Source organism: Pseudomonas paraeruginosa (genome assembly GCF_003025345.2).
In the GTDB taxonomy this organism is placed as follows: domain Bacteria; phylum Pseudomonadota; class Gammaproteobacteria; order Pseudomonadales; family Pseudomonadaceae; genus Pseudomonas; species Pseudomonas paraeruginosa.
Genome location: NZ_CP020560.1, coordinates 1,908,763 through 1,965,826, shown reverse-complemented (window position 1 = coordinate 1,965,826; position 57,064 = coordinate 1,908,763). Strand labels below are relative to the sequence as shown.

The following is a 57,064-nucleotide window of genomic DNA, read 5'->3' as shown; positions in this document are numbered from 1 at the left end:
CCCGGCCGCATGACCGGTGTGGTCCAGCGACAGGTCGTCGAGGCTGAAGCTGTCCAGTTCGTCCTGCGCCAGCTTGGCGCCGGCCAGGCCGGCAACCGCGGCCACCGCCACCATCGCCGGGTAGCGCGACTTGAGCTGCTCGACCTGCGGCTGGGCGCCACCGATCTCGCGCAGTTCGTTTTCCTGGCGGGCGAAGCCTTCGCGATCGCCCATCTCGGCATAGACTTCCATCAGCTTGAGGCGCAGGTCGCTGCGCTGCGGCTCGTCATAAATGGCGTTCTGCAGCAGTTCGGCGGCCTGGTTGAAGCGTCCGTAGGCGATGTAGATATCGGCCTCGCCCAGTGCATCGGAAGTCTGCGCGGTGGTCTTCTCGGTCGACGCCGCAACGGCCGCGACCTGCGGCTCAGGCTCGTCGAGGGTCAGGTCGTCGAAGCCGTCCTTTCCCAGGTCCAGCGCATCCTCCTGTTCCTCGCCGGCTTCCGCCGCCAGGGCCGCAGCCTCGTCCTTCTCCTTCTGCGCATTGCGCCGGGACAGAATCATCAGCAGGACCAGCAAGGCCAGCAGCGCGCTACCGCCGATCACCGCCAGCCACAGCGGATTGGCCAGCAACTCGTCGAGGAAACTCGCTTCCGCCGGTTCTTCCGTCCGTACCGGGGCCGGTGCGGCTGGTGCCGGCGGGGTCTCGGCCGCTGGCGCGGGCGGCGGCGCTACCGGAGGCTGCGCCGGAGCGGCTGGCGCCTCGCCGGCGGGAGCCGGGGTCGGCGCTGCGGCGGCGGGAGCTTGCGCAGCGGCGCCGGCATCCACCTGGGCCGCACCCGGCTGGGCTACGCCCTGGCCTTCGGCAGCCAATTGCCCCTGCAGCTTGGCCAACTGCGCGTCTTTCAGCTGGATCAGCTTCTGCAGCTTGTCCAGCTGGCTCTGCAGGTCCTGCATGCGGCTCTGCAGTTCTTCGTTCTCGCGACGGGTGCTGTCCAGGCTTTCCTTGGTCACCGCCAGGGTGTCGGCGATCGCCTTGCTGTCACCCTTGGCGCCCTTGTCGGCCCCCTTGCTGGCCTTGCCTTCGCCGGAAACCAGGCGCAGGTTGTCCGGGGCGTCGACCTTGGCCGGCGCCGAACCGGCGGCGCTGCGCTGGGTCGCGTCCAATTGCCGGGCGCCGGCGCTGGCCGCGGCCGGATTGCGGCTGCCGCGCCAGCTCTGGTTCTGCGCCTGCACCTGGGACAGCGCCTCGCGCGGGGAGCGCTCCAGCATCTGTTGTTCGGTGGGGATGCGCAGGACCTGGCCGCTCTTCAGCCGGTTGATGTTGCCATCGACGAAGGCGCCCGGATTCAGTTCCTGGAAGGCGAGCATCGCCTGCGGCACGGAAACCCGGTCGGTACGGTTGCGCTGGGCGATCTCCCACAGCGTGTCGTTGGACACGGTGCGATAGGTCTCGCTGCCGGCCGGCGCGGTGGTCCGCACCGGGGCCGGGGACGGCGCCTGCGGGGCACGTGGAGCGCTGCTCGCCCGCGGCGCGCTGACCGGTGCCTGCGGGGCGCTCGCCGCGGCCTGCGGCGAGTACAGCGGCGGATCCAGCAGGACGGTGTATTCGCGCAGCAGGCGGCCGTTCGGCCAGAGGACCTGGACGAGGAAGTTCAGGTAGGGTTCCTGCACCGGCTTCGACGAGGTCACGCGGATGACGCTCTTGCCGTTGGGCTTCACCACCGGGGTGAACTTCAGGTCGGTAAGGTAGTACAGGCGATCGACGCCCGCCTTGCTGAATTCCTCCGGCGACGCCAGGCTCGGGATCACCTCGCCCGAACTCAGGTCGCGGACTTCGAGCAGCTCGATCTCGGCATCCAGCGGCTGGTTCAACGCCGACTTCAGGGTTATTTCACCGAGTCCCAACCCGTGCGCCATGCCGGAAGTCAGGACCGAGGCCGCCGCGATTGCCCGAACCAGTGTACGAAGCCGAACCATAGTGTAATCCCTTGGTTTTAATATCTTTTCTCGATTCACGAGAGGGAGTGCGTCGGTGCTTGCTGTCCGCTCGTCCAGCCATGTGTGGACGGACGCTCCCCGGCAGCAGCGGATCGAACCAGTATTAACAAGCTCGAATGATTCTACAAATCTGTGGGTAAGTATCTTTTACAGATAGTGTTTTATCAACAACTCACCCAGGAGCACGGCGCTCAGCGCCGCACCTTTTCGCACATTATCAGACACAATCCACAAATTGACCTGACAGGGATCACCCTGCCCCGCCCTCACCCGGCCGACATAGATCTCGTCCTGACCGAGGGCGTCGCCGACCACCGTCGGATAATCGCCGTCGCCCACCCACTCGATGCCTTTCGTCGCCTCGAGGATCGCGGTCAGCGCCGCCAGGTCCACCGGCTCCGCGCATTGCAGGGTGACGCTGAGGCTGTCGCCGAAGAACACCGGCGCCTGGATGCATGTGACGTTCAGCGGCCCGACGCGCTCGCCGAGCAGGGCCCGCACCTCGGCGAAGATGCGCCGCTCGATCTCGCTATGCCCCTGGGCATCCACCGCGCCGACCTGGGCCAGCAGGTTGAACGCCACCTGGCGGTCGAACAGGCGCGGCTCCAGTGGCCGCGCATTGAGCAGCTCGGCGGTCTGCCGGGCCAGTTCCCGGACCCCTTCGCGCCCCCGGCTGGACACCGAGAGGCAGGCCGTCAGGTTCAACTGCCGGCAGTCCAGGGCGCCAAGCAGCGGGTTGAGCACTTCGCACAACTCGGCGGCCGGCGCGCAGGGACTCGACAGCATGAACGGGGCCTGCAGCCCGGCCAGCCGCTGCTCGTTGACCGAAGCCATGACCAGCGGCGCGCGCGCGGCCTCCAGGGCGCCGCTCAGATCGATCACCGAACAGCCCGCCGCGTGGGCGCGCTCGGCGTGCGCGCGGGACACCTCGGCGCCCGCGGCGAAGAAGGCCAGGCCGACGCTGGAGAAGTCGAAGGCGGCGATGTCGCCGACCCGCAGGCTGCTTTCGGCGAAGCCCATGCGCTGCCCGGCCGACTCGGCGCTGGCCAGCAGATGGAGACGATGCAGGGGGAAATCACGCTCGTCGAGGAGCCCGACCAGAGCCTCGCCGACCGAACCGGTGGCGCCTACGACTGCGACATTGAGGGGCTGGGACATGGGAAAAGCCTCGGCGGTCTGCGAAATAGGCGTGGCACTTTACTTGCCCACCCTCGCCCAGGCAATCGAGGCGCCGCCCATTGCGGGCGACGCCGGATCGGTCAGCGCTCCAGCAGGATGCGCAGCATGCGCCGCAGCGGCTCGGCGGCGCCCCACAGCAGTTGGTCGCCAACGGTGAAGGCGCCCAGGTACTGGGAGCCCATGTTCAGCTTGCGCAGGCGCCCGACCGGAACGCCGAGGGTCCCGGTGACGGCCGCCGGGGTCAGTTCACGCATGCTCACCTCGCGGTGGTTCGGCACCAGCTTGACCCAGGGGTTGTGCTGGCTGATCAGGCCTTCGATGTCGGTCAGCGGCACGTCCTTGTTCAGCTTGATGGTCAGCGCCTGGCTGTGGCAGCGCATGGCGCCGACGCGCACGCAGATGCCGTCGACCGGGATCGGGTTCTTGAAGCGGGCGAGGATCTTGTTGGTCTCCGCCTGGGCCTTCCACTCCTCGCGGCTCTGCCCGTTGGGCAGTTCCTTGTCGATCCAGGGGATCAGGCTGCCGCCCAGCGGCGCGCCGAAATGCTCGGTGGGGAAGGCTTCGCTGCGCAGGGTCTCCGCCACCTTGCGGTCGATGTCGAGGATCGCGCTGGCCGGGTTGGCCAGCTCATCGGCCACCGAGGCGTGGGCGGCGCCCATCTGCTTGAGCAGCTCGCGCATGTTCTGTGCGCCGGCGCCGGACGCGGCCTGGTAGGTCATCGCGCTCATCCACTCGACCAGGCCCGCCTCGAACAGGCCGCCCAGGGCCATGAGCATCAGGCTGACCGTGCAGTTGCCGCCGATGTAGTTGCGGGTGCCGGCGTCCAGGGCCTGGTCGATGACCTTGCGGTTGACCGGGTCGAGGACGATCACCGCGTCGTCCTCCATGCGCAGGCTGGAGGCGGCATCGATCCAGTAGCCCTGCCAACCGGCCTCGCGCAGCCTGGGGAAGACTTCGCTGGTGTAGTCGCCGCCCTGGCAGGTCAGGATCACGTCGAGGGTCTTCAGTTCGTCGATGCTGTAGGCGTCCTTCAGCGGAGCGATGTCCTTGCCCACTTCCGGGCCCTGGCCGCCGACGTTCGACGTGGTGAAGAACACCGGCTCGATCAGGTCGAAGTCCCGCTCTTCCAGCATCCGCTGCATGAGCACGGAACCCACCATCCCGCGCCAACCGATCAGACCTACACGCTTCATCGCAACTACACCTATATGAGAGAAGTGAGCTGGCCGGCAGCCATCGTGGCGCCGACCAAGCCCGTCAGATTACAGATTCTTGAGTGCCGCGACTACGGCATCGCCCATTTCCCGGGTGCCGACCTTGCGGCAGCCTTCGGACCAGATGTCGCCGGTGCGCAACCCCTGGTCGAGGACCTTGCTCACCGCCTGCTCGATGGCGTCGGCGGCGGCAGCCTGGCCGAAGCTGTAGCGCAGCATCATCGAGACCGAGAGGATGGTCGCCAACGGGTTGGCGATGCCCTGGCCGGCGATGTCCGGGGCCGAACCATGGCAGGGCTCGTACATGCCCTTGTTGTTCGCGTCGAGCGAGGCAGACGGCAGCATGCCGATGGAACCGGTCAGCATGGAAGCCTCGTCCGACAGGATGTCGCCGAACATGTTGTCGGTGACCATCACGTCGAACTGCTTGGGCGCGCGCACCAGCTGCATGGCGGCATTGTCCACGTACATGTGGGAAAGCTCGACGTCCGGATAATCCTTCGCCACCTCCTCCACCACTTCCCGCCACAGCTGGCTGGAGGCGAGCACGTTGGCCTTGTCCACCGAGCAGAGCTTCCTGCCGCGCACGCGGGCCATGTCGAAACCGACCCGGGCGATGCGGCGGATCTCGCTCTCGCTGTAGGGCAGGGTGTCGTAGGCCTGCCTTTCACCGTTGTCCAGCACGCGCTGCTCGCGGGGCTGACCGAAGTAGATGCCGCCGGTCAGCTCGCGAACGATGAGGATGTCCAGCCCGGCGACCACGTCCGGCTTCAGGCTGGAGGCGTCGGCCAGTTGTGGATAGAGGATGGCCGGACGCAGGTTGGCGAACAGGCCCAGTTGCGAGCGGATCTTCAGCAGGCCGCGCTCGGGACGGATGTCGCGCTCGATCCGGTCCCACTTCGGCCCGCCCACGGCCCCCAGCAGCACCGCGTCGGCCTGGCGCGCACGCTCCAGGGTCGCGTCGGCCAGCGGCACGCCGTGCTTGTCGATGGCCGCGCCGCCGATCACGTCCTCGGTCAGTTCGAAGCCGAGCTGGAACCTGTCGTTGGCCACCTCCAGCACCTTGACCGCTTCCGCCATGATTTCCGGGCCGATACCGTCGCCGGGGAGAACCAGGATCTGCTTGCTCATAACACCCTCTTGTCCTTCATGCATTGAAGGGCGGACATGCGCCGCCGTGATCGAACCGTCACTCCCGACGCAGCCACAGCACCAACACGTCGGTGCTGAACGAGCCGTCGTCGGCAATCTCGAAATACTCCCTGACTTCCTCGCCGACCGCCAGTTGCAGGCTGCGGATGGCCTCGCGGAATACCTCCGGCGTGCGCATCCGCTCGACCCACGAGCGGAACTCCAGGCGCAGGCGCTGGCGCCGGCTGCCGGTGACCACCAGACCCGCCTCGCCGCTCAGTCGCGCCCACTCGGCCGGCGAATAGTTGCGCACGTGACTGGTGTCGCGGAGCATCTCGACTGTCTGCAGGAAAGTATCCGGCAAGGCCTGGCCGGGCGCCGCCACGTCGACGAAGATCGCCACCCCGCCGGGCTTGAGCACCCGCCGCACCTCGCGCAGGGCCAGGCCGACGTCGCGCCAGTGATGAGTGGAATAGCGGCTGAAGACGAAATCGAAGTCGCCGTCGGCGAACGGCAGGCTTTCCGCCCTGCCCCGCTCGGTACGGATATTCGCCATGCCCCTTTGCGCGGCGCTCTGCGCGACCACGGCGAGCATCTCGGCGGAGAGGTCGTAGGCCACCACCTCCCCGACCAGGGCGGCGACCTGGAAGCTCACGTGGCCGGCGCCGCAACCCAGGTCCAGGACCCGCGCCTCCGGCCGCCCGGCCAGGGCGTCGCGCAGCACGGCGAATTCCTCGCCCCCGGCATGCACGGCGCTGCTCAGGTAGGCCGAGGCCTGGGCACCGAATTGGCGCTGCACAACATCATCATGGTCGCTCATGGCTCTGCTCCGGGAGAAAAACCGGGCGCTACCCGCGAGGGGCAGCGCCCGGCAAGGGGACTCGCGCGTCGCTCAGCGGAACAGCCAGGGCTGCTGCTGGCGGTAGCCGCTCTCGAAAGCGCGGATCGCGTCCGCGTCCTGCAGGGTCAGGCCGATGTCGTCGAGACCGTTGAGCAGGCAATGCTTGCGGAACGGATCGACCTCGAAACCCAGCACCTTGCCGTCAGGACGGGTAACGGTCTGCGCCGCCAGGTCGATGGACAACTGGTAGCCTTCGTTCGCCTCGACCTGGCGGAACAGTTCGTCCACTTCGGCCTCGGCCAGGATGATCGGCAGCAGGCCGTTCTTGAAACTGTTGTTGAAGAAAATGTCGGCATAGCTCGGTGCGATCACCGTGCGGAAACCATACTCGTCCAGCGCCCAGGGCGCGTGCTCGCGGGACGAGCCGCAACCGAAGTTCTCCCGCGCCAGCAGCACGCTGGCGCCCTGGTAGCGCGGCTGGTTGAGGACGAAGTCCGGGTTCAGCGGGCGTTTCGAGTTGTCTTGGCCGGGCTGGCCGACATCCAGGTAGCGCCATTCGTCGAACAGATTGGGGCCGAAGCCGGTGCGCTTGATCGACTTGAGGAATTGCTTGGGAATGATCTGGTCGGTATCGACGTTGGCGCGATCCAGCGGAGCGACGAGACCGGTCGTCTGGGTATAGGGTTTCATCTCGGTTCTCCTCAGGCGAGCAATTCGCGGACATCGATGAAGCGGCCGTTGACGGCCGCGGCGGCGGCCATCGCCGGGCTGACCAGGTGAGTGCGGCCACCGGCGCCCTGGCGGCCCTCGAAGTTGCGGTTGGAGGTCGACGCGCAGTGTTCGCCGCTCTCCAGCCGGTCCGGGTTCATCGCCAGGCACATGGAGCAGCCCGGTTCGCGCCACTCGAAGCCGGCCTCGATGAAGATCCGGTCCAGGCCTTCTTTCTCGGCCTGCTCCTTGACCAGGCCGGAGCCCGGCACCACCAGCGCCTGCTTGATGGTCGCGGCGACCTTGCGGCCCCTGGCCACTTCGGCGGCGGCGCGCAGGTCCTCGATCCGCGAGTTGGTGCAGGAACCGATGAACACCCGGTCGAGCTGGATGTCGGTGATCGCCTGGTTCGGCTGCAACCCCATGTACTTCAGGGCGCGCTCGATCGAGCCACGCTTGATCGGGTCGCTCTCGCGGGCCGGGTCGGGCACGTTCTGGTCGACCGCCAGGACCATCTCCGGCGAGGTGCCCCAGCTGACCTGCGGCTTGATCTGCGCGGCGTCCAGCTCGACCACGGTATCGAAACGGGCGTCGGCGTCCGACACCAGACCCTGCCAGCAGGCCACGGCCTGTTCCCACTGCTCGGCGCTCGGCGCGAACGGGCGGCCCTTCACGTAGTCGATGGTCTTCTGGTCGACAGCGACCAGGCCGACGCGGGCGCCCGCCTCGATCGACATGTTGCAGATGGTCATCCGCCCTTCGATGGACAGGTCGCGGATGGCGCTGCCGGCGAACTCGATGGCGTGGCCGTTGCCGCCGGCAGTGCCGATCCTGCCGATCACCGCGAGGACGATATCCTTCGCCGTGACCCCGGCCGGCAGCTTGCCTTCGACCTTGACCAGCATGTTCTTCATCTTCTTCGCCACCAGGCACTGGGTCGCCAGCACGTGCTCGACCTCGGAGGTGCCGATGCCATGGGCCAGCGCGCCGAAGGCGCCATGGGTGGAGGTGTGCGAGTCGCCGCAGACCACGGTCATCCCCGGCAGGGTCGCGCCCTGCTCCGGGCCGACCACGTGGACGATGCCCTGGCGCACGTCGTTCATCTTGAATTCGGTGATGCCGAAGTCGTCGCAGTTCTCGTCGAGGGTCTGCACCTGCAGGCGCGAGACCTCGTCGGCGATGGCGGCGAGGCCGCCCTTGCGCTCGGTGCGGGTGGTCGGCACGTTGTGGTCCGGGGTGGCGATGTTGGCGTCGATCCGCCACGGCTTGCGCCCGGCCAGGCGGAGACCCTCGAAGGCCTGCGGCGAGGTCACTTCGTGCAGGATATGGCGGTCGATGTAGATCAGCGCCGAGCCGTCGTCGCGCTGCTTGACCAGGTGCATGTCCCAGAGTTTGTCGTAGAGGGTCTTGCCGGCCATCGGGATGTCCTCATCAGCTCAATTCTATGCCCACAGGGCTTGTGAGGATGATCCTATGGCCTGGCAAGGAATAACTCAAATTCATATTTTTCATCCAAAGCATTCCTAAAAGGAATGTCTTGCGGCTAAGCTGCGGACAGCCGAAACCAGCGGAGCCCCGCGATGGACCTGAACAGCCTCGACACCTTCATAGCCATTGCCGAAACCGGCAGCTTCTCCGAAGCCGGCGAGCGCCTGCACCTGACCCAACCGGCGGTGAGCAAGCGCATCGCCGCCCTGGAACAGCAGCTCAACGCCCGCCTGTTCGACCGGGTCGGCCGCGAGGTCAATCTCACCGAGGCTGGCCGCGCCCTGCTGCCGCGCGCCTACCAGTTGCTCAACGTGCTCGACGACACCCGCCGCGCGTTGAACAACCTCACCGGCGAGGTCAGCGGCCGCCTGGTCCTGGCCACCAGCCATCACATCGGCCTGCACCGCCTGCCGCCGCTGCTGCGCGCCTTCACCCGGGCGCATCCGCAGGTGGCGCTGGACATCCAGTTTCTCGATTCGGAAGTGGCCTACGAGGAAATCCTGCACGGCCGTGCGGAACTGGCGGTGATCACCTTGGCACCGGAAACCGCCCAACCGGTGCACGCGGTACCGGTGTGGGACGACCCGCTGGACTTCGTCGCCGCCCCGGAGCATCCGCTGGCCCGCCAGGGCACGGTGTTCCTCGCCGACGTCGCCAAGCACCCGGCGGTGTTCCCCGGCGGCAACACCTTCACCCACCATATCGTGCGGCGCATGTTCGAGGCCGAGGGGCTGACGCCGAACATCGCCATGAGCACCAACTACCTGGAGACCATCAAGATGATGGTCTCCATCGGCCTGGCCTGGAGCGTGCTGCCGCGGACCATGCTCGACGACCAGGTGGTGCGCCTGCCGTTGCAGGATATCCAGCTCAGCCGCCAGCTCGGCTACATCCTGCACACCGAGCGGACCCTGTCGAATGCCGCGCGGGCCTTCATGCGCCTGCTCGACGAACAGGCGCTGGCCGCCCCGCCGCTACGCCCCTGAGCCCGCCCTCTTCAGGCCGGCCGCGGCGGCGCGGCCAGCCGGCCCAGGCGCAGTCCGCCGAGCAGCACCGCGGCGATCAGCAGGAAGCCGAGATAGCCGAAGAACGGATAGACCTTGCCCACCAGGCTGACGAAACCCAGCAGGCTGCAAACGAAGGCCAGCAGCGCGGCGGCGACGGAGCCGTAGCGGAAACGCCGGGTGCCCGCCGGCAACAGCCGCGCGGTGAACGAATAGAGGGTTCCGACGGCGGTGTTCAGCAACATCCCGAGGATGATCAACGCCATCAGCAGGCCCAGTAGTGGCGAAGCCTCGCCGGCCAGCGCAAGCATCGGCATCGGCTCCGTCGCCAGGCTGTCCAGGCGCGCCAGCAGGCCAAGGCCCATCACCAGCATCAACAGGCCGAGCGTGGCACCGCCAAGAACCCCGCCCCAGGTCGCGACCCGCTCGCCACGGGCGGCGCCGCCCATGATGGCGAGAATCGGTACCCCTGCGACGATATTGTAGGAAACGTAAAGGATAGCCCCCAGCCACCACTGGCTGGCGCCAGCGCGCTGCTGCGCGGCGACGCGGTCGAGTTCGGCGAAGCTCAGCTCGCGGGAAGACAGGCCATACAGCGAGACCAGCACGGCCATCAGCAGCAACAACGGCGTCACCGCGCCGATCAGGGTAATCACCCGTTGCACGTCCAGGCACACCACCAGCGCCACCAGCCCGCTCACCAGCATCCCGCCGTACAGCGCCGGGATGCCGAACTGCTGCTCCAGCAGGGCGGCGCCGCCGGCCAGCATCACCACGGTCACGGCAAACATGAAGAACGTCACCATCAGGTCCACCGCCCTCCCCAGCCGGCGCCCGCAGATGGCTTCCACCACATCCTTGTGCGAACTCGCCCGCAGGCGCGCGCCCATGTTGGCCAGAAGCATTCCCAGCACGGTGAACAGCGCCGCCGCCAGCATCGCGCCGGCCAGGCCCCAGGTACCGAAGTTGACGAAGAACATCAACAGTTCCTGGCCGGACGCGAATCCGGCGCCCACGATCACGCCGACGAACGCCCCTGCGATCCTCAGTACATCTTTCATCCCGTCGCCCTCTCGTTGTTATTGTCCGGCGCAGATCTTCAGTGCCTCATGGCATCGCGCGCACTCAGCCCTCGCCAACCCAGGCCTGTACCTCCACCTCCACGTCCACGCCCAGGGCGAGCCCGGCGGTCACCGTCGAACGCACCGGCAGCGCCCCCTGCACGTAGCGCTGGTAGACCTCGTTGAAGCCGGCGAAGTGAGCCATGTCCGACAGCCACACGGTGACCTTCACCACCTGGTCGAAGCGCGCCCCGCAGCTTTCCAGGGTCTCGCCGATGCGCGCCATCACCGCTTCGGTCTGCGCCTGGATATCGCCGCGCACCACCTCGCCACCCGCGCTCATCGGTACCTGCCCGGAGAGGAAGAGGAAACCGCCGGCGCGCACCGCGCGGGAAAACGGGAACGGCAGGCTGCTGGGGTAACGCTGGATCTCGTTGCTCATGGGATATCTCCTGTGGATGGACTCGCAAAAGCCTCAGCGTAGACGCGCCGGACCGAGCCGCTCGGGCTCCACGCCTTCGGCGCGCAACCCGGCCGGCAGCGTCTCCTCGAGCAGCAACGCCCGGGCCAGGCGCGCCACACCGTCGGCCGACTGAATGCCATAGCCGCCCTGGGCGGCCAGCCAGAAAAAGGCGGGCTGCGACGGGTCGCGACCGATCACCAGGTCGCCATCGGCGACGAAGGAGCGCAATCCGGCCCAGGCGTGCCCGGGGCGGCGGATGCGCAGACGGCTGACTTGCTCGATGTGATGCACGCCCAGGGCGATATCCAGCTCCTCCGGCTGGACATCCTGCGCTGGCACCGGATCGGCGTTGGCCGGCGAACCCAGCAACTGCCCGGCGTCCGGCTTGAAATAGAAGCTTTCGTCGATGCCGATCACGGCTGGCCAGGCGGCGATGTCGGCACCTTCCGGAGGCTCGAAGGTGAAGGCGGTCCGCCGGCGCGGCTGCAGTCCCACCGGCGGTATGCCGCAGAGCTCGGCAACCTGGTCGGCCCAGGCCCCGGCGGCGTTCACCAGGCAGGCACCCTGCAGCTCCCGGCCGTCGCCCAGGCGCAGGCGCCAGCCCTCGCCGCAAGCCTCGGCTGCCAGCAGCTCGGCCGAACACAGCAGCTCCCCGCCGCGCTGGCGCATGCCGCGCAGGTAGCCCTGGTGCAACGCGTGCACATCGAGGTCGCGGGCGTCAGGCTCATAGAGGGCGCCGGCGATCCGCCGCGGATCGAGACACGGCGCGCGGCGCAGGGTCTCCGCGGCGTCGATCCGCTGCACGCCGGGGATTCCGGCGCGCGCCTCCAGTTCCGCCGCCTGTTCGTGAGTCGCCACATAGAGGCAACCACGCTCGGCCAGCAGCGGATGCTCGCTGAACCCGGCCGGCGGCCGTTCATAGAAAGCCCGGCTGGCACGGGTCAAAGCCTGGATCTGGGGAGTGCCGTAGGCCTCCATGAACATCGCCGCGGAACGCCCGGTCGAGTGGTAGCCGGGCTGGCTTTCACGCTCCAGCAGCAGCACCCGGCCCGCGTCCGCCAGGTAATAGCCGAGCGAAGCGCCGGCGATCCCCGCCCCGACGATCACATAGTCGTAACGCTGCACTTCGTTCACGGGCATCCCTCGAAAATTCTCACATAAGAGAAATCTAAGATATGAGAATTTCTCCGTCAACCAGCCGTCGCGTAAACTGGTCGCCCCGACCACGAGGCATTCCATGAGCGACGCAGGGAACCCATCCAGTACCGGCCAGCAACAACAGTTGCAACGCAAGGAGATCGGCGCCCGCCTGCGGGCGATCCGCAAGCGCCACGAGCTGACCCTCAAGCAACTGTCAGAGCGTTCCGGCGTGGCCCTCTCTACCCTGTCGAAGATGGAACTGGCCCAGGTCTCGGTGAGCTACGAGAAACTGGCAGCCGCGGCCCGCGCGCTGGAAGTCGACATCGCCCAGATCTTCCGCGCCGCGCCGCCGCCGGCGGACGCCCCCGGGCAGGTGACCGTGGTGCACGGCGGTGTCGACGACGCGACCGGCTACAACACCGGCAGCTACGAATACCATCCGCTGGCCGGCGATTTCCCGCGACGCAGCATGACCCCGCTCTATGCGCGGATCATCGCCCGCGAACGGCGCGAGTTCGACGACTACATCCGTCACCCTGGCCAGGAATTCGCCCTGGTGCTGTCCGGCCGGGTACGCATCCAGTTCGAGAATGGCGAGTCGGTCAGCGTCGGGCCACGGGAAACCGCCTATTTCGATAGCAGCATCGGCCATATCTACCTGGCCGAAGGCGAAGACGCAGAGGCCGAGGTCATGGTGGTCATGTCCGAACGCTGAGGGAAACTCCGACCGCACAGGAAGGGGCGGCATGAAAAAAGGCGCCCGAAGGCGCCTTTTTTCGATCACCGCTGACGGTTACTGGTTGTCCAGTGCCGGGCGCTGGCCATTGATGGCGATACGCTTCGGCTTGGCTTCTTCCGGAACCAGCCGCACCAGGTCGATGTTCAGCAGGCCGTTGGCCAGCGAAGCCGCCTTGACCTCGATATGGTCGGCGAGGCGGAACGACAGCTTGAAGGCGCGCTGGGCGATGCCCTGGTGCAGGTAGGTCACGTTGTCCGTGGACTTCTCGCGCTTGCCGCCACTGACGGTCAGCACGCCGCGCTCGACCTGCAGGTCCAGGTCTTCTTCCTGGAAGCCGGCGGCGGCGATGACGATACGGTACTGGTCGTCACCGTGCTTCTCGACGTTATAGGGCGGGTAGGAACTGCCGGCCTCATTGCGCAGGGCCGACTCGAACAGATCATTGAAGCGATCGAAGCCTACGGAATGGCGGAACAGCGGGGCGAGGGAAAAAGCGTTGCTCATTGCGAATCTCCTGAATTATCAGCAAGTACTCTGGTGCGGAACCCGTCTTCGGCATCCCGCACGAACTAGATAGGGGTAGCGGGAAATATTTCAAGAGTCTTGAGAACGACCGTTCGTCGTGCTCAGATCGACCCTCATCCTTTCGAGAACAGACGCCATGGAACGCGCGATCCCGACTTTCCCCTGCCGCGACCTCGACAGCACCAGCGCCTTCTACCAGTCTCTCGGCTTCCACCTTGGCGCTCGCTATCCGGCCTACGCCATCCTCCAACGCGGCGCACTGGAGCTGCACCTGTCGCTGGTCGAAGCGCTCGAACCGACGACCAATTGCAGCGCTGCCTACCTGCGCCTGGAGGATGCCCAGGCACTGCATCGCCAGGCCGAGGCCCTCGGCCTGGGCGGCCAGGGAATTCCACGCCTCACGGCCCTGGAAGACCAACCCTGGGGTATGCGCGAATTCGCCCTGGTCGATCCCGACGGCAACCTGCTGCGGATCGGCCAGGAACTCGATGCGACGCCAGAGCAACACCAGGTTCGCCTGGCCAGCGCAGAGGACGTCCCGGCGGTGGCCGCGCTCTGGCAAGCCAATGTCCGCGAAGCCGGGGAAACCCTGGATGCCGGTGACCAGCAGGCGATCCACGCGCTGCTCCTGGCCGCCTCGCGCAACCGCTTGCTCTGGCTGGCGGAAGCCCAGCAGCATCCCCGCGGTTTCGTCCTCGCCCACCTCTGGCAGATCGAGGACGGCCAGGCCCGGGTCGGCGAGATCGCCGAGCTCTACGTGTTGCCGCACGCGCGCCGGCAGGGCCTGGCCCGCGGACTGGTGGCCAGCGCCGAGCAGGCCCTGCGCTCGCGCGGCGCCGGCCTGATCCGCGCGCAATCGGCTCTCGACGCGCCGCTGTCCAATCTGTTCTGGCAGGGCCTGGGCTGGGACGCCGACTACCTGACCTTCACTCGCTACTGACCTGGAGAGCGTCGCCATGCGCAACGTCATGCTGATCACCGGTGCCAGCCGCGGTATCGGTGCCGCTACCGCCCTGCTCGCCGCCGAACGCGGCTATGCGGTCGTTCTCAACTACCTGCGCAACCGCGAGGCCGCCGAAGCGCTGCGCCAGCGCATCGAGCACCAGGGCGGCGAAGCCCTGGCGGTGGCGGCCGACGTCGCCGAGGAGCACCAGGTGCTGCGACTGTTCGAGGCTATCGACCAGCGTTTCGGCCGCTTCGACGTATTGGTGAACAACGCCGGCATGCTGGAGCCGCAGATGCGCCTGGAACACATGGACGCGGCACGCCTGCGACGGGTCTTCGCGACCAACGTGACCGGCAGCTTCCTCTGCGCCCGCGAGGCGGTGAAGCGCCTGTCGACCCGCCATGGCGGGCGCGGCGGCAGCATCGTCAACGTATCCTCCATGGCCTCGCGACTGGGATCGCCCAACGAATACATCGACTATGCCGCCGCCAAGGGCGCCATCGACAGCATGACCATCGGTCTGGCCAGGGAAGTCGCGGCGGAGGGTATCCGGGTCAACGCGGTGCGGCCCGGACTGATCGATACCGAGATCCACGCCAGCGGCGGCGAGCCGGGACGAGTGGAACGCCTGAAGAGCGGCATTCCGCTGGGGCGCGGCGGCGAAGCCGAGGAAGTCGCGCGGGCGATCCTCTGGCTGGCCTCGGACGAAGCCAGCTACAGCACCGGGACCTTCATCGACGTCAGCGGCGGGCGCTAGGTCCCGAACGAACCCTAGGCCGCCTGGCTGAACGACACCTGCAGCAGCCGATCGATGGTCTCGCAATCGCTTTCCCGGCGGATCTGCGCGAACAGCTCGGCGGCCTCGGGATAGGTACGGGTGAGCATGCCCAGCCACTGTTTGAGGCGCCCCGGCGCATAGCGCGGCGCCAGCTTGCGCCGGGCCTGCAACCAGAAATCGCGGAGCAGCGGCAGCAACTCGCTCCAGGGCATCTCGCGGATCTCGCCGCCGTCGCGCCAGGCGGCGATCTGCCGAGCCAGGCCAGGACGCGAGACCAGTCCGCGACCGAGCATGATGTCCTCGACCCCGCTGATCTCGCGACAACGCAGGTAGTCGTCGAGGGTCCAGACCTCGCCATTGGCGAAGACCGGCACGCGCACCGCCTCGGCCACCCGCGCCACCCATTCCCAGTGCGCCGGCGGCTTGTAGCCGTCGACCTTGGTCCTGGCATGCACCACGACATGGGCCGAGCCGCCGTCGGCCAGGGCCCGCGCGCAATCCAGGGCGCCGTCGGGACTGTCGTAGCCCAGGCGCATCTTCGAGGTCACCGGAGTCTCGCCCGGCACCGCGCGACGCACGGCGGCGACGATGTCGTGCATCAGCTCCGGCTCCTTGAGCAACACCGCGCCACCGCGCGAGCGGTTCACGGTCTTGGCCGGACAACCGAAGTTCAGGTCGATCACCGGGGCGCCCAGCTCACAGGCGAACGCGGCGTTATCCGCCAGGCACGCCGGATCTGAGCCGAGCAGTTGGACACGCATCGGCGTCCCGGCGCGAGTCCGGCTGCCGTCGCGCAACTCCGGCGCCAGCTTGTGGAAAGCCGTGGCCGGCAGCAGGCGATCGGTGATGCGGATGAATTCGGTGACGCACCAATCGATGCCGCCGACGCGGGTCAGCACGTCGCGGAGGATTTCATCCACCAGACCTTCCATCGGCGCCAGGGCGATTTGCACGAACCACTACCTCGAAAATGACAGGCGGCGGATTCTAGAGAATCCGCCGCCCGGAACAAAGTGCGAATGCCTGCCGACCGACGTGCAGCGGGTCAGGCGCCGGCGAGCAGAGCCTGGCCGTAGCCGTCGATGAATTCCGCCGGCATCCGCTTCGGCTTGCCGCTGGACAGTTCGATGCAGACGAAGGTGGTCTGCGCCCGCAGCAGCGTGGCGCCATCCGCCGGGCGTACCAACTGGAAGCGCCGGTTCATCCGCAGGCGCTGGTCGGACTCGACGATCCAGGTCGCCAGTTGCAACTCGTCGCCCTCGTAGGCCGCCGCCAGGTAATCGATCTCGTGCCGGACCACCGCCATCGCCCGGTTCAGCCGGCGGTATTCGGCCAGATCCAGGCCCAGGCGCTGGGAATGGCGCCAGGCGCAGCGCTCCAGCCAACTGACGTAGACGGCGTTGTTCGCATGGCCGAGTCCGTCGATGTCCTCGGCGAGGACGCGGAGGTCGATCACGAACGGCTCGGCATAATCCCAGTTCATCAATGCGGCTCCAGGCTGCCGGCCAGGTCGCGCGCTTCCCTGGCCAGTTGGGTGATCTGGTCCCAGGCGCGCGCCCGGATCAGACTGGGGGCGCCAGCCAGGTGCCGCCGACGCAGGCGACGTTGGGCAGGCGCAGGAAATTCAGCAGGTTGTCCAGGTTCACCCCGCCGGTCGGGCAGAAGCGAATACCGGTGAACGGCCCCTTCAGGCTTTTCAGCATTTTCACACTGGCAGTGCCATCGGCCGGAAACAGCTTCAGCGAGCGATAACCGTACTCCAGCGCCAGCAACACTTCCGAAGGTGTCATCACCCCGGGCAGGTATGGCAGGCCGGCATCCTCGGCGGCGGCGGCAAGGCGCGGCGTGCATCCGGGACTGACGGCGAACTGTGCGCCCGCGTCGCGCGCCTCGAGGAACTGCTCGGTGTGGATCAGGGTACCCGCCCCCAGCAGGACTTCGGGCACCTCGCGATGGATGGCGGCGATCGCGTCCAGCGCCTGCGGCGTGCGCAGCGTCACTTCCAGCACCGTGACGCCACCCGCATACAACGCGCGCGCCAGGTCGGGCGCCAGCGCCACGTCCTCGATCACCAGCACCGGCAATACCGGGCTGGCCTGTAGCAGGACCCGATCCAGCGGCAATGTCATGGGCATTCCTCGATTCGAAACGGTTCGCCGCGCCGGAACGCTCCGCGCGGGCCACAGCGCTTTTTACCGAAGAACCGAGGTCAGGACAACGACAAGCCCTCTGCCACGCGCCTCAGGAAGCGCTCGTCGCCTTTTCCACACGCAGGCAAGCGCGCATCGCCGGGCGCTCCTCGAGCAGCGCCAGCAGCGACTCGCTCAACCTGCGCTCGCCGAGCAGCCGGTGGTGCCCGCCGCCCGGCAAGCGCAGCAAGCGACTGCCCGGCCAGGCGGCATGGATGCGCTCGGCATTTTCCACCGCGACGCGCGCGTCGTCGTCGGCATGCACCACCAGTCCGGGCATTTCCAGACGGTAGCGCGCCACGTCCAGGCTCGCCGCGGGAATGCCTGCCTGGCGCTCGACCAGGCGGATGAAATGCGAGCGGGCCAGGGCCGGCAAACCGACGAAACGAGCGAACAGGCGCAACTGTTCGAGAATCCGCGACGGCGCCGAGACCGTCACCAGCGCCTCGCTGCGCAGCCCCATCTGGGCCGCCAGCAACGCCGCCGCGCCACCCAGGGAGTGACCGACCACCGCACGCAGCGGCGGCAACTCGCCAGCGGCCTCCAGCAAGGCATGGGCGAACAGCACCACATGCGCCTCGCGGCCCGGCGAACGGCCATGGGCCGGCGCATCGAGGGCGAACACGCAATAACCCGCGCCAACCAGTTGCTCGATCAGATGGGCGAACTGCGTCGGCCGGCCGCCCCAACCATGCAGCAGCAATACCGCCGGCCCCTCCCCCCAGCGCAACGCCGACAGCCCGAAGCGCAGGGTGACGCGCTCCGAGCTGGCCAGCAGCGGTAGCTCCCAATCCTTCGGCGGCCACTCGCCGGGCATCATGAATGCCCGCCGCATACGCTCGGCCGTCCAACGCGGCGCGATGCGTCCGATCGTCCCGTTGAAGCCGCGAATCCAGGCCAGGCTGCTCATCTCGCACCTCCTCAGTTCACCGCCTGCTTGGCGGCACGCAGAACCCGGTCGGACAGCTCGCCCGGCCCCAACGCCCGGGCCAGTGCCAAACCGCCGATCATCAACACCAGATCGGCCAGGGCGACGTCGGCTTCCTCGGGACTTTCCGCCAGGCTGGCAACCATGATCTCGACATGCCTGCTCAAGACCTCGCGAAACCCTTCCGGCAGGCGCGCCACCTCGGCCAGGGTCGCCGGTAGCGGACAACCGGCGTCGACCTGAGCGTCCCGATGCTTGCGCGACAGGTAGAAGGCGGCCGCCAAGGCCCGGCGCTCCTTCCCCGACAATCCGGGGTCGAGCTCGCCGAGCAGTTCGCGACGCTTGCCGAGCAATTGCTCGAACGCCTCGAGCATCAGCGCATCCTTGCTCTGGAAGTGGGCATAGAAGCCGCCGACGGTGAGCCCCGCCGCGCCCATCACTTCCCCAACGCTAGGCTCGACGGCGCCCCGCTCGAGCAAGGCCTGGGTGGCGGCACCAAGGATGCGGGCACGGGTCTGGGTTTTCTTGTCGCTCATGACGGCCTCCGAAAATATTATGAATAAAATATTATACTCATAATAAAAATCGGCAAACACATGGCCGCACCGCCTGTCAGAAATTCGGAAAGGGAAAAAACAAAAGGGCCATTCCAATTCGGAATGGCCCTATAGAGCCCCGCAGAGCGGGAAAAAGTGGCGTCCCCTAGGGGACTCGAACCCCTGTTACCGCCGTGAAAGGGCGGTGTCCTAGGCCACTAGACGAAGGGGACAATGAAACCTTCGAAAAGTAAGGCCAGCGATGCTGGCCTTGGAATGTGGTGGAGCTAGACGGGATCGAACCGTCGACCTCTTGCATGCCATGCAAGCGCTCTCCCAGCTGAGCTATAGCCCCGAATTCGCCATCAGGCGGGCGATCCTCGGATCGCTTCGACGACCTTCCGATCGTCGACACGCTCATCCATTGCTGGGACGGATGAACATGAAGTGGCGTCCCCTAGGGGACTCGAACCCCTGTTACCGCCGTGAAAGGGCGGTGTCCTAGGCCACTAGACGAAGGGGACGTAACCTTCGTAGGAATCCGCAAAACCGACCGCGTATTCCCGGCAATTTGGTGGAGCTAGACGGGATCGAACCGTCGACCTCTTGCATGCCATGCAAGCGCTCTCCCAGCTGAGCTATAGCCCCAAAGTACCGCTGGATCGCTTCACTTCGTTGAGTTCGTCGTGAAGACGGGGCGCATACTAAGGGTGAGGCTCGAGGCTGTCAACATTATTTTTCATCGAAACCTAAAAATTTTTATCGGAAGAACAATCACTTACCTCCCCTCCCGAAAAAACGAGGCCCGCAACCGGGCGGGCCTCGTGATAGGAATCGGCAAGCCGGTCAGCCGGGAATGGCGTCGCGGATCTTCTCCCACTCCTTGGTTTCCTTCTTCGACGCCCCGCCCAGCAGCTCCAGGGCCTGGCGCAGGCGATAGCGCGACAGGTCGGCGCCGAGGATCTCCATGGCGTCCAGCACCGAGACCGAGCTGGCGTGGCCGGTGATGGCCGGGAACATCAGCGGCATCACGTCGCGCAGCTTGAGCTGCAAGTGCTCGGCGACCGCCTGGATGCAGCCGGTGATGCGCTCCTTCTCCCACTGGCGCAGGGACTCGAGCTTCCACAGCACCAGTTGCAGGACCTGGCGGACCTGGGTCGGATCGAGCTTCTTGTGTTCGAACAGCGAAGCGTCCAGCGGCACCCCGCCGCTGAAGAAGAAGCCGGCCAGCGGCGCGATCTGGCTGAAGTTCTCCACCCGTCCCTGCACGTGCGGAGCGATCTTCATCAGGTACTCGGGATTCAACGCCCACTTCTGCACCTCACGGGCGAACTCTTCCACGGACTGCTCGCGGATCCACTGCCCGTTCAGCCAGGAGAGCTTCTCCAGGTCGAAGATCGGTCCGCCCAGGGAGACGCGCGACAGGTCGAAATGCTCGATCATCTCGGCGAGGGTGAATTTCTCGCGCTCGTCCGGCATCGACCAGCCCATCCGCCCGAGGTAGTTGAGCAGCGCCTGCGGCAGGTAGCCCATGCGCTCGTAGAAGGTGATAGAGGTCGGGTTCTTGCGCTTGGACAGCTTGCTCTTGTCCGGGTTGCGCAGCAGCGGCATGTAGCACAGCTGCGGCTGTTCCCAGCCGAAATACTCATAGAGCTTGATCAGCTTGGGCGCCGACGGCAGCCACTCTTCGCCGCGCAGGACGTGGGTGATGCCCATCAGGTGGTCGTCGACCACGTTGGCGAGGAAGTAGGTCGGCAGGCCGTCGGCCTTCATCAGCACCTGCATGTCCATGCGGTCCCAGGGGATCTCGACGTTGCCGCGAAGCATGTCCGGCACCACGCAGACACCCTCGGTCGGCACCTTCATGCGAGTGACATGGGACTCGCCGGCGGCGACGCGGCGCTGCACCTCGTCCTTCGGCAGGTGCATGCAGTGGCCGTCGTAGCGCGGGGTCTCCTTGCGCGCCATCTGCTCGGCGCGAACCGCATCGAGGCGCTCGGGGGTGCAGAAGCAGGTGAAGGCGTGGCCCTTCTCGACCAGCTCGTCCGAGTACTTCTTGTAGATGTGCCCGCGCTCGCTCTGCCGGTAAGGGCCGTGCGGCCCGCCGACGTCCGGGCCCTCGTCCCACTCGATGCCGAGCCAGCGCAGGGCGTCGAAGATCTGCTGCTCGGATTCCCGCGTCGAACGCAGCTGGTCGGTATCCTCGATGCGCAGGATGAACTGGCCGCCGTGCTGACGGGCGAAGCACAGGTTGAACAGCGCGATGTATGCGGTACCGACGTGCGGGTCGCCCGTCGGCGACGGGGCGATGCGAGTACGAACAGTGGTCATGGAGATTCTCTTGCCAAGCGGAAGTGAAAACGAAAACTCAGGGGCGCGATGTTATCAGGCGGGCCGCCTCGGGCTCCAGTAAACGGCCGCTGTCGGCCGGCAGGCGGCTGATCAGGAAATCGAGGAAGGCCTTGACCTTCATTGCCTGGAAGCGCCGCGACGGATAGACCGCGTACAGCTCACCCACCGGCAGTGGCACGTCCGGCAGCAGGCGCACCAGGCGCCCGTTGCGCACGCTCTCCTCGCAGATGAGTGCCGGCAGCGCGGCAATGCCCGCGCCGGCGACCACCGCCTCGCGGGCGAAGGTGATGTTGTTGCAGGACAGTACCCGCTGGCAGGGCAGGCTGTCGCCGGACAGCGGCCAGTAGCGCTGCGAGTCGGTGGACAACAGCACCGCGCGATGTCCGGCGAGTTCGGCCACCGAGCCGGGCGTACCGTGCTCGGCCAGGTAGCCGGGGCTGGCGCAGAGCCAGCGCCCGGTGGCCAGCAGGCGACGGGCGACCAGAGTCGAGTCCTCGGGCTGGCCGACCATGATCACGATGTCGACGCCTTCCTGCAGCGGATCGACGCTGCGCGAGGCCAGCTCGACTTCGGCGGTGATCAGCGGGTACTGGCGCATGAAATCTCCCAGCAGCCCGGCGAGGAACATCTGCCCGAATTCGATCGGCGAAGTGATCCGCAGCAATCCGGAGGGCGCCTGCTGCAATTGCATCACTGCCTGCTCGGCCTCGGCGAAATCGTGCATGATCTGCCGGCAGCGCTCGTAGTAGGCCTGCCCCACTTCGGTCAGGCGCAACTTGCGGGTGGTGCGATTGAGCAGCCGCACGCCCAGGCGCTCCTCCAGCAGGGCGATGCGCCGGCTCACCGTGGACTTCTGCATGCCCAGGCTCTGCGCGGCCTGGGTGAAGCTGTGGTACTCCACCACGCGGGTGAAGATCAGCGCATCATCAAGCCCCATTATTGTTCCCTATAAGCAACAAAGAGTCCGAAGTGTAGCGCCTATAACGTCCGGCGGAACACTGCTAGATTGGCCGAATTTTGCCGACGGAACACTCCACCCATGCCCGCCCAACTCAAACGTCGCCTGACCGTCTTCCTGGTGGCCGTCGGCCTGATCGCCCTGGCCTTCTTCCTGCACTGGTGGTTCGTCGGCCGCCACGTGGAAAGCACCGACAACGCCTACGTCCAGGGCGAGATCACGCGGGTGGCCAGCCAGTTGGGCGCACGGGTCGAGGAAGTCCTGGTGCGCGACAACCAGCACGTGGACAAGGGCCAGCTACTGGTACGCCTGGAAGACGCCGACTTCAAGCTCGCCGTCGAGCGCGCCCAGGCCGCGCTGGCGACCCGCGAGGCGGAACTGGCCCAGGCGCGCAGCAAGCTGGTGCAGCAGAGCAGCCTGATCGCCGCCAGCGCCGCCGACGTCAACGCCAGCCAGGCAACCCTCGGTCGCGCACAGATCGACCTGAACCGTGCCGAAGCCCTGCGCAAGCCCGGCTACGTTTCCGAGGAACGGGTCACTACCCTCACCGCCGACAACCATGTTGCCCGCTCGCAACTGGCCAAGGCCCGCGCCGACCTCGAGGCCCAACGCGTCCAGCGCGACACCCTGGGCGCCGAGATCAAGCGCCTGGAAGCGCAGATCGCCAGCGCCCGCACCGAACTGGCGCAAGCCGAGATCAACCTGTCACGCACCCTGATCCATTCGCCGATCAGCGGCCTGGTCGGCCAGCGCAGCGCGCGCAACGGCCAGTACGTGCAGGTGGGTACCCATTTGCTGTCGCTGGTGCCGGACGAGGACATCTGGGTCCAGGCCAACTTCAAGGAAACCCAGGTCGGCCGCATGCGCGACGGACAGAAGGCGCGCCTGACCTTCGACGCCTTCCCCGACACGCCTATCGACGGCCGCATCGACAGCCTGTTCGCCGCTTCCGGCGCGCAGTTCAGCCTGCTGCCACCGGACAACGCCACCGGAAACTTCACCAAGGTGGTGCAGCGCATCCCGGTGAAGATCGTGTTCGACGCCGACAACCCGCTGCATGGCCGCATCCGCCCCGGTATGTCCGTCGAAGCCGAGGTCGAGCTCCGTGACCGCTGAGGCGCTGGCCCGGCCGCTTGGCGAACCGACCCGGCGCGACTGGATCGCGGTGCTCAGCGCCATGCTCGGCGCATTCATGGCGGTGCTCGACATCCAGATCACCAACTCCTCGCTGAAGGACATCCAGGGCGCGCTGGCGGCGACCCTCGAGGAAGGCTCGTGGATTTCAACCTCCTACCTGGTGGCGGAGATCATCATGATCCCGATGACCGCCTGGCTGGTGCAACTGCTCTCGGCACGGCGCCTGGCGGTAATGATCTCGGTGGGCTTCCTGGTGTCCTCGCTGCTCTGCTCGTTCGCCTGGAACCTGGAAAGCATGATCGTGTTCCGCGCCATGCAGGGTTTCACCGGCGGCGCGCTGATTCCGCTGGCGTTCACCCTGGCCCTGGTCAAGTTGCCGGAACACCACCGCCCCAAGGGCATGGCGCTGTTCGCCATCACCGCCACCTTCGCGCCCTCCATCGGACCGACCCTGGGAGGGTGGCTGACGGAAAACTTCGGCTGGGAATACATCTTCTATATCAATGTGCCGCCGGGCCTGCTGATGATCGCCGGGCTGCTCTACGGCCTGGAGAAAAAGGCGCCGCACTGGGAGCTGCTGAAGAGTACCGACTACGCCGGCATCGTCACCCTCGGCATCGGCCTGGGCTGCCTACAGGTATTCCTCGAGGAAGGTCACCGCAAGGACTGGCTGGAGTCGCAACTGATCGTCAGCCTCGGCAGCGTCGCCCTGTTCAGTCTGGTCCTGTTCGTCATCCTGCAGCTGTCGCGGCCGAACCCGCTGATCAACCTGGGCATCCTGCGCAACCGCAACTTCGGCCTCGCGAGTATTTCCAGCATCGGCCTGGGCATGGGCCTGTACGGCTCGATCTACGTACTGCCGCTGTACCTGGCGCAAATCCAGGGCTACAACGCCATGCAGATCGGCGAGGTGATCATGTGGATGGGCATTCCCCAGCTGTTCCTGATCCCGCTGGTTCCGAAGCTGATGAAGCTGGTCTCGCCACGCCTGCTCTGCGCCGCCGGCTTCGGCCTGTTCGGCCTTGCCAGCTTCTTCTCCGGGGTGCTCAACCCGGACTTCGCCGGACCGCAGTTCAACCAGATCCAGCTACTGCGCGCCCTCGGCCAGCCGATGATCATGGTGACCATTTCGCTGATCGCCACCGCCTTCCTGCAGCCACAGGACGCCGGCTCGGCCTCGAGCCTGTTCAACATCCTGCGCAACCTCGGCGGAGCCATCGGCATCGCCCTGCTCGCGACCCTGCTCGACAGTCGCGCCAAGGTGTACTTCGACTATCTGCGCGAAGCCCTGGTGCCGACCAACCCGCAGGTCGACGAACGCCTCGCGCAACTGGCCGCGCAACTGGGCAGCCAGCAGGCGGCGCTGGGCAAACTCAGCGAGATCACCCACCAGCAGGCGATGATCATGGCCTACAACGATGCTTTCCATGTCATCGGCATCGTTCTCGCCGTGAGCATGCTCGCGGTGCTGCTCACCCGCTCGCTGCCGGTCGGCAGCGGCGCCCGCGCCGACGCCGGGGCGCACTGAGGATCAGACGTTGACCAGGCGCTCGCGCAGCGTCTGGATCTCGTCGCGCAGTTGCGCCGCGGCTTCGAACTCCAGGTCGCGAGCCAACTGGTACATCTTTTCCTCCAGCTGGCGGATGCGCTTGCTGATCTCGCTCGGCGAACGCAGTTCGTTGTCGTAGCGCCCGCTCTCCTCCGCGACCTTGGCCACGCCCTTGCGCTTGCCGCGCGCGCCGGGCACCACCGCGCCCTCGAGGATGTCCTTGATGTCCTTGCGCACGCCCTTGGGCACGATGCCGTGGGCTTCGTTGAAGGCGATCTGCTTGGCCCGCCGCCGCTCGGTCTCGTCGATCGCGCGCTGCATCGAGCCGGTGACGTTGTCGGCGTAAAGAATCGCCTTGCCGTGCAGGTTGCGCGCGGCACGACCGATGGTCTGGATCAGCGAGCGCTCCGAGCGCAGGAAACCTTCCTTGTCCGCGTCGAGGATCGCCACCAGCGATACCTCCGGCATGTCCAGGCCCTCGCGCAGGAGGTTGATTCCCACCAGCACGTCGAAGGCGCCGGAGCGCAGGTCGCGGATGATCTCCACCCGCTCGACGGTATCGATGTCCGAGTGCAGGTAGCGGACCCGCACGTCGTGATCGCCGAGATAATCGGTGAGGTCTTCGGCCATGCGCTTGGTCAGGGTGGTCACCAGCACCCGCTCGTCCTTGGCCACGCGCTGGCGGATCTGCGACAGCAGGTCGTCGACCTGGGTCATCGCCGGGCGCACCTCGATCTCCGGATCGACCAGGCCGGTGGGTCGTACCACCTGTTCGATGACCCGCCCGGCATGCTCCGCCTCGTAGGGCCCGGGGGTCGCGGAAACGAAGATGGTCTGCGGACTCACCGCCTCCCACTCTTCGAAGCGCAGCGGCCGATTGTCCAAAGCCGAAGGCAGACGGAAACCGTATTCCACCAGGGTTTCCTTGCGCGAGCGGTCGCCCTTGAACATCGCGCCGACCTGCGGAACGCTGACGTGCGATTCGTCGATGACCAGCAGCGAGTTGGCCGGCAGGTAGTCATAGAGCGTTGGCGGCGGCTCGCCGGGGGCGCGCCCGGAAAGGTAGCGCGAGTAGTTCTCGATGCCGTTGCAGTAGCCCAGTTCGAGGATCATCTCCAGGTCGAAACGCGTGCGCTGCTCCAGGCGCTGCGCTTCCACCAGCTTGTTGTTGTTGCGCAGGTAGTCCAGGCGTTCCTTGAGTTCGGCTTTGATCTGGTCGACCGCCTCCAGCAGCGTCTCGCGCGGAGTCACGTAGTGGCTCTTGGGGTAGAAGGTGAAGCGCGGCAGCTTGCGGATCACCTCGCCGGTGAGCGGGTCGAAGGCCGAGAGACTTTCCACTTCGTCGTCGAACAGCTCGACACGGATCGCCTCGAGATCGGATTCGGCCGGGAAGATGTCGATCACGTCGCCACGCACACGGAAGGTCGCGCGGGCGAAGTCCATGTCGTTGCGGGTGTACTGCAGGCTGGTCAGGCGTCGTAGCAGCTCGCGCTGGTCGATGCGGTCGCCGCGGTCCAGGTGCAGGACCATCTTCAGGTACGAGGCGGGGTCGCCGAGGCCGTAGATGGACGACACGGTGGCGACGATGATCGCATCCGGCCGCTCGAGCAGCGCCTTGGTCGCCGACAGGCGCATCTGCTCGATGTGGTCGTTGATCGACGAGTCCTTCTCGATATAGGTATCGGAGGATGGTACGTAGGCCTCCGGCTGGTAGTAGTCGTAGTAGGAAACGAAGTACTCCACCGAATTATGCGGAAAGAACGTCTTGAACTCCCCGTAGAGCTGGGCCGCCAGGGTCTTGTTCGGCGCCAGGACCAGGGTCGGGCGCTGCACCTGGGCGATCACGTTGGCGATGCTGAAGGTCTTGCCCGACCCCGTCACTCCGAGCAGGGTCTGGTGCGAAAGCCCCGCCTCCAACCCCTCGACCATCTGCCGGATGGCCTCCGGCTGGTCGCCGGCGGGCTTGAAGCGCGAGTCGAGTTGGAACGTATCCATTGGAAACCTCGCAGGACCTGTGACGCCGCAGAAAATCGGGCGTCAGAAATAGCTGAAAGCATGCACCTAAATGTCGCAGCATGCATCAAGGGGTGTCTATAATAACCCCCCGTTTGCGCAACCCTTTGCGCCCCCGCACAACGGGTTGCGTTGCCCTCCTCTCTTCACACTCCGAGCAGCCGCAAAATGAGTCTGTTTTCTGCCGTCGAAATGGCACCCCGTGACCCCATCCTTGGCCTGAACGAAGCGTTCAACGCCGATACCCGCCCGGGCAAGATCAACCTGGGCGTGGGCGTGTACTACAACGAGGAGGGGCGCATTCCGCTGTTGCGCGCCGTGCAGGCTGCAGAGAAGGCGCGTATCGAGGCCCACGCGCCGCGCGGCTACCTGCCGATCGAGGGCATCGCCGCCTATGACCAGGGCGTGCAGAAACTGCTGTTCGGCAACGACTCCGAGCTGCTCGCCGAAGGTCGCGTGGTCACCACCCAGGCCGTCGGCGGTACCGGCGCTCTCAAGCTCGGCGCCGATTTCCTCAAGCGCCTGCTGCCCGAAGCCACCGTGGCCATCAGCGACCCGAGCTGGGAAAACCACCGTGCGCTGTTCGAGGCCGCCGGCTTCCCCGTGGAGAACTACCGTTACTACGACGCCGCCAGCAACGGCGTGAATCGCGCCGGCCTGCTGGAAGACCTGAACGCCCTGCCGGCCCGCTCGATCGTGGTCCTGCACGCCTGCTGCCACAACCCGACCGGCGTAGATCTCGAACTGGACGACTGGAAGCAGGTGCTGGACGTGCTCAAGGCCAAGGGCCATGTGCCGTTCCTCGACATCGCCTACCAGGGCTTCGGCAACGGCATTGAGGAAGACGCCGCCGCTGTGCGCCTGTTTGCCCAGTCCGGCCTGAGCTTCTTCGTTTCCAGTTCGTTCTCCAAGTCCTTCTCGCTGTACGGCGAACGTGTCGGCGCCCTGTCGATCGTCACCGAAAGCCGCGACGAAGCGGCCCGCGTGCTGTCCCAGGTGAAGCGGGTGATCCGTACCAACTATTCGAACCCGCCGACCCACGGCGCCAGCGTGGTCTCCGCCGTGCTCAACAGTCCGGAACTACGCGCCCTGTGGGAAGAGGAACTGGGCGAGATGCGCGACCGCATCCGCGACATGCGCCTGGCGATGGTCGAGCAACTGGCAGCCCAGGGCGCCAAGCGCGACTTCGGCTTCGTCGGTCGGCAGCGCGGCATGTTCTCCTATTCCGGCCTGACCGCCGAACAGGTCGAGCGCTTGAAGACCGAGTTCGGCATCTACGCCGTCAGCACCGGCCGCATCTGCGTCGCCGCGCTGAACAAATCGAACCTCGAGACCATCACCAAGGCCATCGTCCAGGTCCTGTAGGAAAAATGGGGAAGTCATCGGCAGAGGCTTGACTTCCCCTTTTTAATCAGTAACATACGCCTCGCTGTTCCGCGATAGCTCAGTCGGTAGAGCAAATGACTGTTAATCATTGGGTCCCTGGTTCGAGTCCAGGTCGCGGAGCCAAATTCAGAAGCCCTCGGCACATGCCGAGGGCTTTTTCGTTACAGGGAACGTATTTCTTTCCTCTTCGGACGCTTCACTCTATGGCGATCCGCTCCCGGTTCTTCTCCAGCAGCGCCGGTCCCACGCCCTTCACTTCCAGCAACTGATCCAGCGAAACGAACGGACCATGAGCCGTTCGGTATTCGACGATCGCCTTGGCCTTGACCTCGCCGACGCCGTTCAACCCACGCACCAGCGTCGCCTCGTCGGCCGTATTGATATTGACCACCTCCGCTGTCGACGCCTCCGTCGGCGTTGTCGCGACCACCGGAGGCTTGGCGGCGGCCGGCGCGGCGGAAGCCGAAAACGGCAGGCAGGCGAACAGGATGAGGAACAAGGCGGATTTGATTAGGTGCATGCTTGCACTCCTTCAGAGATGAATGACCATGCGGAGAGCTTCTAGCCCGTCCACGACGCCACCATATCTCTCAGAAAGGACCTTGCAGCGGCCTCCCCAGCAAAGCAGCCGATTCCGTAGAGTGCTCCGGAAACGTCGCACGGCGAAAACAAAAAAGGCCGCTAGGCGGCCTTTTCCACGACTCGTCGTTCAGGGTTCGCGCCGTCTCTGGCGATAGATCCAGTCGACGATTTCGCCGTCGGGCGTATAACCGCTGACGGTTTCCCGCAGCAGTTGGCGGACTCTCGAATAATCGTCCGTCCCAACGGCCGTCAGCAATTGCTCCAGTACCCCCTTGAACGCTTCCCAGGACAGATGCTCCTCGTTGGCGCGCATGATCATCGGGTGGTCGGTAGGGTTGACGTTATCGCCGATCAACAGTTCTTCGTAGAGCTTCTCGCCCGGACGCAAGCCACTGAACTCGATGGCAATGTCGCCATGCGGCGAGCGCTCGGAACGCACGCTCAGCCCGGACAGGTGAACCATTTTCTCGGCAAGCTCCAGAATCTTCACCGGTGGTCCCATGTCCAGCACGAACACATCCCCACCCTGCCCCATCGAGCCGGCCTGGATGACCAGTTGGGCCGCCTCGGGAATGGTCATGAAGTAACGGGTGATGCTCGGGTGGGTGACCGTCACCGGTCCGCCACGCTTGATCTGCTCGCGGAACAGCGGGATGACCGAGCCCGACGAGCCGAGGACGTTGCCGAAGCGGACCATGGTGAAACGGGTCTTGTTGACCTGGTGCACACCCTTCTGGTCGCCGAAAAGGACCGGTGCCGACTCGTTGCTGAGCGCCTGCAGCACCATCTCCGCCAGGCGTTTGGTGCTACCCATCACATTGGTCGGTCGCACCGCCTTGTCGGTGGAGATCAGCACGAAGTTCTGCACGCCGACCTGCACCGCCGCCTGCACCGCATGCAGGGTGCCCATCACATTGTTGAGGACCCCCTCGGCAATGTTGTGCTCGACGATGGGTACATGCTTGTAGGCTGCGGCGTGATAGACGGTGTTGACCTTCCAGGTGCGCATCACGTCGACCAGGCGCTCTGGATTGCGCACCGAGCCGAGGATCGGCAACAGGTTCACCGAAAGCGACTCGCGCTTGACCCGACGCTCCAGTTCCTGATGGATGCTGTAAAGATTGTATTCGCTGTGCTCGAACAGGATCAGCACGCTGGGCGAGCAACTCAGGATCTGCCGGCAGAGTTCGGAACCGATCGAACCGCCCGCCCCGGTCACCATCACCACCTGACTGCGGATGCACCGTTCCAGCAGCTCCTTGCGCGGTGCGACGCTGTCGCGCCCGAGCAGATCGGCGATGTCCACCTCCTGGAGATCGTCGACCTTGACCCGGCCGCTGGCCAGGTCCATGAAGCCGGGCATGCTGCGCACGTGCAGCGGGAACGGCTCAAGGGACTCGAGAATCTCCCGCCGCCTGGCCCGAGTGGCGGACGGAATCGCCAGGAGAACCTCCTGCGCGCCCGTCTCGTCGATCATCTGGCGGATATGCTTGGCGGTATAGACCCGCAGGCCGGCAATGACCCGGTTGGCGATCTGCTTGTCGTCATCGATGAACGCCACCGGACGCATCGCCCGGCCGAGACGCAGCGCGGCGACCAACTGGTTGCCGGCGGCGCCTGCGCCGTAGATGGCAACCCTGGGCAAGCCATCCTGGCGATTGAGGAACGGCACCGACTGGACAGCGGAGTACCAGTCGCCCATGAAATACTGGCGCATGGCCAGGCGCAGGCCACCGATCAGCAGCATGCTCAGCCACCAGTAGTTGAATACCAGGGAACGTGGCACCGGCGCCGGCGCGCCACGATACCAGTACACTACCAGCGACAGCACCAGAGCCGAGATGGTCACCGCCTTGGCGATGGCGATCAATGCATCGTTACCGAGATAGCGCATTACCGCGCGATACATGCCGAAGCGAATGAACAATGGGATGGCGATGAGCGGAGCGGCAATGAAGAGCCAGGCATGCTCGCCGAAAATATCAATCATGTCGTCCGTGCCAAGACGCACGACAAATGCCAACCACAGCGATAACCACACCAACAGGATATCTGTTGCCACTTGAAGCAAACGCTTCCACCGACGAGGCATCGACAACAGTTTTACTCTAAAGCGATCTAGCATTCCATACTCCCTCAATAGCTATAGCTGAAGAGTTCTATCCAACCGACTCTAGCTTACCAGCCTTGAACTTCACAGCCAGGAAAACGAGGGGTGTATAAGCTATGGCGATGCCCAGAACAGGCTCGAGATGGCCACTTGCCACCCATAGCGCCAGGGGTAGAAGCCAAACCAAATTCAGTACGGTTACGCCGAGTGTAACAGGAGCATGCTTGCCGAAATGCCTGGAGGCATACTGATAGGCATGGCTCCGATGGGCTTCATACACCTTGTCACCGCGCAATAAGCGTCGTGCCAGCGTATAGGTCGCATCCACGATGAAGACCCCCAGCAGAATCAGCCATGCCCAGAAGAACTCTGGCTCAACCCACATGGCCTGAATCGATAGCACTCCTAGAGTCAATCCCAGGAACCCACTACCAGCATCACCCATGAAGATCTTCGCGGGAGGAAAGTTCCAAAACAAGAAACCGAGAACAGCAAAAGCCAGCAACAGGGGGGGTAAAGAAAACGCTGCCTTGTCATTCATCCAATACACCAGCGCTCCTCCCACGCAGACAAAGATAGCTTCCAGACTTGCGAGGCCGTCTATACCATCCATGAAATTATAAAGATTGAGCAACCAGACGAGATAGAAAGCAAAAAGCACGACCCCAACCCAGCCCAAATCCCATTGATAACCCAGTAGCTTGAACGGCGGCACACCAGTCAGAAGGAAGAGTGAAACCAGTGCAGCCATGAAGTGCCCAAGCAGGCGCCAACGTGCAGCCACGTGACCATGGTCGTCAAGGAAACCAAGCAGAGCGACGCCGCCTCCTCCCAGCAGAAAAAGTAACGCCTGGCGCCATTCCAGAATGGAAAATAGGGGAAGAAAAAAAACCACTAGGAGAAAAGTCAGAACGATAGCCACCCCACCGCCTCTCGGAGTAGGCACGGTGTGAGAACTGCGGGCGTTAGGAATATCCATGACCTTTTTTGAGATGGCGTAAAACCTCAATACTCCTGTAAGTCCTGCCGATACCAAAACCACAGGAAATAAAATCCACCAGATCGACATTTCAGCGATATTCCAAGTAATATTCAGCGACCCGTTGCAGACCTTGGTCCACAGAAAGCGGCGGATTCCAATCCAACAACTGCTTATTCTTAGAGATGTCGACCTGCAAAGACCCGCAGAGCCTCTGACCTACAGACTTCTTCCCTAACAAGAGGGCTGCAGTCTTCAGCAACGATTCAGGGACTGGCAGCAGATTCGCTCTTTTTCCCATTGCTGCCGCCATTCTTCGCAAAAGACCAGTGGTAGACAGGTCCTCCCCATCACTTACAAGAAATACCTGATTAGCAGCAGCAGGATGACTCGCTACGGTAATCAGCATATCCATCAAGTTTGTCAGCGACACCAGACTACGCCGATTTTTTATGGCTCCAAGGGGCAAAGGAATACCTTTGTCCAACCACTTCATCATATTGAGAAAATTGGCTTTCACTCCAGGGCCGTAGACCAGAACAGGACGAACAATGGCATATTCCATCCCTGCCTCTTCACACACCTGCCGCAGACCGATTTCAGCCTCGAGCTTGGAGATTCCATAGGGATCGGAAGGAGCTGGAACATCGTCGGGCTTGAATGGACTGCCCGCCGTCGTAGACTCGCCGTTCACCTTGATGGAGCTGACAAAGACGAAACGTTTGACTCCCGCGGCCGCTGCCTGCCGCGCGAGATTCAGTGTTCCCTCGACATTCACCTTTCTGAACTCAGCTAAAGGATCGAGAGCATGGTCATTCATCACATGCACACGAGCAGCGCTATGAATGACGGTATCGACGCCTGCAAGAGCATCACTCCAAAGGGTGTCACCCTCGATATTCCCTACCGGAATAGCGACAGCGCCTTCTAGCACCTTTGAAGGAGTCTGTCGGAAAGCCATGTTCAATGCATATCCCTGCCGAAGAAGCTCACCTGCCAATGCTTTACCCACGAATCCTGAAGCACCGGTCAATAAAACCTTGTTCATTTTTCATCCCTTCTCAAGCGTGCGTCAATGAAGAGCCCCTCCAGGCGACTCAAAAGTGTTCGCTTCGAAAAATTGCATTCATAGTATTCTCGCCCGGCTCTACCGAGCCCTTCTCGCTGCTCCCCCGTCAGCGCCGCGGCTCGACGAATGATGTCCACCAGAGCCTCCACGTCGCCGGAAGCGCATGCGTAGCCAGCACCAGCCTCGGAGATCACCCTGGATGCCTCTCCATCTATCATTGCGATCACCGGTTTGCCGGAAGCCAAGTAGGCTTGAACCTTCCCTGGAATGGTCTTTTCGAATACTTCATTAGTCTTCAGCGACACAAATAGAGCGTCCGCCAAGGCAAAGAGCGGCGGCATCTCCTCAAGAGGATGCCGGCCCAGCAGCAGAACATTATCCAACCCCCTGGCTGCAACCTCGGCCTTAAGCCATGCACTTGCGCGGCCATCACCAACGATCACCCAACGCATGGGAACATCCTGGCGGAGACGCTCCGCGGCATCCAGAATGGAGGGAAAATCCTGCGCCTCTCCAACATTTCCCGCAAACAGAAGGGTAAAAACGGAATCATCTCTTTCCAAGAGGGTGGAACTCGCCGATTCATTATTGGAGAAATCATCCTCGGCCCAACTCGGGAAATAGATAACCCTGTCTTCGGGTATGGTCTTGGTACAATACTTCGCCACATTATCCATGAAGGCTTTTGACTGCACCAATATATAGTCCGTTCTATTGTAGATCCAAGATACCACCCTGCCTACTATAGAAAGAGCTCGATCGCTCTTGAGGACCCCCACTGCCCTTAATGTCTCTGGCCAAAGGTCCAGTACCCAGACAAACACGGGTGCTCTTTTTAGACGTCCAATGACAATCGCAGGTATGACTGCCATTATTGGTGAAACAGCGTAAACAAAGACCACATCAAATTTCTTTCTTCTTAGCCTGAACGCCCCGAAAAAAGAGGCACTCATGAAGAAAGACAAGTAGTTCAAGGCAAGCTGTATGCTATGCAGCCCGCGTGGAAGCATGGGAACCCTGATCACCGAAGCGCCAAGATAGCAGGAATAGCTAGCCGGATTCTCTTTGAAATCGGAAAAGACCCGGCCCTCGGGATAGTTTGGGCACCCCGTCAAAACCGTAACTTCGTGCCCTCTCCCAACAAAGTCAGCAACCAAGTCGTTAATACGCATATTTTCTGGCCAAAAATACTGCGTAACAACTAGAACCTTGAGCTTCGTCTTATCCATAAAGAATCTAGTACTTCTTCCAAACGGTGCGCATAACGTAGTCCCGATAGCTTACGAGAATCCGCACTACCTTCTCAGAAACATTATCACAACTATAATCATGCACAAGATGAAGCAGCCGGCTAGCTCCACGAGACTGGCTCTCGAGAATCTCCAGCCCCTGCAGTACGCGCTCGCGACCGAGTCCGACCATCATCACTGCTGCTTCCTCCATACCCTCCGGCCGCTCATGAGCCTGACGTATATTCAAGGCGGGGAAATTCAGAATCGAGGACTCTTCGTTGATCGTACCGCTGTCGGAAAGAACCGCCTTGGCCGACAATTGCAACTTATTGTAGTCCTTGAAACCCAACGGCTTGAGCAAGCGCACATTGGCATGAAACCTGACGCCCATTGCCTCTACACGCTTCATCGTTCTCGGATGCGTGGAAACAATTACGGGAAATTCATACTTTTCCGAAATTTCATTCAGGGTCTCGACCAACGAAAGGAAGTTGCTTTCAGAGTCGATATTTTCTTCTCGATGCGCACTCACCACAAAGAATTTATTTTCCTCCAGGCCCAGCCGCGCCAACACATCAGAGCTCTCAATACCATCCCTATAGTAGTTCAAAACCTCAAACATCGGACTACCGGTTTTGATAACCATATCGGGGGGCAAACCTTCCCGCAACAAGTAGTCCCGAGCGATGGTGCTATAAGTGAGATTGATATCTGCGGTGTGATCGACAATTCGTCGATTTATCTCTTCGGGAACGCGCATATCAAAGCACCGATTGCCCGCTTCCATATGGAAAGTTGGGATCTTTCGACGCTTGGCGGGTAGCACCGCCATACAGCTATTCGTATCTCCCAATACCAGCAAGGCGTCTGGCTGCTCTACCGAAAGTACTCGATCGACGGCAATAATTACATTTCCAATGGTTTCCGCTCCGGATACACCAGCAGCGTTCAGGAAGTGATCCGGCTTTCGGATTCCTAGGTCTTGAAAGAATATCTCGTTGAGCTCATAGTCATAATTCTGCCCAGTATGGACGAGAACATGGTCACAATACTCGTCGAGCTTCGCCATTACACGAGAGAGGCGAATGATCTCGGGGCGCGTACCTACTACCGTGACAACCTTTAACTTCTTCATCAGAGCCTCGTTACAAATCACTTACTTCGCCAACCGGGCAAGCATAGGTATCCGGACGCTCACGATCAAATATTTCGTTCGCCCAGAGCATGACGATCATCTCTTCGGAACCAATATTCGTTATATCATGCGTCCAGCCTGGAACTGTCTCGACGACTTCAGCCTTCTCACCACGGGTGCATAATTCGTGAAATGCTCCAGTAGAAATATTCCTGAACTTGAAGCGGGCAGTCCCCTTGATCACCAGGAACTTCTCCGTTTTGGAATGATGATAGTGTCCACCACGAGTGACGCCAGGATGCGCAGTAAAGAATGAGAACTGCCCAGCATCGGGCGTTTTCAACATTTCAACAAAGGTTCCTCTTGCATCGCCATACATTGGCAGGTCGTAACTGAAGCGATTTACAGGGAGGAAACTCAAATAGGTGGAATACAAGGCCCGTACCAGACCTACTCCCACCTGTTCCGTAACGAGCGATTTTCGGCTATCACGGAAGGCATGTATCTGCTTGGCAAGATCACCCACGGTAATCTTGTATTGTGGCTCGACACTGACATCATGAGTAGCGGTTGGAGCGTCCAAGACAGCCAGAAATTTCTGGATTACATCATCAATATATACAAGTGTTACTTGAGCCGAAGAATCATTTACCTGAATAGGAAGATCCCTGGAAATATTATAGCAAAAAGTCGCCACCGCAGAGTTGTAATTAGGGCGCGACCACTTCCCAAACACGTTAGGTAAACGGAATATATATACAGGCGAGCCCGTTTCGGAGTTCAGTCTTCGAATGTATTCCTCTGCATCGCGCTTACTCAAGCCATAGCTATTCTGCAACTCCGCTTGTGTTGAAGAGGTATAAATTAGAGGAATTGAACGACCAGTTGCCCGAATGGCATCACACAGCGTCTTGGTCAGATCAGAATTTATAGATTTGAAGTCCTCTGGATTCTCGGGTCGATTGGCACCAGCCAAATGAAAAACAAAGTCAATCGAGCCAAGCATTTCTGGCAAGCTTTGGAGATTACTTTCACGCGTAAAGGTTACAACCTCGACATCCCCCCGCTCGGCCAGATGCGCGGTGAGATTCTTTCCTACGAAACCATTTGCGCCGGTTATCAAGACCCTCATGATCTACTCCTCGGGGTTTGCCTGCTCACCCCGTTGTATCGCACGAACAAAGTCAAGCTTCAGTAACAGTTCCTGCATACCCTTGACATCCAGACGTTCGGTATTATGTGAATTATAGTCTTCCGTATGGGAAATCTTTTCTTCACCTTGCTCTACAAACTTGCTGTAATTCAAATCGCGCAGATCCGGCGGCACGCGATAATAGTCACCCATGTCTTCGGCGCAAGCCATTTCCTCACGGCTCAAGAGAGCCTCATAGAGCTTCTCGCCATGCCGGGTGCCAATTACGTTGATCGGATAGTCTTGTTTACCGAGCAAGCTGGTCAGCGCCTTAGCCAATACCTCGATCGTAGCAGCTGGAGCTTTCTGTACGAACAGATCCCCATTATTGCCATGCTCAAACGCATATAACACCAGATCCACCGCATCAGAAAGCGTCATCATGAAGCGGGTCATGCTGGGATCCGTGATGGTCAGCGGCTTGCCAGAGCGCATCTGCTCAATGAACAGGGGAATCACCGATCCTCTCGAAGCCATCACGTTGCCGTAACGAGTGCCGCAAATGACAGTTGAGGTGGTTTCGAGGTTACGTGATTTAGCAACCATCACCTTTTCCATCATAGCTTTGGAGATTCCCATGGCATTGATGGGATAAACAGCCTTATCCGTGCTTAAACAAACAATACGGCGCACGTCATTCTGGATCGCTGCTTCAAGTAAATTTTCTGTCCCGATAACATTAGTCTTGACAGCCTCCATCGGGTGAAACTCACACGAAGGAACTTGTTTTAGCGCGGCAGCGTGAAATATATAATCAACCCCGCGCGTAGCGGTGAGCACGCTTTGATAGTCCCGCACATCGCCAACATAGAACTTCAATTTACTATTGGCATAATGCTTCCGCATATCATCCTGTTTTTTTTCGTCACGGCTAAATATACGGATCTCCGCAATATCTGTGTCGAGAAAACGTTTAAGCACAGCATTACCGAAAGAACCCGTACCACCTGAAATAAGAAGTCTTTTTCCGCTAAACATAATGAGCCCTGAGTTGAATGCAGGCCGCCCTTTTTATCGGGAGTTCAGTACCGAAAATATTACATCGGTTTTTTGCTGGAAACTGGGATAGTTAATCAGGACGGCTCGATAGCTGCCTTTAAACACAAAAAGACTGCCAGCCGCAGCACCAACCACTCCACAGGCTGCAATCAAGCTCCCCATATCCTTCAGCGAACCGGCGCCACCAAGTATTGTAACAGGTACATTCACTGCTTCCCGTAAACGGACGGCAAGCGCTATCTCGTAACCACACAACCGTCCATCGTTGTCAATTGAGTTGAGCACGATCTCACCGGCACCTGCATCCTCCATCTGCTTCGCCACGTCAATGACATTGCGCTTGGTATTATGTGTCCCGTTGTGTGTCCAAACATCATGCTGTTTGCTCAATAGTCGCTGCTTATGGTCTAGAACAACGACGACACTTTGCCGACCTATTTCTTCAGCAACTTTAGATATTAAGTTTGCGTCCTCAATTGCAGCAGCACTGATTGCTACTTTTTCGACACCTAGGGAAATAATTAAACGCGCTTGCTCTGGTTTACGAATACCTCCACCATAGCACAAGGGCATACGGCACTCGGCAGCAAGGTTAGCAATCTTCTTATAATCAGGTTCTCTACCCTGCGAGGTAGCATCGATGTCAAGGATAATCAGCTCATCCGCTTCTTTCTCATTAAAAATCTTGACCGCATTAATCGGATCACCGATATACCGTGGATCCTTAAAACGTACGGTTTTGACAAGTCCGCCATCTTGCATGAGCAGGCAAGGAATTATTCTAGGCTTTAGCATTTCAGAGTTCCGCGAAATTCTTTAGGAGCTTGACCCCAAAGTGGTGGCTTTTCTCGGGATGAAACTGGACACCGAAAATATTGTCCCTTGAGACTGCACTATTGAAGTCATGCCCGTAGAAAGTTCCCGCAGCGACATGTTCGAGATACAAGCTTTCAAAGTAAAAAGAATGCAAAAAATAGAAGCGCGCCCCCTGTTCCAAGCCATTAAACAGAGGATTGTTACCAACCGATACTACGTCATTCCACCCCATATGTGGCATTGCAATATTTTGCAACCCAGTTACGGAGCGAAAAGAACGAACGTGGCCAGGAATCCAACCCAAGCCTGGTAACTTACCCTCATCACTTCTGTCAGCCAGCATCTGCATACCCACACAAATACCAAGAACGGGTATACCTTTATCTTTCACCAAAAACTCAACAGCTTCACGCATTCCAGACTCAGTAAATCGCAGCATGGCATGATCGAATGAACCCACCCCGGGAAGGACTAGTTTTTCTACGTTCTTCAGATCAGAATTTACACGAGCCACCTGCGCAGGTATATGCAGACGTTTGTAGACATTGACAAATGCCTGTATATTACCGATCCCATAGTCAATAATAGTGATCATCTGAATAACCTACGTTCCAAACCCAGAGTATTCATAATTCGAGCACCCAGCCCTATCATGAAATGCTTATTCTTATAATCATGAAATGTCTTGTTCTCTCCATCAAAAATAAACTGAAGATCCTCGATGGAAAGATCTAGTTTATTTGCCACGTATTCAAACTCAGAGCGTAGAAAGTTCTCATCCATTTCTGGTTTCGAAATACGTTCAAGTGCCTCTTCGCGCGTCATTTGGCCAGTCATGATCAAACTAGAGAAGTGCGCCCTTCTTTTTTCATAACCAAACTTCCGGGGCAACCAGTAGTCTTCATAGAAACGAGTAAAACGTGACTCATGATGCTTATGTTGAAATGACTGCCAACCGTATAAGCGCTGAAGGGTTTCTTCTGCATCTTTCTTAACGTAAGGGAGCAGGTTTAAAGGCCTTATCACCTGCATCCCCAGAACATATCGATAATAGATTTTGTACGCAAGTATATCTACTATAGGGAAGGTCTTCAGCGTACGAGTCCCAAACCGTTTATGTATGTCCTTAAATAAACGCTTATCGATCCCTGGATACCCACCCCACTCCTCCGGCTCACGACAGCATTCAGTAGAAAAATTTCCGCCAGTCAACACATACTTGATTTTATGAGCACGAGCAAACTTATAGAGTGCTGAAAAGAACGCAGCATCTTGAGGCAGGTCTTGATCTGAAATCTGAGATTTCAAGAAAGCGACTTGGAGGTCCTTCATTTCCTCCCAATTAATCACCTCTGTATATAAATCTAGCCCCAGCCCATCTACAAGTTTCTCAATATTGCCGACAGCTTGATCCGTATTCCATCCAGCATCGACATGAAACAATAAAGGGCGTAACCCCATTTTTTCCTTCGCCACATAACTGACGTAGGAGCTATCAAGACCGCCACTCAAACCAATAATGCAGTCAAAGTCACGACCTTTCCCATCTCGTTTGATCACCTCGGCCAAACGCTTGAGCTCAGCTTCGCCATGCTTATCAGTGTGCCAATTTGGCTTGATTGCCTCGTCAAAATTTTGACAGTACTCACAGACACCTTGCTGATCAAAATGAATATGGGGGTCGGACGTATCCATGATGCAGCGCGTGCAAATCTTGTAGCTGTGGTTGCTCATTTTTTCCTCAAAAACTCCTGGCCCTGTCGGTCAACCTTCCTTTCGCAGCCTAGCGCCTCCAATAGCCGCGAGGCCGAATCACATACTTCCCCCACCGAAGAGGGTTGAATGTTTAGAGGATGAATGATACCAGGAATCCCCATCGACTCGTACTCCTCCACCAGAGTGGAGGGATAGGAAATCAACATATCTACCTTCGGGAAAAGCGCCTTATCGCGGATGACAACCCATTCTTCCTTGAAAACCTTCGAAGAACATGGATTAACCGGATGAGGCTTGTAATAGAAGCCGACAACAAACTCATCTGTGAGCCTCCGAAAAATATCAACATGTGCACTTTCACACAAAGGATGCCCTACAAATAAAATATTCACAGGTCTGGCATGCTTGAAGTGTGTCAAGTTTAGCCGAGGTTTATATATAACTACGCTTTCATCCCTGAGCGCACAAAGCTTTGAAAAGATATATCTACGAAAGATAAATCTTGAAGCATCATCAAATGCGTATAGCTTTACAACATTCCGTAGGCGAACAGGTAAACTTATTGGAAAGTCCGTTTCCTCAACAGAGTTACATTCGCCCAGAGAAGCCAATGAACCATGTTGCAGCATAATAATGCCATTATCCGAATTAGTTACCGATTTATTTCGCCTCTTCGCTGAAACCACAGCATCAACAAGAACAGCCCAGCGATCGAAGTGCTCTCCAATTAGAAAATAGCTTGCCGGCAATTTATCTAAAGCAAAACGTACACAAAACCAACGGAATGCAGTATATCCCTGAAGCTCCCAATTTCTTGTCTTCCGTAAAATAGTTAACTTACGCACCGCCATACAAGACAATATGAAAGCTCGACGCAAGTCATCCTTATCAAGAAACTCAAAAAGGCTTATCGCTCTATCCTCTCCCAACTCAAAACTAATCCAAGGAACGGTCAGCCAACAGAAACTCTGCCCCTTTATGCTTGAAGATGCTAGATCTGCTACCCTATAAGAAAACGCTAATCCGAAAACATCAAAATTCAAAGATGGGAAGGCTCCATTTTTTCTAACTTTACCACGCAGGCGCAGCCATTCAAGATAAAAGAAAAAATAAGCCGCTCCATAGCGCCAAAAGTAACGCAACAAGTAGAAAAAGAATACTCCTACTTTACCAACTCCTAGACCTTTGCTTGGGCGGGGAAGATAGCCAAGTTCGCGCGGTTGTAAACCACTTAACTTATAAAGATGTACATCTATATTAATTTCATTTCTCGTCGCCAAGATGTATTCAATCATAAGTCTTCGCAGATTATTATTCACAATAACCTCAAAATTAAATTAATTATTTGCATCCTTAACAAAAGAAAAATATGCAGATATTTTCCAAGCAAAGATAAAAAAGAATGAAATAGCCATTGAGACTGCAATAGAGTTTACTCCCCAAGAGGAAGAAAATAAGTAGGCAGAGAGTATGAAGACACAAAACCCACATAATTGGGAATGTAATATTGGTCTATCTCGACCATAAGCATACAAACCTAGATGAGGTATCGTGCTGAGCCCATAAAGAGCACTGGCGAAAAGTAGCCAGTACAACATATCTAAGTTTTCTTTATAAACAGGTGAAGAAAGCCAAGTACTAATAAGGATTCCAGCGAAACAACAGAGAACAGAAAGGAAAAATATTACAATCACAGTATTAATAGTTAACTCACGCATCACTTTCTGAAAGTCATGCGTCGATTCATTCTTAGCGGACCTTATTAGCCGAGGAATATAGAAAACAAAAACTCCTGCATCCAAAAAGGATAGGACAGCGGTAGCCATACCTACAAAGATCGTATATGCACCTAACACTTGTAGATTTGAAATACTATCCACAAAATATTTATCGAATGTATAGATCCCCCGTATGGCTAAGCTAGCGAGCAAAAATGGTAAAGCCACTTTAATCCCGTTTCGTATCCAAGTCCAATTTACTGGGCGGCTGCCACGCAATTTACCTAAGCGAAGAATTTGATAAATCGCTATAATACATGCGAACAAGCAAGATATAATCCAGCTATAGAAAGTGAACTGTAGCGATCGAAAAACTGGATCGAACCACATACATAGAATAACTACTAAGCACCAGATTCCGCTACGAACAAAAAGAACCACGCTTGCCAATAATTGCTTCGAAGCAGCAACCAATATTCTATTGAACTCTTGGGCAATATGTTCAAGTAACAAAAGAGTCACAAAAATTGAAAAATACGGCCAAGGAAGCCATCCACCCCAAAAGACTGTAACAATAAAAGGCAAAGTCACTACATATATTAGGAGATATAGGAGAAATTGATCTCGTATCAAGGGTAACCATTCACTCTGTGGAGCGATGACTAACTCACGATTAGAGTAATTATAGAATTCAAATCCGACTATATACACTCCATAACCAATAGTCGCAGCCACAAGACCATAAATGCCAACATCCTCGGCATTCATGAAATGTGCCAGGAAAAAGACTAAAAGAAATTTATTTAATAGAGTTAGACCACGCAAACCGATATTCAAAATTCGGCTCACAGCAACTGCCCCAAAAAACGAGCCCCTGGTCTATTTAACCAATTATTTTTCCTATAGCTGCTCATTCAACCATGCCTCGGCTTTTAATACGAATGAATAACAATCGCTGCCCTACCAAAAGCATAAGATAGAAAAGCACGTGGAAAATATAGATCCATTGCAACATGCTTCCTCTAAACATGCTCAAGAATAAAAAAAGCTCGGCCATAAAGATAAAGAGCAGAACAGGGCCCCCTCTGAATCTTAGAGAATAAAGAGCACACATATAGAGGGAGTATATAAAAATAGGTATACTCCAGAATATATATGCCCCATAGTTTAAATAGAGTTCAGTCTCTATTGGCCACTGTTGAGTAGCAGATTCCTTAAACCATTGAGAAGGAAAATAAATAGAAGTAAGCCAACGGCTTATATCATGCAAATAGTCAGGAGAAGGTATCCCAACAAAAGTTAACCATTTGTTAAGCGGAAAGGACATAGTCGCTAAATAGTCTGGTTGCATGTCATGCAGAATCATGTCATGTAAAAATATGGTATTAAAGTAAGTTAAAAAATACTCTAACAGCATCTCTGGTGAGTTATAGAAGCCATTGGAGCGAACATACATCGCACCAGAAAAAAGAAACATAAACCCTAGAAACAATACTATACCTTGTTTCAGACTCAAACGAGCGCTTGCTAGCCAAGGTAAACTAAAAAATATACCAAATAGAAATATTCGACTTTTTATACCTTGGACATAAGCACAAAAACCCAAAACTAAAAGTACGAAAACAACCAAGAACCAACTCTTTCGATGAGAAGTTTTAAAATAGAAACCCAACCAAAACGCTAGAAAATTTGACCACATTATTAAAAAGAAATTAAGCAAACCGTATCCTTTCTTCTTAGAAAGATAGGTTTCACTATAATTTTCTACCCATGAATCCAACCCTCCCGTCACCTGAAGAAAATAAATACATCCAATAAGAAGAGATAGTGCACAAAGGAATATCGCTAAAGGCCTGGCACGATACTCATATATAATTTCCGATCTTTCAACTCGATCAAAAAGCGTTTCAAAAAATCGTGTAAAAAGGAAAAAGAGTGTAAATACGTATAGATAAGCTAGGATGGCTTCCTGCGAGACAGATGCCCAATCATTGAGCTTCCCCCATGGTAAGACATAATCCCAAGACAGCCACTCGAGTATATAAAAAAGCGTAGCTGGAAAAACCAAATATAGGAAGTAGTTCCCAAAAACCACATTAGACGGGCATATAATTTTCTTATTTCTGAAGAGCAGAAAAGAAAAAACCATAAAAGCAGAGGAAAAGAATAGAGTCATTTATTGTACGCCATGTCTTGCACAATAGGACGTCGCCCCCTAGCCATTAGCTTAATGATAAATCTACACTTCATAAAGTGAACCCATCATCTATAATCAAATTCTGTCCGTTCATATATTTTGACTGGTCAGAAAGCAAAAAAACTATACTTCCAAGCACATCTTCTACATTCAACATCCCCTTACCCAAGCACTCATCACGATAACTTAATAAGAAGGAGCTAGGCTGGCTGTCTAATATCCCGCCAGGGCTAACGCAATTAGACCGAAAGTTACTATCACCGACAAAAGATACCGCATATCTGCTAAGATGAATAAGCGCCGATTTTATAGCTGCGTATTCTACCGGCATGGTCATTGAAGTATCTTTATATATCTCGAATTTCGGAGCCGCTACTCCATAAACTGAGGATATATTTACAAGAGAGAATGGCGTCTTGTGTTTCTCAAAAAATTTAGCGCATTGTTGTATAAATAAGAATGAAGCCCCCAGATGGAGGGAAAGATTTTCATTAAAATCCTTTAGCTCAACGTCAAAAAACTTTCGCCCATATTGTTTGTTCCTGGGATAAGCACAATTTACTGCTCCATCCAAACAAGGTAGAGCGTTAAAAAAAAACATAACCTCTTCAGAATCATTTAAATCCAACTTTTCCAGAGATAAACTGGAATGTTCTGAAATACCGATGGCCTTCAGACGCTCACGAAGTAATTCAACATCTAAATCAGCAGCAATAACTATGGAGTTCTCCGATAGTAATCGTTCTACCAAACGAGTACCGAGCAGCCCTCCGGCGCCAGAAATCAACACTCTCTTACCGTTCAACATATATTAGACTCTTTTTCCATAATCAACATCTCGGCCATTTTAAAATCATAAATGTCATCAATATCTATGGCACGCTCTCGAGGAACAACAATTGACCTAACAACTCCCGCGAAAAGCCTCTCATTTCCTAATATGTATTCCGGCCGAGTAACGTATGCTACTGTAGTCATGTCATATACCATTGGAGCATCCTGCCGACGATAAATGGTATCCCCAGAACAAACAGTCGTACTTATGCCTCGCTCATCGCGCACAAGCATATTGAAATAAGGACTTCGAGCCGCTGGTGTAGCAGTGACGACTATGTCAACATTTTCGTCTATGCCGTAAATACAGTTTTGGACATCTTCAGTACTACGTAATGGGCTGGTCGCGGGCAGGCTAACAAATAAATCAAATTGATCTCCCCTGTCTCGCAAGGTTTTTATAGCGTGTTGCCATGCAAGCCATTCCGGAGAGTTATCAGTTGCTAACTCTTCAGGACGCCAGATGACTTCCGCCCCATATTGCTGAGCTACGTCGGCAATAGCCTTACAATCAGTTGAGACAAATATTTTACTTATTTCTCGAACAGACCTAGCGACATCGATAGAGTGTGCGAGCAGAGGTTTTGTTCCCAGAATCTTTATATTTTTTCCTGGAAGTCCTTTGGAATTCCCACGCGCAAAGATGAAAGAATAAGCTGTCGTCATGAGAAATCCCTAAGAGAAATGACCTTTCCGCTTGCTGAAGACCGCTTCAGCGCCTCAACCAACTTTAATGTCTCAAGTCCTTGTTCTATCGTTACCAGTGCCGAAGTTTTTCCTTTCGCAACGTCGACAAAATGAAGCAGTTCATCTATATACATTCTATTCCGATCATATTCCTGGTCACTGTAAAGTACTTGTTTTTTACCCAATGAACTGTACAAAACAACACTGTTATCTAAAATATTCCATTCCAGAGAAGCATGCTCACCAACCACTTTGCATTTACGTGTCGCAGTTCGCTGCAGAAAATCCATATGTAGATTGATGACATAGCCCTTTTGGGATACGAGCAAGGCATCAACAGTATCTTCCGCGTCCAACTCTAATGCACCAGATATTCGTGCTATGCAATAGACATTGGCAACGGGTCCAAAGAGCCATTGAAGGTAGTCTAGTTCGTGACTTAACTCAAGTAGAGCACCACCGCCTAAGGTGCGTTGTGCAGAAACATTTTTTCGATAGTCACTATCTGGTCTCCAGTCGGGAAGATATTGACCAACTTCACAACTTACAGAATGAATTCGCCCTAGCTTCCCACTATCAATATACTGCCTGAATACTCTTATTGAAGGCATAAAGCGAAGATTATATGCAACAAGAATACGTTTTCCGTTCAGCGAAGCTCCACCCTGAGAGGCAAAGCGTACCAATGAATCACTTAATGGTTTTTCAACTAAAATCGAGACACCACTCGAAGCCAAAAGACTCGCCTGCTCTACATGTAAAGGAGCTGGAGAAGCAATAATGGCAAAAGTGGGGATTACCTGCAAAGCGTCATGCAAAGAACCAAGAGCTGATACACCTGAAGGCAATTCATTTGAGTTCAACTCTCTACCTGAGGCAGAGACACATACTATCTTGGCCTGCGGATAAGTAGACTGTATATTTCTCATATGTCGGCGTGCTATGCTTCCGCTGCCAACTATCAGAAAACACTCGTTGCTTGTCATAAAGATGCGAACTCTTGTTGTGCCCGCACAAAGTCTTCCATGCGCCCGATATCTAACCAATACTCATGGACCGGAAACATGTTTACTGCCTGCTGTCGCTCAATTTCCTGTTCTAATAAAGTAGGCATATCAATCCGGGTGCCAGCCTTAACACTTTTTACGAGACCTGGTGAAAGTAGATAAATTCCAGCATTGATAAAAAATTTTTGCACAGGTTTCTCAACCATTGAGCTTATGCGGTGCCCATCACTTTGCACTACGCCATAAGGCACATGATACTCGTACTCACGCACACACATAGTTGCCACACCACCGTGCGCAGTATGGAACTCGAGAAGATTCAAGAAATTCAAGGTTGTTAACAAGTCACCATTCATGAGAAATAACGGAGAGTCTATCTCATGATGGGGTAGTAAACCCAATGCCCCACCTGTCCCAAGTGGAGTTTCTTCATGTACATAGCGGATACTGACACCCCACCGACTTCCATCGCCGAAATGCTCACGAATCATTTCTGGCATATAATGGGTAGAAATGAAGAAACGATGGAAGCCAGCTCCAATGAAACGCTCTAATATTATTTCGAGAATTGGTTTTTCACCCACCTTCAAAAGAGGCTTCGGGCAATTATGAGTTAGTGGACGGAGACGTGTACCAAAGCCTCCCGCCATTAGAAAAACCGGGTTATCCAAACGAGGCTTGTTCAGCAAGTCATGCAAAGTTTGTAAACCAATTACCTTACGCTTCTCGTCGATAATCGGTAACTGGAGAAGAGAGTACTTCTCCATCACGGACAGGATACGCTCTCGCCCCCAATCCCGCTCGGCCGTTCTAGGGGTTTTGCACATTACATTCCCTACTGGCGTATTCAGCGGTAGTTGCTTAAGCAGAGCTCTTCTTACATCTCCATCCGTAAGGGTTCCAAGCAACTGTCGCTGGTCGTTCACGATCATGACAATTCGCATCGCAACTCGATCCAAAGTAGTGATCGCGTCCTCTATCGTGCTATCCAGAGTAATGAGCGCTTTTTCCCACTGCTTCATTGCATTCCTTCTCTAAAAATCAATCGCCTGCCAACGGCCTCGGCCGCACTGAAGGTCCGGTCAAGATGCTCCTTTCCGGCACATCTCTGACAACTACCGTACCGGCCCCAACAATTGAACGCTCACCGATAGTAATTCCCTGAATCACCGTAGCTCCACTCCCGATGAAAGCCCCAGTAGCGACAACTACCCCTCCACATAGCACTGATCCAGGTGCGACATGGACGTGATCACCAATCTGACAGTCATGATCCAAGCTCGCGTTAGTGTTAATCAGAGAATTACAGCCAATTTTGACATCTGGTTGAACTATGGCTCCCGCCATCAGTTGTGAACCATCGGACAGCGTCACTGATTCATCAAGCCAAACGGAAGGATGCACCAGAGGTGGAAATATGAACCCCTTCTCGCGGGCTTGCTCATAAATACGCTGGCGTACGTTTTTGCCAACCACCTGTCCGATCCCATTAGCTAGTCTTACGGAGTCAGGATCGAGCGTTTCGAGCACCTCGTTACCTCCAAGTACTGGCACACCTCGCCAATGGCTTGTCCCCGCTCCAGCGAGGCCTGGATCGCAAACGCCCAGTAAGGATAGTCCACACGCATTAATCAACGAATACAATACCTTCGCATGCCCTCCTGCCCCCATCAGGACAAGCGGCATACTTACGGGCATTGAAGGCCTCATTTTTCCAGTGTTTCCCCTGCCAGAAAGGCACGCTTGCTGGTGCTGCCAACCAGTTCCCAAAGAGAGGTCGGTGGCAAACCATGCCCGCTACGCGCGGTTGTCAGGTCATCCCGAGTAATAATCATACCCGCTTCGATGTCACGCGCCGCAACCACCTGCTGCCGTGCAGCTTGACGTGTATCCCACTCGCTAGGTTGCGGTGCTTTGTAGGGACTTCCCAACGCAACCTCAAGCATGCGAATCTGAGCAACCATTTGGGCCAACTCGCCGGGTTCCAGCGAAGCTTTATGGTCAGGCCCCGGCATTGAACGATCTAGAGTAAAGTGCTTTTCGATGATGCACGCCCCCCTGGCAACCGCTGCAATCGGCACCAGCCCCCCCTCAGTGTGGTCTGAATATCCGACGGCAAGACCAAAGCTTCTCAGCGTGTCCATTGCCAAAAGGTTCACCTCGTCAGGAGGGGTTGGATATTGGGAGGTGCAATGCAGTAAAGACACATGTCCTTGTAATTGCATTCGAACAGAAGGACTACTCCAAAGTCTCCACACCTCGTCCATATCTTTAGGCTCATTATCGCATGACAAAGCATGGGCCACGATGGCTAGGCCCTGCTCAACTTCACTCAATGTGGCCATACCAGTAGATAGAATCAGAGGTTTACCTGTTTTCGCGAATGCCCATAGGAGTGGTCCATTAGTAAGTTCTCCCGACGGCACCTTAAAAAAAGGCAACTGCATTTCGGCTAAAAAGGCTAGACTGTCCGAGTCAAACGCGGTAGAAATAAATTCAATACCGTTATGGTGGGCATGCGCCTGCAACTCGAAATGCCACTCTTTTGGTAGCTCAAGCTTCTTCAACATTGCTAACTGACTTTCAGTTACATCAGTAGTATGCTTTTGGTAATTTGCCTTTGGTGCAGAGCGAGATGCCAGCCGTTTGGCATTAAAAGTCTGGAATTTTACTGCATCGACCCCTGCTTGCGCCGCTACATCAATTAGTTTGAAAGCAAGATCCCGATCACCATTGTGATTGACCCCAGCTTCCGCAATAACGAAAACCGCTCTTTCATCTGGCGCTTTCATAATTTAGCTCAAGTTATAGAAGGGCTTATTATAGTTCACCTCAGAGCAGGCGAGGATATGGACAATTCGCTGAGAAGTATTACCTGCTCCATAAGGATTGATAACTTTTTTACAGCTCTCTGCAAACTCAGGCGTCAAAGCACGCCGCAGAGCATCCTCTATCGATAACGCATCAGCTGCACAGTGAATCACCGATTCAGCTGCCAATCGGCCTTTCTGACGTGCTCCGATATCAACAGTCGGTATACCAAACGTCGGCACCTCAATAATACCGCTAGAAGAGTTGCCAACCACCGCACTAGCCATGGCTACAGCACTCAGGTATCGCTTGAAACCTAACGATGGAATGGCTTTGACGCGTCCCGCCGATTGGCGCGCATAGGTTTCCACTAATGGAATAATCGTCCTCCCGCCATTATCAGCATTTGGATAAGTGATAATAACATTATAACTTGGAAAACAATCCAAGGCTTGCATTAAAGCTCGAAAGGTGCCTTGCGGCTCTTCCTCAGCAAGCGTTACCGGATGATAAGTGACCAGTAGATACGGAGAGGACAAATCAAAATCGAGACTTTCGGATAAGGCTTCGCGGCTTATTTTTGATGTTCGGAGAAGATGATCCAGCCCTATTGCTCCGACATTGAAAACTCTCTCAGGCGATTCTCCTAACTGGATCACTCGCTTGCGATATTGCTCAGTAGACGTAAAATGTAGATAAGAAAACTTCGTGATGGCATGACGGATAGCATCATCATAAGCACCCTCTGTGATTTCCCCACCATGCAAATGAGCGATGGGAATCTTCATTACTAGGGCCACCTGGGCAATGGCAAGCGCTTCGAAACGATCGCCTAAAATAATGAGAATATCCGGACGGAGGCGATCAAGCGCATCAGCAAAACCTAGGATTCCCACACCCATAGACTTAGCCACGCCAACGTCAGTATCAGAAGAAAGTAACATTTCTACTTTAGCATCAATAGAAAAACCATCACTTTCAACTGCTCTCCAAGTCTCACCAAACTCGGGAGAGAGATGCATTCCACTAACGACAGTCTGTAACTGCAACTCATTGTGGGATGCGATGTCCTTCATCAACCAATACAGCAGACCATACTCAGCCCGGCTTCCTGTAAAAACCGCCACTTTACGAATCAAGGAAACGGCTCCGGCAATACGCTACTCGGAAGGTTTACCACCCGCTCTTCTAGCCATAAAGCATTCGTCAACTCACCCCGTCGGTACTTCTCATATACGGGAAGATGCGTCATGAGTTTCCAAATAGGTCGAGTCATAACTCCAACCTTATTAGTTATCTCCAAGAGAGAATCCCTCTGCCTCTGATTCTCGCAAAGAATCGCATTTAACCAGTAATTGGAGCGACATCCCAAAGGTTCTATGAAAAATTCAACGGAGTGCCTAGCGAAGAATTCTTTATAACGGGATGCCAGCAAACGTTTGGATGCTACAAACGTCTCTAAATTTTCTAACTGCGCACATCCTAGAGCAGCATTCAGGTTAGGAAGGCGATAATTGTAGCCAACTTCATCATGTACATATTCAAATGCATGAGGTTTTTTGGCAGTTGTAGTGATATGTTTGGCTCTAGCTCCTAACTCTTCCCCCGCCAGGACCATGCCCCCACCACCAGTGGTGATGATTTTATTGCCATTAAAGCTTAATGTGCCGAGTGAACCGAAAGTACCAGTATGACGACCTTTGTAGAGACTTCCGAGTGATTCGGCAGCATCTTCAATCACAATCAACCCCAACGCCCACAAACCTCAAGCAAGGCGTCCAACTCAACCGGGTGGCCGAAAGTATGCATTGGCAAACAAGCACGTAATATACGATCTCCAACCTTGGTCCTACATACTCCATCATTATCCAAACGGGCATGCTCGTCCAGCCAAGCTGCGAGCGCTAGCGGAGAAAGACCCAGGGTATGTCGGTCTACATCAATGAACACAGGCTCTGCGCCGCAATATGCAATCGCATTGCATGTAGCGACAAATGTAAGGGGCTGAGTGATAACCAAATCACCGGCTTTAACCCCCGCAAGCAATAAAGAAACATGTAAAGCTGCCGTACCGTTAACCGTAGCTACTGCTCTCGGCGACCCAGTATAGGTTGCTATATTATTTTCGAACTTTTCAACGAAAGCGCCTACGCTCGACACAAAAGTCGAATCTACAGTTTCGACAACGTACTTCTTTTCATTTCCAGAAAAAACCGGAGCATGCAAAGGAATGAAATCATGAGTGCGGTATTGCTCACGAACAAAATCAATTAACGCATCAAACATGAGAGCCTCAGACGTTGTAGAGGTCGGCCTTATACTTCGCCAAATTTTCTGGGCGAACAAACCAGTTAATTGTTTCTTGCAGACCCTCTCGAATCGAGTAGGTAGGCTCGAAACCTGTCAACTCATGAATTTTGGAGTTATCGCACCAAAGACGAAAGACTTCTGATTTCTCTGGCCTCAAGCGCTGGTCGTCAGTAACAAACTCCACATCGCTCCCCATCAACTCCCGAATGAGTTTCAATGTATCGCCAACAGAAATTTCGTAATTAGACCCAATATTTACAGTCTCACCGATGGCTTTCTCGCAACGCGCCAATTCGAGAAACCCTCTGCAAGTATCGATCACATAGTTAAAATCACGGGTTGGAAACACATCTCCTAGCTTTATCTGCTTCATACCTTTTGCGATCTGAGCAATTATAGTGGGAATAACAGCTCTAGCTGACTGCCTAGGTCCATAAGTATTAAATGGACGAGCAATAGTGACTGGAAGATCAAAGGCATTAAAAAAGCTCATTGCCATAGCATCTGCCGCAATCTTTGACGCACTGTAGGGAGATTGCGGCTGGAGCGGGTGCTTCTCATCAATTGGCACATATTGAGCAGTACCATAAACTTCGCTAGTTGAAGTGTGAACAACCCGCTGAACACCATTCTCCAAGGCAGCTTGGCAAATATTTAGAACCCCTTTAACGTTGGTCTCCAAATAACTATCCGGAGCCACATAAGAATATGGAATAGCAATAAGAGCAGCAAGATGAAAAACCACATCAACATCTTTTGTAATTTTTTTGCAATAATGAGGATCGCGTACATCTCCATTTAAAACTTCAATTTGCTTAAGACAAGCCACATCTTCAAGCCAACCCCAATAGTTAAAAGAATTATATTGAGACAAAGCTTTTACTTCATAGCCTTCACCAACCAACAACTCCGTGAGATGTGAACCAATAAACCCATCCGCCCCAGTAACCAAAACTTTTTTCATATTTCCTTCCTAAACAATCGATAACGAACGCTTCTGCACAAGCGAATGAACCGAAATTATTACTTTACTATGATAGCACAAGAAAATCTCAAATGGCCTTCCGATGCTAAGACATGCCCCCTTCGCATCTTAACCTTCAACTTCACAACATTCGTAACCGCACACACCTTTCATTGGTGCTCAACAACCATATTACCCTCGAGACATTAATCGCCATACATTTCAAGCTCCTCCCCCGAACAAAAAAACAAAAACTCAGTTAGCTTACCGACAACGATATTAGGAAAGCTTAGCATTTCGCCTATAAAACAATCGAATTACAACAAAAAGCATACCAAGCATCCCTCCCAGCATCGCCCCGCCAAATAAGATCAATAGCTTTTTTGGCTTCACGGGGAAATCAGGTACTTCCACTACACCATCCTGACGAAAAACTGCGACCTGCTCAGACTTGATACTCAGCCCCCTGTATAGCGACTCCAACTCCTGCAAAGTCCTTAAAGCTGGAATAAAAGGATCATCCGAAGTTCGCGCTTCCAGAACCAGGATTTCCTCTTTCAATGCTTTACTTCCTCGCATATACATAAGATTACCGCTCATTATTGCCGAGAGCTGCTCAGACATCTGGTCATTAATTATTGGAGGTCTTTCCAAACCCAACGAGTCGGCCACCTTTAAAGCTTCACGAAGTTGAGTAATGCGGTCCTCTCGACGCAGTTTTGCAGTTTCACGCAAAACATAAATACGTCGTTCAACATCCCTAGCTTTAACCTCAATCTCACGGTATGCATTAGCCATCATCTCCTGCAGAGACCGATCAGCTGCGTCGGCAAGATATTTTTTTACCCACTCAGCAGCTAACTCTGGATTACCTTGCCTAGCTACTATTAAATATCGATCAGGCTGCGCTCTATCCGGCAGACTAATGCTTATCTGCTTACTGAAGGAGCGAAAAAGTTTCTCGCGCGACTCTGACCGCTCTGCATCAGTTAGAGACGGCAAATAAATATTCTCAAAAAATCGGCGAAGCGATTCATCAGACTGAAGATTCCGAATAAAAACCGAATAAACGTCTTGAACCTTGAAAGGCTGCAATCCAGAATCACTAGTTCGCCCCTGGTTGAAGCCTGCAACGCTGCTTAACGAAGGAGGCAGTACAATAACTCGAGCCTCATAGACAGGCTTACTTAAATAGGCATAGAGCGCCGCTAAAAGCCCTAAAAAGAACCCACTTAGAACAACAAGCCACCGGCCTTTCCAGAGCTCACGTATCAACTCCATAAAATCCACTTCATAATTAACCGCTTCACTACTCTGCTTATCGGACATTTTTTATTCCATATCAATATTCTGGGTAACTCTTAGAAAGAAACCGAAAAAATTCTTATATGTCATCCAGATTAATGAACCAAGCCTCGCCAGGTAAAGTTAAACCTCTATTTACATTCACAAACTGTACCATGTGGTGTCCAAACGGTTTTCAAAAAAAATCGCTTGGCCTTAGACCTCCATTGTAAAGTTTAGTTCCGGCGGAGAATATGAAGCTGTTTATACACTTTTTATACACTTTCGCCCGATAAAGGCGGGTTGACCGTACCTCCACTATAAGCTATGAGCTTAGCCTGGAGAAGGTCACTCTCCCTTTGAACCTTGGCTAGCTCTTTTCTTATTGCCCAAAGGCGAACTCTCATCCGCGCAACAAGAGGCATGCCGATCAAGAGACCAAAAAACCCACCTAAAACAAAGGCCAAGGTCATATAAAGTACAATCGAGAATTCAGGACTGTAAAAACCAAGCAGTTTGAAATGTGTAGTCTGCTGATTCTCGACCGTCAGCAAAATAACAAAAAGAGCGACGAATAAAAGCCCGCACCCTAGTAATACACGCTTGATCCAAAGCATTAAGACTCCAATGTGAAATGGTTGAAGATCACTCCGGCTCGTTGACCCGATCCCGCAACTCCTTGCCCGGCTTGAAGTGCGGCACGAACTTGCCGTCGAGGCGTACCGACTCCCCGGTCTTGGGGTTTCGGCCGACGCGCGGTGCGCGGTAGTGCAAGGAAAAGCTGCCGAAGCCGCGGATCTCGATCCGGTCCCCGGTCGCCAGGGCCTGGGACATCTGCTCCAGCATGGTCTTGATTGCCAACTCGACATCCTTCGCGGACAGTTGCCCCTGATGGGTAACGATCCGTTCGATCAACTCCGACTTGGTCATGGTTTTCCCTTCTTTTTCAAGCGGCTAGATCAGCTCAGGTCTCTTTTAGCATGCTGATCAGTCTTTGAACAGGTCCAAGAAGGCGAAAACGAAAAAGGGCGGCCTAGGCCGCCCTTTTTCATGATGGATCAGAGACTTAGCCCTGATTCTCCATCTGAGCACGGATCAGGTCACCGATGGTGGTCGGACCAGCGCTTTCTACTTCCTGCTTACGCAGTTCTTTCATTGCGTCCTTCTCGTCGTCGACGTCCTTAGACTTGACGGAGAGGCTGATGACGCGGCTCTTGCGGTCGATGCTGATGATCTTGGCTTCGACTTCCTCGCCTTCCTTCAGGACGTTGCGCGCGTCTTCGACGCGGTCACGGCTGATTTCGGAAGCCTTCAGGATACCTTCGATGTCGTCGCCCAGGCTGATGACAGCGCCCTTGGCGTCGACTTCTTTCACGGTACCGCGGACGATGCTGCCTTTCTCGTGCAGGGACGCGTAGTTGGAGAACGGATCGTCTTCCAGCTGCTTGATGCCCAGGGAGATGCGCTCGCGCTCCGGATCGACCGACAGGATGACGGTTTCCAGTTCGTCGCCCTTCTTGAAGCGACGTACGGCTTCTTCGCCGACTTCGTTCCAGGAGATGTCGGACAGGTGGACCAGGCCGTCGATGCCGCCGTCCAGACCGATGAAGATACCGAAGTCGGTGATCGACTTGATGGTACCGGAGATACGGTCACCCTTGTTGAACTGGCTGGAGAAGTCTTCCCACGGGTTGGATTTGCACTGCTTGATACCCAGGGAGATACGACGACGCTCTTCGTCGATGTCCAGAACCTGAACTTCCACTTCGTCGCCAACCTGAACGACTTTCGACGGATGGATGTTCTTGTTGGTCCAGTCCATTTCGGAGACGTGCACCAGGCCTTCCACGCCCTCTTCCAGCTCGGCGAAGCAGCCGTAGTCGGTGAGGTTGGTGACGCGGGCCATGACGCGGGTGCCTTCCGGATAACGCGCCTTGATGGCAACCCACGGGTCTTCGCCCAGTTGCTTCAGGCCCAGGGATACACGGTTGCGCTCGCGGTCGAACTTCAGGACCTTGACGTCGATCTCGTCGCCAACGTTGACGATCTCGGACGGATGCTTGATGCGCTTCCAGGCCATGTCGGTGATGTGCAGCAGGCCGTCTACGCCGCCCAGATCCACGAATGCGCCGTAGTCGGTGAGGTTCTTGACGATACCCTTGACCTGCTGGCCTTCCTGCAGCGATTCCAGCAGAGCTTCACGCTCGGCGCTGTTCTCGGCTTCCAGGACGCTGCGGCGGGAAACGACAACGTTGTTGCGCTTCTGGTCGAGCTTGATGACCTTGAACTCGAGCTCTTTGCCTTCCAGGTGGGTGGTATCGCGAACCGGACGAACGTCGACCAGCGAACCCGGCAGGAACGCGCGGATGCCGTTGACGTCGACGGTGAAACCGCCCTTGACCTTGCCGTTGATGACGCCCTTGACCACTTCGTCGGCAGCGAAAGCCGCTTCCAGAACAATCCAGCTCTCGGCGCGCTTGGCTTTCTCGCGGGACAGCTTGGTTTCGCCAAAGCCGTCTTCTACCGCGTCCAGTGCGACGTGGACTTCGTCACCCACCTTGATGGTCAGCTCGCCCTGTTCGTTGTAGAACTGCTCGACCGGGATGACGCCCTCGGATTTCAGACCGGCATGGACGGTGACCCAGTCACCATCGATGTCGACCACGATGCCGGTGATGATCGCGCCCGGCTGCATGTCGAGGGATTTCAGACTTTCTTCAAAGAGTTCTGCGAAGCTTTCGCTCATGTTCATACCTGTAGTCAAAGGCCCGGAAGGGCCCGATTCCGCATCACCAGCCAATGCGGTCAAGTCATTAAATGAAGCCCGCAGGACAATTTGCTGGTTTCCTGCTAGCTTCTGATTGCACTCCCGGATGGGAATGCCCAGTTGGGTTATTCTGCGATGGCGCCGGGCATGTCGGAAGGTGATTCTCTCCGCGCATGCAAAACGCCACAACATAAGGTCTGGAATATTAGCAACCAGGCCCTGCACCGTCAATTCCCGCCCGGACAGGGCCAGCGCGGCCTTTCCTCAGACGTCCCAACCTTGCTGCTCGCAATGATGGATGATCGTCTCGACCACCGCTTCGATGCTCATCTCGGTGGAGTCGAGCAGGATCGCGTCGTCGGCCGGTTTCAGCGGCGCGACCGCGCGCTGGCTGTCGCGCTCGTCGCGCTCGC

At 57.2% G+C, this 57,064-nt stretch carries 52 protein-coding genes, 5 tRNA genes and 2 pseudogenes (2 of these 59 running past the window's edge); 8 read left to right on the top strand and 51 right to left on the bottom strand.

Going from position 1 to position 57,064, the window contains the following annotated elements; genetic code table 11:
• From fimV to leuC, 7 genes are all read right to left on the bottom strand, one after another.
• A protein-coding gene (gene fimV / locus B7D75_RS09475) for a motility hub landmark protein FimV (RefSeq protein WP_107113939.1) crosses the window boundary here: on the bottom strand, positions 1-1,956 show its 5' portion. The gene continues 789 nt to the left of window position 1, outside the view; the window shows 1,956 of its 2,745 coding nt (coding positions 1-1,956); its start codon is at positions 1,954-1,956; its stop codon lies off the left edge, out of view.
• Positions 1,957-2,124: 168 nt separating this feature from the next.
• Positions 2,125-3,135, bottom strand: coding sequence for an aspartate-semialdehyde dehydrogenase (locus B7D75_RS09470; RefSeq protein WP_058130127.1), 1,011 nt, complete (start codon positions 3,133-3,135; stop codon positions 2,125-2,127).
• Between the two features lie 101 nt (positions 3,136-3,236).
• Positions 3,237-4,349 (bottom strand): aspartate-semialdehyde dehydrogenase, encoded by a 1,113-nt coding sequence (gene asd / locus B7D75_RS09465; RefSeq protein WP_012075055.1) that lies wholly within the window; start codon positions 4,347-4,349, stop codon positions 3,237-3,239.
• A 69-nt stretch (positions 4,350-4,418) separates the two neighbouring features.
• Positions 4,419-5,501, bottom strand: a complete 1,083-nt coding sequence (leuB, locus tag B7D75_RS09460) for a 3-isopropylmalate dehydrogenase (RefSeq protein ID WP_034078383.1) — start codon at positions 5,499-5,501, stop codon at positions 4,419-4,421.
• Positions 5,502-5,559: 58 nt separating this feature from the next.
• A complete protein-coding gene (locus tag B7D75_RS09455) occupies positions 5,560-6,321 on the bottom strand; it encodes a class I SAM-dependent methyltransferase (protein ID WP_043103296.1) in 762 nt (253 codons plus the stop codon).
• Between the two features lie 72 nt (positions 6,322-6,393).
• Positions 6,394-7,032 (bottom strand): 3-isopropylmalate dehydratase small subunit, encoded by a 639-nt coding sequence (leuD, locus tag B7D75_RS09450; protein ID WP_034078382.1) that lies wholly within the window; start codon positions 7,030-7,032, stop codon positions 6,394-6,396.
• A gap of 11 nt (positions 7,033-7,043) precedes the next feature.
• On the bottom strand, positions 7,044-8,468 hold the full coding sequence (leuC, locus tag B7D75_RS09445) for a 3-isopropylmalate dehydratase large subunit (protein ID WP_003155361.1): 1,425 nt from the start codon (positions 8,466-8,468) through the stop codon (positions 7,044-7,046).
• A 162-nt stretch (positions 8,469-8,630) separates the two neighbouring features.
• On the opposite strand from leuC, the gene B7D75_RS09440 reads away from it, so the two are divergent.
• On the top strand, positions 8,631-9,524 hold the full coding sequence (locus B7D75_RS09440) for a LysR family transcriptional regulator (protein ID WP_012075053.1): 894 nt from the start codon (positions 8,631-8,633) through the stop codon (positions 9,522-9,524).
• Positions 9,525-9,535: 11 nt separating this feature from the next.
• On the opposite strand, the gene B7D75_RS09435 is transcribed toward B7D75_RS09440, so the two are convergent.
• From B7D75_RS09435 to B7D75_RS09425, 3 genes are all read right to left on the bottom strand, one after another.
• Positions 9,536-10,603, bottom strand: a complete 1,068-nt coding sequence (locus B7D75_RS09435) for a YkvI family membrane protein (RefSeq protein WP_043103298.1) — start codon at positions 10,601-10,603, stop codon at positions 9,536-9,538.
• A gap of 64 nt (positions 10,604-10,667) precedes the next feature.
• The gene (locus B7D75_RS09430; protein WP_034078380.1) at positions 10,668-11,045 is read right to left on the bottom strand and encodes a RidA family protein; all 378 of its coding nucleotides are present in this window, start codon (positions 11,043-11,045) and stop codon (positions 10,668-10,670) included.
• A 33-nt stretch (positions 11,046-11,078) separates the two neighbouring features.
• Entirely contained in the window at positions 11,079-12,206 is a 1,128-nt protein-coding gene (locus tag B7D75_RS09425; protein WP_079385067.1) for an NAD(P)/FAD-dependent oxidoreductase, read from the bottom strand.
• A gap of 97 nt (positions 12,207-12,303) precedes the next feature.
• On the opposite strand from B7D75_RS09425, the gene B7D75_RS09420 reads away from it, so the two are divergent.
• Positions 12,304-12,921, top strand: a complete 618-nt coding sequence (locus tag B7D75_RS09420; RefSeq protein WP_012075050.1) for a helix-turn-helix domain-containing protein — start codon at positions 12,304-12,306, stop codon at positions 12,919-12,921.
• Positions 12,922-12,999: 78 nt separating this feature from the next.
• On the opposite strand, the gene B7D75_RS09415 is transcribed toward B7D75_RS09420, so the two are convergent.
• Complete coding sequence (locus B7D75_RS09415) at positions 13,000-13,449, bottom strand: Hsp20 family protein (RefSeq protein WP_003156247.1); 450 nt, start codon at positions 13,447-13,449, stop codon at positions 13,000-13,002.
• A 157-nt stretch (positions 13,450-13,606) separates the two neighbouring features.
• On the opposite strand from B7D75_RS09415, the gene B7D75_RS09410 reads away from it, so the two are divergent.
• Both B7D75_RS09410 and B7D75_RS09405 read left to right on the top strand, forming a co-directional pair.
• Positions 13,607-14,410 (top strand): GNAT family N-acetyltransferase, encoded by an 804-nt coding sequence (locus B7D75_RS09410; protein WP_034078379.1) that lies wholly within the window; start codon positions 13,607-13,609, stop codon positions 14,408-14,410.
• Between the two features lie 16 nt (positions 14,411-14,426).
• Positions 14,427-15,173, top strand: a complete 747-nt coding sequence (locus B7D75_RS09405) for an SDR family oxidoreductase (RefSeq protein WP_107113938.1) — start codon at positions 14,427-14,429, stop codon at positions 15,171-15,173.
• Positions 15,174-15,187: 14 nt separating this feature from the next.
• Here B7D75_RS09405 and B7D75_RS09400 read toward each other — a convergent pair whose 3' ends face one another.
• The 11 genes and pseudogenes from B7D75_RS09400 to B7D75_RS09350 all read right to left on the bottom strand — a co-directional run bounded on the left by B7D75_RS09400 (position 15,188) and on the right by B7D75_RS09350 (position 22,136).
• The gene (locus B7D75_RS09400; protein ID WP_107113937.1) at positions 15,188-16,147 is read right to left on the bottom strand and encodes a tRNA dihydrouridine synthase; all 960 of its coding nucleotides are present in this window, start codon (positions 16,145-16,147) and stop codon (positions 15,188-15,190) included.
• Between the two features lie 92 nt (positions 16,148-16,239).
• On the bottom strand, positions 16,240-16,677 hold the full coding sequence (locus tag B7D75_RS09395) for an acyl-CoA thioesterase (protein WP_012075047.1): 438 nt from the start codon (positions 16,675-16,677) through the stop codon (positions 16,240-16,242).
• Positions 16,677-17,323, bottom strand: a pseudogene (locus B7D75_RS09390) (bifunctional 4-hydroxy-2-oxoglutarate aldolase/2-dehydro-3-deoxy-phosphogluconate aldolase). The gene B7D75_RS09395 and the pseudogene B7D75_RS09390 overlap by 1 nt, the downstream one beginning before the upstream one ends.
• Positions 17,324-17,435: 112 nt before the next feature.
• Entirely contained in the window at positions 17,436-18,293 is an 858-nt protein-coding gene (locus B7D75_RS09385; protein ID WP_003157992.1) for an alpha/beta fold hydrolase, read from the bottom strand.
• A gap of 11 nt (positions 18,294-18,304) precedes the next feature.
• Entirely contained in the window at positions 18,305-18,847 is a 543-nt protein-coding gene (locus tag B7D75_RS09380; protein WP_003157993.1) for a TetR/AcrR family transcriptional regulator, read from the bottom strand.
• 157 nt (positions 18,848-19,004) lie between these two features.
• Positions 19,005-19,080: transfer RNA gene (locus tag B7D75_RS09375), tRNA-Glu, on the bottom strand.
• Between the two features lie 46 nt (positions 19,081-19,126).
• Positions 19,127-19,202 (bottom strand) — tRNA-Ala (locus B7D75_RS09370).
• A 93-nt stretch (positions 19,203-19,295) separates the two neighbouring features.
• Positions 19,296-19,371 (bottom strand) — tRNA-Glu (locus B7D75_RS09365).
• A gap of 48 nt (positions 19,372-19,419) precedes the next feature.
• Positions 19,420-19,495: transfer RNA gene (locus B7D75_RS09360), tRNA-Ala, on the bottom strand.
• 198 nt (positions 19,496-19,693) lie between these two features.
• Positions 19,694-21,178 carry a glutamate--tRNA ligase gene (gene gltX / locus B7D75_RS09355; protein WP_043103310.1) on the bottom strand — a complete coding sequence of 495 codons (1,485 nt, stop codon included), beginning with the start codon at positions 21,176-21,178 and terminating at the stop codon, positions 19,694-19,696.
• A gap of 37 nt (positions 21,179-21,215) precedes the next feature.
• Entirely contained in the window at positions 21,216-22,136 is a 921-nt protein-coding gene (locus tag B7D75_RS09350) for a LysR family transcriptional regulator (protein WP_033977391.1), read from the bottom strand.
• A 102-nt stretch (positions 22,137-22,238) separates the two neighbouring features.
• Between B7D75_RS09350 and B7D75_RS09345 the strand changes: the two genes are divergently transcribed.
• Both B7D75_RS09345 and B7D75_RS09340 read left to right on the top strand, forming a co-directional pair.
• Positions 22,239-23,273: an HlyD family secretion protein gene (locus B7D75_RS09345; protein ID WP_012075042.1), complete on the top strand. Its 1,035-nt coding sequence runs from the start codon at positions 22,239-22,241 to the stop codon at positions 23,271-23,273.
• Between the two features lie 49 nt (positions 23,274-23,322).
• Entirely contained in the window at positions 23,323-24,822 is a 1,500-nt protein-coding gene (locus tag B7D75_RS09340; RefSeq protein ID WP_107114662.1) for an MDR family MFS transporter, read from the top strand.
• 3 nt (positions 24,823-24,825) lie between these two features.
• Here the strand turns inward: B7D75_RS09340 and uvrB are convergent, their stop codons facing one another.
• Complete coding sequence (gene uvrB / locus B7D75_RS09335) at positions 24,826-26,838, bottom strand: excinuclease ABC subunit UvrB (RefSeq protein WP_003150902.1); 2,013 nt, start codon at positions 26,836-26,838, stop codon at positions 24,826-24,828.
• Between the two features lie 186 nt (positions 26,839-27,024).
• On the opposite strand from uvrB, the gene B7D75_RS09330 reads away from it, so the two are divergent.
• Both B7D75_RS09330 and B7D75_RS09325 read left to right on the top strand, forming a co-directional pair.
• A complete protein-coding gene (locus B7D75_RS09330; protein WP_012075040.1) occupies positions 27,025-28,221 on the top strand; it encodes an amino acid aminotransferase in 1,197 nt (398 codons plus the stop codon).
• Positions 28,222-28,289: 68 nt separating this feature from the next.
• Positions 28,290-28,365, top strand: a tRNA-Asn gene (locus tag B7D75_RS09325).
• A 73-nt stretch (positions 28,366-28,438) separates the two neighbouring features.
• On the opposite strand, the gene B7D75_RS09320 is transcribed toward B7D75_RS09325, so the two are convergent.
• The 28 genes and pseudogenes from B7D75_RS09320 to cmk form a co-directional block, all read right to left on the bottom strand.
• On the bottom strand, positions 28,439-28,762 hold the full coding sequence (locus tag B7D75_RS09320) for a ComEA family DNA-binding protein (RefSeq protein ID WP_003150898.1): 324 nt from the start codon (positions 28,760-28,762) through the stop codon (positions 28,439-28,441).
• Between the two features lie 189 nt (positions 28,763-28,951).
• Positions 28,952-30,949: a polysaccharide biosynthesis protein gene (locus B7D75_RS09315; RefSeq protein ID WP_107113936.1), complete on the bottom strand. Its 1,998-nt coding sequence runs from the start codon at positions 30,947-30,949 to the stop codon at positions 28,952-28,954.
• Positions 30,950-30,983: 34 nt separating this feature from the next.
• Positions 30,984-32,003 carry an MraY family glycosyltransferase gene (locus B7D75_RS09310; RefSeq protein ID WP_003150897.1) on the bottom strand — a complete coding sequence of 340 codons (1,020 nt, stop codon included), beginning with the start codon at positions 32,001-32,003 and terminating at the stop codon, positions 30,984-30,986.
• Position 32,004: 1 nt separating this feature from the next.
• Positions 32,005-32,961 carry a UDP-glucose 4-epimerase family protein gene (locus B7D75_RS09305; protein WP_034078369.1) on the bottom strand — a complete coding sequence of 319 codons (957 nt, stop codon included), beginning with the start codon at positions 32,959-32,961 and terminating at the stop codon, positions 32,005-32,007.
• The gene (locus tag B7D75_RS09300) at positions 32,958-34,211 is read right to left on the bottom strand and encodes a glycosyltransferase family 4 protein (protein ID WP_034078366.1); all 1,254 of its coding nucleotides are present in this window, start codon (positions 34,209-34,211) and stop codon (positions 32,958-32,960) included. Before B7D75_RS09300 ends, B7D75_RS09305 begins: the two co-directional genes overlap by 4 nt.
• 7 nt (positions 34,212-34,218) lie before the next feature.
• Positions 34,219-35,349, bottom strand: coding sequence for a non-hydrolyzing UDP-N-acetylglucosamine 2-epimerase (wecB, locus tag B7D75_RS09295; RefSeq protein WP_053813659.1), 1,131 nt, complete (start codon positions 35,347-35,349; stop codon positions 34,219-34,221).
• Between the two features lie 10 nt (positions 35,350-35,359).
• The gene (gene wbjC, locus B7D75_RS09290) at positions 35,360-36,481 is read right to left on the bottom strand and encodes a UDP-2-acetamido-2,6-beta-L-arabino-hexul-4-ose reductase (RefSeq protein ID WP_012075034.1); all 1,122 of its coding nucleotides are present in this window, start codon (positions 36,479-36,481) and stop codon (positions 35,360-35,362) included.
• Between the two features lie 3 nt (positions 36,482-36,484).
• Positions 36,485-37,519 (bottom strand): polysaccharide biosynthesis protein, encoded by a 1,035-nt coding sequence (locus tag B7D75_RS09285; protein WP_053813658.1) that lies wholly within the window; start codon positions 37,517-37,519, stop codon positions 36,485-36,487.
• Between the two features lie 33 nt (positions 37,520-37,552).
• On the bottom strand, positions 37,553-38,335 hold the full coding sequence (locus B7D75_RS09280; protein WP_053813657.1) for an AglZ/HisF2 family acetamidino modification protein: 783 nt from the start codon (positions 38,333-38,335) through the stop codon (positions 37,553-37,555).
• Position 38,336: 1 nt separating this feature from the next.
• The gene (gene hisH / locus B7D75_RS09275) at positions 38,337-38,951 is read right to left on the bottom strand and encodes an imidazole glycerol phosphate synthase subunit HisH (RefSeq protein ID WP_053813656.1); all 615 of its coding nucleotides are present in this window, start codon (positions 38,949-38,951) and stop codon (positions 38,337-38,339) included.
• Complete coding sequence (locus B7D75_RS09270) at positions 38,948-40,090, bottom strand: N-acetyl sugar amidotransferase (RefSeq protein ID WP_058145897.1); 1,143 nt, start codon at positions 40,088-40,090, stop codon at positions 38,948-38,950. Before B7D75_RS09270 ends, hisH begins: the two co-directional genes overlap by 4 nt.
• Entirely contained in the window at positions 40,087-41,367 is a 1,281-nt protein-coding gene (locus B7D75_RS29330; protein ID WP_124082902.1) for a hypothetical protein, read from the bottom strand. Before B7D75_RS29330 ends, B7D75_RS09270 begins: the two co-directional genes overlap by 4 nt.
• A gap of 42 nt (positions 41,368-41,409) precedes the next feature.
• A complete protein-coding gene (locus B7D75_RS09265) occupies positions 41,410-42,558 on the bottom strand; it encodes an MATE family efflux transporter (RefSeq protein WP_181263683.1) in 1,149 nt (382 codons plus the stop codon).
• A 142-nt stretch (positions 42,559-42,700) separates the two neighbouring features.
• Positions 42,701-43,966: a hypothetical protein gene (locus B7D75_RS29325; protein ID WP_126632661.1), complete on the bottom strand. Its 1,266-nt coding sequence runs from the start codon at positions 43,964-43,966 to the stop codon at positions 42,701-42,703.
• Between the two features lie 70 nt (positions 43,967-44,036).
• Entirely contained in the window at positions 44,037-44,795 is a 759-nt protein-coding gene (locus B7D75_RS09255; protein ID WP_058145899.1) for an oxidoreductase, read from the bottom strand.
• The gene (locus B7D75_RS09250) at positions 44,789-45,487 is read right to left on the bottom strand and encodes an acylneuraminate cytidylyltransferase family protein (protein WP_003150876.1); all 699 of its coding nucleotides are present in this window, start codon (positions 45,485-45,487) and stop codon (positions 44,789-44,791) included. Before B7D75_RS09250 ends, B7D75_RS09255 begins: the two co-directional genes overlap by 7 nt.
• The gene (locus tag B7D75_RS09245; protein WP_071537071.1) at positions 45,484-46,494 is read right to left on the bottom strand and encodes a Gfo/Idh/MocA family protein; all 1,011 of its coding nucleotides are present in this window, start codon (positions 46,492-46,494) and stop codon (positions 45,484-45,486) included. Before B7D75_RS09245 ends, B7D75_RS09250 begins: the two co-directional genes overlap by 4 nt.
• On the bottom strand, positions 46,491-47,537 hold the full coding sequence (locus B7D75_RS09240; RefSeq protein WP_003150871.1) for a nucleotidyltransferase family protein: 1,047 nt from the start codon (positions 47,535-47,537) through the stop codon (positions 46,491-46,493). Before B7D75_RS09240 ends, B7D75_RS09245 begins: the two co-directional genes overlap by 4 nt.
• 19 nt (positions 47,538-47,556) lie before the next feature.
• Complete coding sequence (locus B7D75_RS30075) at positions 47,557-48,186, bottom strand: acetyltransferase (RefSeq protein WP_367019611.1); 630 nt, start codon at positions 48,184-48,186, stop codon at positions 47,557-47,559.
• A gap of 35 nt (positions 48,187-48,221) precedes the next feature.
• Positions 48,222-49,307, bottom strand: a complete 1,086-nt coding sequence (gene neuB, locus B7D75_RS09230) for an N-acetylneuraminate synthase (RefSeq protein ID WP_058174361.1) — start codon at positions 49,305-49,307, stop codon at positions 48,222-48,224.
• A gap of 3 nt (positions 49,308-49,310) precedes the next feature.
• Entirely contained in the window at positions 49,311-50,465 is a 1,155-nt protein-coding gene (gene neuC / locus B7D75_RS09225; RefSeq protein WP_058174362.1) for a UDP-N-acetylglucosamine 2-epimerase, read from the bottom strand.
• A pseudogene (locus B7D75_RS09220) lies at positions 50,462-51,612 on the bottom strand (LegC family aminotransferase). The gene neuC and the pseudogene B7D75_RS09220 overlap by 4 nt, the downstream one beginning before the upstream one ends.
• Before the next feature lie 7 nt (positions 51,613-51,619).
• Entirely contained in the window at positions 51,620-52,600 is a 981-nt protein-coding gene (locus tag B7D75_RS09215; protein ID WP_053813650.1) for an NAD-dependent 4,6-dehydratase LegB, read from the bottom strand.
• A 279-nt stretch (positions 52,601-52,879) separates the two neighbouring features.
• Positions 52,880-53,929 (bottom strand): LPS O-antigen chain length determinant protein WzzB, encoded by a 1,050-nt coding sequence (locus B7D75_RS09210; RefSeq protein ID WP_058174364.1) that lies wholly within the window; start codon positions 53,927-53,929, stop codon positions 52,880-52,882.
• Between the two features lie 230 nt (positions 53,930-54,159).
• On the bottom strand, positions 54,160-54,501 hold the full coding sequence (locus B7D75_RS09205) for a lipopolysaccharide assembly protein LapA domain-containing protein (RefSeq protein ID WP_050396326.1): 342 nt from the start codon (positions 54,499-54,501) through the stop codon (positions 54,160-54,162).
• Between the two features lie 28 nt (positions 54,502-54,529).
• A complete protein-coding gene (gene ihfB, locus B7D75_RS09200; RefSeq protein ID WP_003091441.1) occupies positions 54,530-54,814 on the bottom strand; it encodes an integration host factor subunit beta in 285 nt (94 codons plus the stop codon).
• A 136-nt stretch (positions 54,815-54,950) separates the two neighbouring features.
• Entirely contained in the window at positions 54,951-56,630 is a 1,680-nt protein-coding gene (rpsA, locus tag B7D75_RS09195; protein WP_003091442.1) for a 30S ribosomal protein S1, read from the bottom strand.
• Between the two features lie 285 nt (positions 56,631-56,915).
• Positions 56,916-57,064, bottom strand: partial view of a (d)CMP kinase gene (gene cmk, locus B7D75_RS09190; protein WP_012075023.1) — the final stretch only. It continues 541 nt past the right edge of the window; the window shows 149 of its 690 coding nt (coding positions 542-690); the start codon falls outside the window, past its right edge; it ends in the stop codon at positions 56,916-56,918.

Bases quoted from the DNA above. Each gene is read 5' to 3' on its own strand.
- B7D75_RS09470 (WP_058130127.1), bottom strand. From the start codon at position 3,135: ATGTCCCAGCCCCTCAATGTCGCAGTCGTAGGCGCCACCGGTTCGGTC.
- asd (WP_012075055.1), bottom strand. From the start codon at position 4,349: ATGAAGCGTGTAGGTCTGATCGGTTGGCGCGGGATGGTGGGTTCCGTG.
- leuB (WP_034078383.1), bottom strand. From the start codon at position 5,501: ATGAGCAAGCAGATCCTGGTTCTCCCCGGCGACGGTATCGGCCCGGAA.
- B7D75_RS09455 (WP_043103296.1), bottom strand. From the start codon at position 6,321: ATGAGCGACCATGATGATGTTGTGCAGCGCCAATTCGGTGCCCAGGCC.
- leuD (WP_034078382.1), bottom strand. From the start codon at position 7,032: ATGAAACCCTATACCCAGACGACCGGTCTCGTCGCTCCGCTGGATCGC.
- leuC (WP_003155361.1), bottom strand. From the start codon at position 8,468: ATGGCCGGCAAGACCCTCTACGACAAACTCTGGGACATGCACCTGGTC.
- B7D75_RS09440 (WP_012075053.1), top strand. From the start codon at position 8,631: ATGGACCTGAACAGCCTCGACACCTTCATAGCCATTGCCGAAACCGGC.
- B7D75_RS09435 (WP_043103298.1), bottom strand. From the start codon at position 10,603: ATGAAAGATGTACTGAGGATCGCAGGGGCGTTCGTCGGCGTGATCGTG.
- B7D75_RS09430 (WP_034078380.1), bottom strand. From the start codon at position 11,045: ATGAGCAACGAGATCCAGCGTTACCCCAGCAGCCTGCCGTTCCCGTTT.
- B7D75_RS09425 (WP_079385067.1), bottom strand. From the start codon at position 12,206: ATGCCCGTGAACGAAGTGCAGCGTTACGACTATGTGATCGTCGGGGCG.
- B7D75_RS09420 (WP_012075050.1), top strand. From the start codon at position 12,304: ATGAGCGACGCAGGGAACCCATCCAGTACCGGCCAGCAACAACAGTTG.
- B7D75_RS09415 (WP_003156247.1), bottom strand. From the start codon at position 13,449: ATGAGCAACGCTTTTTCCCTCGCCCCGCTGTTCCGCCATTCCGTAGGC.
- B7D75_RS09410 (WP_034078379.1), top strand. From the start codon at position 13,607: ATGGAACGCGCGATCCCGACTTTCCCCTGCCGCGACCTCGACAGCACC.
- B7D75_RS09405 (WP_107113938.1), top strand. From the start codon at position 14,427: ATGCGCAACGTCATGCTGATCACCGGTGCCAGCCGCGGTATCGGTGCC.
- B7D75_RS09395 (WP_012075047.1), bottom strand. From the start codon at position 16,677: ATGAACTGGGATTATGCCGAGCCGTTCGTGATCGACCTCCGCGTCCTC.
- B7D75_RS09385 (WP_003157992.1), bottom strand. From the start codon at position 18,293: ATGAGCAGCCTGGCCTGGATTCGCGGCTTCAACGGGACGATCGGACGC.
- B7D75_RS09380 (WP_003157993.1), bottom strand. From the start codon at position 18,847: ATGAGCGACAAGAAAACCCAGACCCGTGCCCGCATCCTTGGTGCCGCC.
- gltX (WP_043103310.1), bottom strand. From the start codon at position 21,178: ATGACCACTGTTCGTACTCGCATCGCCCCGTCGCCGACGGGCGACCCG.
- B7D75_RS09350 (WP_033977391.1), bottom strand. From the start codon at position 22,136: ATGGGGCTTGATGATGCGCTGATCTTCACCCGCGTGGTGGAGTACCAC.
- B7D75_RS09345 (WP_012075042.1), top strand. From the start codon at position 22,239: ATGCCCGCCCAACTCAAACGTCGCCTGACCGTCTTCCTGGTGGCCGTC.
- uvrB (WP_003150902.1), bottom strand. From the start codon at position 26,838: ATGGATACGTTCCAACTCGACTCGCGCTTCAAGCCCGCCGGCGACCAG.
- B7D75_RS09330 (WP_012075040.1), top strand. From the start codon at position 27,025: ATGAGTCTGTTTTCTGCCGTCGAAATGGCACCCCGTGACCCCATCCTT.
- B7D75_RS09320 (WP_003150898.1), bottom strand. From the start codon at position 28,762: ATGCACCTAATCAAATCCGCCTTGTTCCTCATCCTGTTCGCCTGCCTG.
- B7D75_RS09315 (WP_107113936.1), bottom strand. From the start codon at position 30,949: ATGCTAGATCGCTTTAGAGTAAAACTGTTGTCGATGCCTCGTCGGTGG.
- B7D75_RS09310 (WP_003150897.1), bottom strand. From the start codon at position 32,003: ATGTCGATCTGGTGGATTTTATTTCCTGTGGTTTTGGTATCGGCAGGA.
- B7D75_RS09305 (WP_034078369.1), bottom strand. From the start codon at position 32,961: ATGAACAAGGTTTTATTGACCGGTGCTTCAGGATTCGTGGGTAAAGCA.
- B7D75_RS09300 (WP_034078366.1), bottom strand. From the start codon at position 34,211: ATGGATAAGACGAAGCTCAAGGTTCTAGTTGTTACGCAGTATTTTTGG.
- wecB (WP_053813659.1), bottom strand. From the start codon at position 35,349: ATGAAGAAGTTAAAGGTTGTCACGGTAGTAGGTACGCGCCCCGAGATC.
- wbjC (WP_012075034.1), bottom strand. From the start codon at position 36,481: ATGAGGGTCTTGATAACCGGCGCAAATGGTTTCGTAGGAAAGAATCTC.
- B7D75_RS09285 (WP_053813658.1), bottom strand. From the start codon at position 37,519: ATGTTTAGCGGAAAAAGACTTCTTATTTCAGGTGGTACGGGTTCTTTC.
- B7D75_RS09280 (WP_053813657.1), bottom strand. From the start codon at position 38,335: ATGCTAAAGCCTAGAATAATTCCTTGCCTGCTCATGCAAGATGGCGGA.
- hisH (WP_053813656.1), bottom strand. From the start codon at position 38,951: ATGATCACTATTATTGACTATGGGATCGGTAATATACAGGCATTTGTC.
- B7D75_RS09270 (WP_058145897.1), bottom strand. From the start codon at position 40,090: ATGAGCAACCACAGCTACAAGATTTGCACGCGCTGCATCATGGATACG.
- B7D75_RS29330 (WP_124082902.1), bottom strand. From the start codon at position 41,367: ATGATTGAATACATCTTGGCGACGAGAAATGAAATTAATATAGATGTA.
- B7D75_RS09265 (WP_181263683.1), bottom strand. From the start codon at position 42,558: ATGAATGCCGAGGATGTTGGCATTTATGGTCTTGTGGCTGCGACTATT.
- B7D75_RS29325 (WP_126632661.1), bottom strand. From the start codon at position 43,966: ATGACTCTATTCTTTTCCTCTGCTTTTATGGTTTTTTCTTTTCTGCTC.
- B7D75_RS09255 (WP_058145899.1), bottom strand. From the start codon at position 44,795: ATGTTGAACGGTAAGAGAGTGTTGATTTCTGGCGCCGGAGGGCTGCTC.
- B7D75_RS09250 (WP_003150876.1), bottom strand. From the start codon at position 45,487: ATGACGACAGCTTATTCTTTCATCTTTGCGCGTGGGAATTCCAAAGGA.
- B7D75_RS09245 (WP_071537071.1), bottom strand. From the start codon at position 46,494: ATGACAAGCAACGAGTGTTTTCTGATAGTTGGCAGCGGAAGCATAGCA.
- B7D75_RS09240 (WP_003150871.1), bottom strand. From the start codon at position 47,537: ATGAAGCAGTGGGAAAAAGCGCTCATTACTCTGGATAGCACGATAGAG.
- B7D75_RS30075 (WP_367019611.1), bottom strand. From the start codon at position 48,186: ATGGGGGCAGGAGGGCATGCGAAGGTATTGTATTCGTTGATTAATGCG.
- neuB (WP_058174361.1), bottom strand. From the start codon at position 49,307: ATGAAAGCGCCAGATGAAAGAGCGGTTTTCGTTATTGCGGAAGCTGGG.
- B7D75_RS09215 (WP_053813650.1), bottom strand. From the start codon at position 52,600: ATGAAAAAAGTTTTGGTTACTGGGGCGGATGGGTTTATTGGTTCACAT.
- B7D75_RS09210 (WP_058174364.1), bottom strand. From the start codon at position 53,929: ATGTCCGATAAGCAGAGTAGTGAAGCGGTTAATTATGAAGTGGATTTT.
- B7D75_RS09205 (WP_050396326.1), bottom strand. From the start codon at position 54,501: ATGCTTTGGATCAAGCGTGTATTACTAGGGTGCGGGCTTTTATTCGTC.
- ihfB (WP_003091441.1), bottom strand. From the start codon at position 54,814: ATGACCAAGTCGGAGTTGATCGAACGGATCGTTACCCATCAGGGGCAA.
- rpsA (WP_003091442.1), bottom strand. From the start codon at position 56,630: ATGAGCGAAAGCTTCGCAGAACTCTTTGAAGAAAGTCTGAAATCCCTC.